Annotated in this window: 51 protein-coding genes and 1 pseudogene (1 of these 52 only partly in view); 30 read left to right on the forward strand and 22 right to left on the reverse strand. The window is 59.0% G+C overall.

Annotated features, from left to right (window positions below):
• On the forward strand, positions 1-598 hold the 3' end of the coding sequence (locus OOF89_RS16015; RefSeq protein WP_266080146.1) for a TIGR00341 family protein. It extends 680 nt beyond the left edge of the window; the window shows 598 of its 1278 coding nt (coding positions 681-1278); the start codon falls outside the window, past its left edge; the stop codon is at positions 596-598.
• Here OOF89_RS16015 and OOF89_RS16020 read toward each other — a convergent pair.
• Positions 564-1709, reverse strand: coding sequence for a hypothetical protein (locus OOF89_RS16020; protein ID WP_266080148.1), 1146 nt, complete (start codon positions 1707-1709; stop codon positions 564-566). The two genes, OOF89_RS16015 and OOF89_RS16020, sit on opposite strands and share 35 nt — an antisense overlap.
• 169 nt (positions 1710-1878) lie before the next feature.
• On the opposite strand from OOF89_RS16020, the gene OOF89_RS16025 reads away from it, so the two are divergent.
• From OOF89_RS16025 to OOF89_RS16040, 4 genes are all read left to right on the forward strand, one after another.
• Positions 1879-3051, forward strand: a complete 1173-nt coding sequence (locus OOF89_RS16025; RefSeq protein WP_266080586.1) for an ABC transporter substrate-binding protein — start codon at positions 1879-1881, stop codon at positions 3049-3051.
• 271 nt (positions 3052-3322) lie between these two features.
• Positions 3323-4414, forward strand: a complete 1092-nt coding sequence (locus tag OOF89_RS16030) for a FecCD family ABC transporter permease (protein ID WP_266080150.1) — start codon at positions 3323-3325, stop codon at positions 4412-4414.
• Entirely contained in the window at positions 4414-5193 is a 780-nt protein-coding gene (locus tag OOF89_RS16035; protein ID WP_266080152.1) for an NAD(P)/FAD-dependent oxidoreductase, read from the forward strand. Before OOF89_RS16030 ends, OOF89_RS16035 begins: the two co-directional genes overlap by 1 nt.
• Positions 5190-6065 (forward strand): ABC transporter ATP-binding protein, encoded by an 876-nt coding sequence (locus OOF89_RS16040; protein ID WP_407661633.1) that lies wholly within the window; start codon positions 5190-5192, stop codon positions 6063-6065. Before OOF89_RS16035 ends, OOF89_RS16040 begins: the two co-directional genes overlap by 4 nt.
• A gap of 124 nt (positions 6066-6189) precedes the next feature.
• On the opposite strand, the gene OOF89_RS16045 is transcribed toward OOF89_RS16040, so the two are convergent.
• Positions 6190-7302 carry a M24 family metallopeptidase gene (locus tag OOF89_RS16045; protein ID WP_266080154.1) on the reverse strand — a complete coding sequence of 371 codons (1113 nt, stop codon included), beginning with the start codon at positions 7300-7302 and terminating at the stop codon, positions 6190-6192.
• 97 nt (positions 7303-7399) lie between these two features.
• Between OOF89_RS16045 and OOF89_RS16050 the strand changes: the two genes are divergently transcribed.
• From OOF89_RS16050 to OOF89_RS16060, 3 genes are all read left to right on the forward strand, one after another.
• Complete coding sequence (locus tag OOF89_RS16050; protein WP_266080156.1) at positions 7400-8644, forward strand: AI-2E family transporter; 1245 nt, start codon at positions 7400-7402, stop codon at positions 8642-8644.
• A 99-nt stretch (positions 8645-8743) separates the two neighbouring features.
• Entirely contained in the window at positions 8744-8998 is a 255-nt protein-coding gene (locus OOF89_RS16055) for a DUF7504 family protein (RefSeq protein WP_266080158.1), read from the forward strand.
• Between the two features lie 15 nt (positions 8999-9013).
• Positions 9014-9325 (forward strand): DUF7504 family protein, encoded by a 312-nt coding sequence (locus OOF89_RS16060; RefSeq protein ID WP_266080160.1) that lies wholly within the window; start codon positions 9014-9016, stop codon positions 9323-9325.
• 51 nt (positions 9326-9376) lie between these two features.
• On the opposite strand, the gene OOF89_RS16065 is transcribed toward OOF89_RS16060, so the two are convergent.
• Positions 9377-9655, reverse strand: a complete 279-nt coding sequence (locus tag OOF89_RS16065) for a hypothetical protein (RefSeq protein ID WP_266080162.1) — start codon at positions 9653-9655, stop codon at positions 9377-9379.
• Between the two features lie 29 nt (positions 9656-9684).
• Between OOF89_RS16065 and OOF89_RS16070 the strand changes: the two genes are divergently transcribed.
• Positions 9685-9966: a hypothetical protein gene (locus tag OOF89_RS16070; RefSeq protein ID WP_266080164.1), complete on the forward strand. Its 282-nt coding sequence runs from the start codon at positions 9685-9687 to the stop codon at positions 9964-9966.
• Between the two features lie 33 nt (positions 9967-9999).
• On the opposite strand, the gene OOF89_RS16075 is transcribed toward OOF89_RS16070, so the two are convergent.
• Together OOF89_RS16075 and OOF89_RS16080 are read right to left on the reverse strand one after the other, a co-directional pair.
• Positions 10000-10734, reverse strand: coding sequence for a CPBP family intramembrane glutamic endopeptidase (locus OOF89_RS16075; RefSeq protein ID WP_266080166.1), 735 nt, complete (start codon positions 10732-10734; stop codon positions 10000-10002).
• Positions 10731-11663: an NAD-dependent epimerase/dehydratase family protein gene (locus tag OOF89_RS16080; RefSeq protein WP_266080168.1), complete on the reverse strand. Its 933-nt coding sequence runs from the start codon at positions 11661-11663 to the stop codon at positions 10731-10733. The genes OOF89_RS16075 and OOF89_RS16080 overlap by 4 nt, the downstream gene beginning before the upstream one ends.
• A 211-nt stretch (positions 11664-11874) precedes the next feature.
• Between OOF89_RS16080 and OOF89_RS16085 the strand changes: the two genes are divergently transcribed.
• A complete protein-coding gene (locus OOF89_RS16085; protein ID WP_266080171.1) occupies positions 11875-12318 on the forward strand; it encodes a hypothetical protein in 444 nt (147 codons plus the stop codon).
• Between the two features lie 66 nt (positions 12319-12384).
• On the opposite strand, the pseudogene OOF89_RS16090 reads toward OOF89_RS16085, so the two are convergent.
• Positions 12385-13293: pseudogene (locus tag OOF89_RS16090) on the reverse strand (PQQ-dependent sugar dehydrogenase); the annotation flags it as partial.
• A 320-nt stretch (positions 13294-13613) separates the two neighbouring features.
• Complete coding sequence (locus tag OOF89_RS16095; protein WP_266080173.1) at positions 13614-14060, reverse strand: hypothetical protein; 447 nt, start codon at positions 14058-14060, stop codon at positions 13614-13616.
• Between the two features lie 97 nt (positions 14061-14157).
• Between OOF89_RS16095 and OOF89_RS16100 the strand changes: the two genes are divergently transcribed.
• Complete coding sequence (locus OOF89_RS16100; protein ID WP_266080175.1) at positions 14158-14892, forward strand: sporulation protein; 735 nt, start codon at positions 14158-14160, stop codon at positions 14890-14892.
• Positions 14893-14910: 18 nt separating this feature from the next.
• Here OOF89_RS16100 and OOF89_RS16105 read toward each other — a convergent pair whose 3' ends face one another.
• Positions 14911-16221, reverse strand: coding sequence for a dicarboxylate/amino acid:cation symporter (locus tag OOF89_RS16105; protein WP_266080177.1), 1311 nt, complete (start codon positions 16219-16221; stop codon positions 14911-14913).
• Between the two features lie 204 nt (positions 16222-16425).
• On the opposite strand from OOF89_RS16105, the gene OOF89_RS16110 reads away from it, so the two are divergent.
• The 3 genes from OOF89_RS16110 (at position 16426) to OOF89_RS16120 (ending at position 17586) form a co-directional block, all read left to right on the forward strand.
• Positions 16426-16773, forward strand: coding sequence for a thioredoxin family protein (locus OOF89_RS16110; RefSeq protein WP_266080179.1), 348 nt, complete (start codon positions 16426-16428; stop codon positions 16771-16773).
• 75 nt (positions 16774-16848) lie between these two features.
• On the forward strand, positions 16849-17100 hold the full coding sequence (locus tag OOF89_RS16115; protein WP_266080181.1) for a Sec-independent protein translocase subunit TatA/TatB: 252 nt from the start codon (positions 16849-16851) through the stop codon (positions 17098-17100).
• 135 nt (positions 17101-17235) lie between these two features.
• Complete coding sequence (locus tag OOF89_RS16120) at positions 17236-17586, forward strand: hypothetical protein (protein ID WP_266080183.1); 351 nt, start codon at positions 17236-17238, stop codon at positions 17584-17586.
• Here the strand turns inward: OOF89_RS16120 and ggt are convergent.
• On the reverse strand, positions 17583-19253 hold the full coding sequence (gene ggt / locus OOF89_RS16125; protein ID WP_266080185.1) for a gamma-glutamyltransferase: 1671 nt from the start codon (positions 19251-19253) through the stop codon (positions 17583-17585). The two genes, OOF89_RS16120 and ggt, sit on opposite strands and share 4 nt — an antisense overlap.
• Positions 19254-19340: 87 nt before the next feature.
• On the opposite strand from ggt, the gene OOF89_RS16130 reads away from it, so the two are divergent.
• On the forward strand, positions 19341-19997 hold the full coding sequence (locus OOF89_RS16130) for a DUF1028 domain-containing protein (protein ID WP_266080187.1): 657 nt from the start codon (positions 19341-19343) through the stop codon (positions 19995-19997).
• Between the two features lie 118 nt (positions 19998-20115).
• On the opposite strand, the gene OOF89_RS16135 is transcribed toward OOF89_RS16130, so the two are convergent.
• The 5 genes from OOF89_RS16135 to OOF89_RS16155 are packed head-to-tail and all read right to left on the reverse strand — an operon-like array spanning position 20116 to position 26115.
• Positions 20116-21435, reverse strand: coding sequence for an ABC transporter ATP-binding protein (locus OOF89_RS16135; protein WP_266080189.1), 1320 nt, complete (start codon positions 21433-21435; stop codon positions 20116-20118).
• Entirely contained in the window at positions 21432-22493 is a 1062-nt protein-coding gene (locus OOF89_RS16140; protein ID WP_266080191.1) for an ABC transporter ATP-binding protein, read from the reverse strand. The genes OOF89_RS16135 and OOF89_RS16140 overlap by 4 nt, the downstream gene beginning before the upstream one ends.
• Complete coding sequence (locus tag OOF89_RS16145; RefSeq protein ID WP_266080193.1) at positions 22490-23488, reverse strand: ABC transporter permease; 999 nt, start codon at positions 23486-23488, stop codon at positions 22490-22492. Before OOF89_RS16145 ends, OOF89_RS16140 begins: the two co-directional genes overlap by 4 nt.
• Positions 23485-24438 carry an ABC transporter permease gene (locus tag OOF89_RS16150; protein ID WP_266080195.1) on the reverse strand — a complete coding sequence of 318 codons (954 nt, stop codon included), beginning with the start codon at positions 24436-24438 and terminating at the stop codon, positions 23485-23487. The genes OOF89_RS16145 and OOF89_RS16150 overlap by 4 nt, the downstream gene beginning before the upstream one ends.
• Positions 24439-26115 carry an ABC transporter substrate-binding protein gene (locus OOF89_RS16155; protein WP_266080197.1) on the reverse strand — a complete coding sequence of 559 codons (1677 nt, stop codon included), beginning with the start codon at positions 26113-26115 and terminating at the stop codon, positions 24439-24441. It lies immediately after the preceding gene.
• 148 nt (positions 26116-26263) lie between these two features.
• Here OOF89_RS16155 and OOF89_RS16160 point away from each other — a divergent pair, with 148 nt between their 5' ends.
• The gene (locus OOF89_RS16160; protein WP_266080199.1) at positions 26264-26977 is read left to right on the forward strand and encodes a helix-turn-helix domain-containing protein; all 714 of its coding nucleotides are present in this window, start codon (positions 26264-26266) and stop codon (positions 26975-26977) included.
• Here the strand turns inward: OOF89_RS16160 and OOF89_RS16165 are convergent.
• Positions 26945-28168 (reverse strand): MFS transporter, encoded by a 1224-nt coding sequence (locus OOF89_RS16165; protein WP_266080588.1) that lies wholly within the window; start codon positions 28166-28168, stop codon positions 26945-26947. The two genes, OOF89_RS16160 and OOF89_RS16165, sit on opposite strands and share 33 nt — an antisense overlap.
• A 106-nt stretch (positions 28169-28274) precedes the next feature.
• Between OOF89_RS16165 and OOF89_RS16170 the strand changes: the two genes are divergently transcribed.
• Together OOF89_RS16170 and OOF89_RS16175 are read left to right on the forward strand one after the other, a co-directional pair.
• On the forward strand, positions 28275-29993 hold the full coding sequence (locus OOF89_RS16170; RefSeq protein ID WP_266080201.1) for a thiamine pyrophosphate-binding protein: 1719 nt from the start codon (positions 28275-28277) through the stop codon (positions 29991-29993).
• A gap of 95 nt (positions 29994-30088) precedes the next feature.
• Positions 30089-31054, forward strand: a complete 966-nt coding sequence (locus OOF89_RS16175) for an NAD-dependent epimerase/dehydratase family protein (protein ID WP_266080203.1) — start codon at positions 30089-30091, stop codon at positions 31052-31054.
• Between the two features lie 268 nt (positions 31055-31322).
• Here the strand turns inward: OOF89_RS16175 and OOF89_RS16180 are convergent, their stop codons facing one another.
• Both OOF89_RS16180 and OOF89_RS16185 read right to left on the reverse strand, forming a co-directional pair.
• Positions 31323-31922 (reverse strand): HD domain-containing protein, encoded by a 600-nt coding sequence (locus OOF89_RS16180; protein WP_266080205.1) that lies wholly within the window; start codon positions 31920-31922, stop codon positions 31323-31325.
• A gap of 241 nt (positions 31923-32163) precedes the next feature.
• Positions 32164-32874 (reverse strand): EthD domain-containing protein, encoded by a 711-nt coding sequence (locus tag OOF89_RS16185; protein ID WP_266080207.1) that lies wholly within the window; start codon positions 32872-32874, stop codon positions 32164-32166.
• Between the two features lie 268 nt (positions 32875-33142).
• Here OOF89_RS16185 and OOF89_RS16190 point away from each other — a divergent pair, with 268 nt between their 5' ends.
• Genes OOF89_RS16190 through OOF89_RS16205 form a run of 4 tightly spaced genes read left to right on the forward strand, consistent with a single transcriptional unit; the run spans position 33143 to position 37867 of the window.
• Positions 33143-34393, forward strand: coding sequence for an ABC transporter substrate-binding protein (locus OOF89_RS16190; RefSeq protein ID WP_266080209.1), 1251 nt, complete (start codon positions 33143-33145; stop codon positions 34391-34393).
• Between the two features lies 1 nt (position 34394).
• Positions 34395-36401: an ABC transporter permease gene (locus tag OOF89_RS16195; RefSeq protein ID WP_266080211.1), complete on the forward strand. Its 2007-nt coding sequence runs from the start codon at positions 34395-34397 to the stop codon at positions 36399-36401.
• Entirely contained in the window at positions 36401-37153 is a 753-nt protein-coding gene (locus OOF89_RS16200; RefSeq protein ID WP_266080213.1) for an ABC transporter ATP-binding protein, read from the forward strand. The genes OOF89_RS16195 and OOF89_RS16200 overlap by 1 nt, the downstream gene beginning before the upstream one ends.
• Positions 37154-37867 (forward strand): ABC transporter ATP-binding protein, encoded by a 714-nt coding sequence (locus OOF89_RS16205; RefSeq protein WP_266080214.1) that lies wholly within the window; start codon positions 37154-37156, stop codon positions 37865-37867.
• 12 nt (positions 37868-37879) lie between these two features.
• Here the strand turns inward: OOF89_RS16205 and OOF89_RS16210 are convergent, their stop codons facing one another.
• On the reverse strand, positions 37880-38362 hold the full coding sequence (locus tag OOF89_RS16210; protein WP_266080216.1) for a VOC family protein: 483 nt from the start codon (positions 38360-38362) through the stop codon (positions 37880-37882).
• Between the two features lie 99 nt (positions 38363-38461).
• Between OOF89_RS16210 and OOF89_RS16215 the strand changes: the two genes are divergently transcribed.
• From OOF89_RS16215 to OOF89_RS16230, 4 genes are all read left to right on the forward strand, one after another.
• Positions 38462-39736 carry a M24 family metallopeptidase gene (locus tag OOF89_RS16215; protein WP_266080218.1) on the forward strand — a complete coding sequence of 425 codons (1275 nt, stop codon included), beginning with the start codon at positions 38462-38464 and terminating at the stop codon, positions 39734-39736.
• A gap of 451 nt (positions 39737-40187) precedes the next feature.
• Positions 40188-41702: an aldehyde dehydrogenase family protein gene (locus OOF89_RS16220; RefSeq protein ID WP_266080220.1), complete on the forward strand. Its 1515-nt coding sequence runs from the start codon at positions 40188-40190 to the stop codon at positions 41700-41702.
• A gap of 318 nt (positions 41703-42020) precedes the next feature.
• A complete protein-coding gene (locus OOF89_RS16225; protein WP_266080222.1) occupies positions 42021-43025 on the forward strand; it encodes an LLM class flavin-dependent oxidoreductase in 1005 nt (334 codons plus the stop codon).
• Between the two features lie 278 nt (positions 43026-43303).
• Entirely contained in the window at positions 43304-43495 is a 192-nt protein-coding gene (locus OOF89_RS16230) for a DUF5786 family protein (protein ID WP_266080223.1), read from the forward strand.
• A 280-nt stretch (positions 43496-43775) separates the two neighbouring features.
• Here the strand turns inward: OOF89_RS16230 and OOF89_RS16235 are convergent, their stop codons facing one another.
• The gene (locus OOF89_RS16235) at positions 43776-44189 is read right to left on the reverse strand and encodes an EamA family transporter (protein ID WP_266080225.1); all 414 of its coding nucleotides are present in this window, start codon (positions 44187-44189) and stop codon (positions 43776-43778) included.
• A gap of 155 nt (positions 44190-44344) precedes the next feature.
• Between OOF89_RS16235 and OOF89_RS16240 the strand changes: the two genes are divergently transcribed.
• The 3 genes from OOF89_RS16240 (at position 44345) to OOF89_RS16250 (ending at position 46535) form a co-directional block, all read left to right on the forward strand.
• Entirely contained in the window at positions 44345-45691 is a 1347-nt protein-coding gene (locus OOF89_RS16240) for a PGF-CTERM sorting domain-containing protein (RefSeq protein ID WP_266080227.1), read from the forward strand.
• Positions 45692-45939: 248 nt separating this feature from the next.
• Positions 45940-46239: a HalOD1 output domain-containing protein gene (locus tag OOF89_RS16245; RefSeq protein WP_266080229.1), complete on the forward strand. Its 300-nt coding sequence runs from the start codon at positions 45940-45942 to the stop codon at positions 46237-46239.
• A 59-nt stretch (positions 46240-46298) separates the two neighbouring features.
• On the forward strand, positions 46299-46535 hold the full coding sequence (locus tag OOF89_RS16250) for a hypothetical protein (protein WP_266080231.1): 237 nt from the start codon (positions 46299-46301) through the stop codon (positions 46533-46535).
• Positions 46536-46548: 13 nt separating this feature from the next.
• Here the strand turns inward: OOF89_RS16250 and OOF89_RS16255 are convergent, their stop codons facing one another.
• From OOF89_RS16255 to OOF89_RS16265, 3 genes are all read right to left on the reverse strand, one after another.
• On the reverse strand, positions 46549-46962 hold the full coding sequence (locus OOF89_RS16255) for an SPW repeat domain-containing protein (protein ID WP_266080232.1): 414 nt from the start codon (positions 46960-46962) through the stop codon (positions 46549-46551).
• 122 nt (positions 46963-47084) lie between these two features.
• Complete coding sequence (locus tag OOF89_RS16260; protein ID WP_266080233.1) at positions 47085-49139, reverse strand: S9 family peptidase; 2055 nt, start codon at positions 49137-49139, stop codon at positions 47085-47087.
• 75 nt (positions 49140-49214) lie between these two features.
• On the reverse strand, positions 49215-50360 hold the full coding sequence (locus OOF89_RS16265; RefSeq protein WP_266080235.1) for an NAD(P)/FAD-dependent oxidoreductase: 1146 nt from the start codon (positions 50358-50360) through the stop codon (positions 49215-49217).
• Positions 50361-50435: 75 nt separating this feature from the next.
• On the opposite strand from OOF89_RS16265, the gene OOF89_RS16270 reads away from it, so the two are divergent.
• Positions 50436-51407: an ornithine cyclodeaminase family protein gene (locus OOF89_RS16270; RefSeq protein WP_266080237.1), complete on the forward strand. Its 972-nt coding sequence runs from the start codon at positions 50436-50438 to the stop codon at positions 51405-51407.
• Positions 51408-51567 lie beyond the last annotated feature (160 nt).

Genomic DNA, 51567 nt, shown 5'->3' on the forward strand with positions numbered 1-51567 from the left:
TGCAGGTGCGGCCGGGGCGCTCGGACTTGCAACCGCGCTTCCGGTCTCGCTCGTCGGCGTCATGATCGCGGCGGCGCTCATTCCCGCCGCCGCAGCCGTCGGCGTCGGAGTTGCGTGGGGACCGCCAGTCATCGCACTGGGTGCATTCGTCCTGTTGGTCGTAAACGCGGTCTCGATCAACGCTGCAGGCGGTGGCGTACTCTGGTTGCTCGGCTATCGACCACTCGATGGGGATTCACTCCGGAAAGCGGCACCGACGCTCGCAGCAATCGTGGTTCTGCTCGTTTCGTTCGCAGGAGCGGGCATCATCATGAGCAAACAGATGCAGACGGAAAACGTCGTGAACGAGGAAGTACAAAAAGTGCTTCAGCAGGACCAGTATACGGAACTCGAACTCATCAAGGTAGAAGTCGAGTTCGACGACATGGGCATCATCGACCAGAGCCAGCACGTCACGGTGGTCATCAGTCGTCCGACGAACGAACCGTATCCGGAGCTGTCGAAGAATCTCGCCGGTAACATCTCGAACCGATTCGATGGACGAGTGGTGGTCGAACTGGAGTTCACCGAGCGTCAGCGGTCGGTGGCGAGAACGTGAACCCGTATTCGTTCGTGATACGATAGGCCGCAGTACCCCAGATGTAATCCTCACCCGGCCACCACGTCCGGGCGTTGTTGAATCCCCCGACGAGTAGCCCCGAGTCCGGGTTTTCGAGGTCGGGGTGATAGCTGACGCTCCCACTGTCGCCGTCGGTAAAATCCGACTGAGATCCCCATTTCAGCTGTCCTCGCTTGCAGACTTTTCCGTACGCGCAGGTCATACCGTCGATGGCTTGAATGGATCCGAACGTGTGACCCGAATTGGGTGCGAACTTCTCCAGTTTCGCACCACGTGCTTTGAGTTCAGCGAGTCCCTCGCGCGTTAACTGGCCCACGACGGGAAGTTGTGAGGTACCCAGTATCTCGCTCACCGGACGAAACCCGTCCACCGGGTCGATTCGGACGAAATCGTCGAGTTGATAGCCTCGACGAACCTCGCCGATCTTCCGCGGTCCGTCCGCCCCGACGGCGAAAAACGGTTCGCCGGTGAACCGTCCCTCGTCGCCGCCGTACACATGGTTCGATGTGACGAAGAACGGTGTATCTCCGGCGTACATCGCAGGGGCAAGCGTTCCGGCGGCAACTCGATTGGCGCATTTGACCCCGCCCGGGATTCGTTTTCCCTCGAACGACGCTACCTGCTCAGTTCGTGCCATGTTCGAGGATACCGATTCGACCCGGTTCACTTCGACGGCCACGTCGCCGACGCGTTCCGGGACGACGCCACTCGCCTCACTTCCGGTTACGTCAACCGCGAGTGTGGCGTTCCGACCGCCAAACTCCCCCGGAACAACGGCGCTTCCGACCACGCCGGGAGTCGAATGCACGTCGAGTCGCCGGTGGGCGTCGATCGCGGACCGGAGATCGTCGAACCAATCCGCGGGAACCATCGTCGTGCGGGGTTCGGAATTTTTGCCCTGCGCGTACACGAGTGGTATATCGCTTCGCCCCAACACCTCCACGTCCTCCGGGGTGAGTAGCCCGGCCATGGAACCGAAACCGGCACCGAGAAGCGTCGAAATGAAACGCCGTCGCCCCATGGTCGTGAGTCGTCTGTCGAACGTGTTGCGTGTCGCTGGTCGTTCCGTACTGTCGTCTTGTGTCCCCATCGTGTCGTCTCCCCACTCTCATCACCAGGTACGACGAGGGACTACTTGAAACGATACCGTCAGGTTCGGCAGGAGAGACAAAAAATTATCGAGAGGTAGAACGCGAGGTTTTAGGTGTGCCGAAAAATAGGAAGTTTTACGTATCTTTAGGTGAGCCTAAAACATGAGTATGGTAGCAGACGAGTCGAAAACCGTCACCCGACGCCGGTTCATCGCGGGAAGCGGTGTCGCTGGCGCGGCACTGCTCGCCGGTTGTACTGGTGACAACAGCGAAGGCGCGAAGACGACGAACAACGGAAACGGTAACGAACCGAACAGCACCGGGACGAGCGGTGACGGTACGACCCAGTCTGGCCCGTACTCGGTCTCGATGGAACCGGTCGGGACCGTCGAGTTCGACTCCGTTCCGAAAACGTGGGTCGCCAACAACGGCAGTTGGGCCGACATGGGCGTCGCCCTCGGACTCGAACCACCGAAAGCGGTCTGGCTGACGAGTCGATATCACACCCAGTACTACGACGAGATACCGGGCGTATCAGTCGACAAAAGCGGTATGCGCGACCTATCGCAGGACGGTGTAAACAAGGAGCTGTTCTACGAACTTGACGGCGACGTTCACGTCATCGACCCGAACTTCCTGATGAACCGATTCAACGGCTGGAAACAAAGCGACATCGACGAAGTCGAGAAGAACATCGCCCCGTTCTTCGGGAACAGTATCTTCTCGCACGGTTACGACTTCCATAAGAATTACCGCTACTACACGCTCTACGAAGCGTTCGAGAAGTTGGCGGAAGTGTTCCAACGGACCGACCGATACGAGAAGTTCGCGTCGCTTCACGACGAGTTCCAGTCCGATGTCGAGTCGGTCGTTCCGAAGAAGAAACAGGACCGGCCGGAAGTCGCAACTATGTGGGCATCGGGCAATCAACCGACGTCGTTCCTCCCGTACCTCATCAGCGAGGGAACGAGTTTCAAGCAGTGGCGTGATCTCAAGGTTCGTGACGCGCTCGCTAACACGTCGGTTCGGGATTTCCACAGCAACCGCGGGAAGGTCGATTTCGAGACGCTGCTCGAAATCGATCCCGACGTGCTGTTGCTCCGCGGGCACGAACAGCAGACCGAGAAGGAGTTCCAGAACACGGTCGTCTCGTTCATGAAGAACCACTCCGTGGGCAGCAAACTCACGGCAGTCAAAAACGAGGATGTGTACCGTGGTGGCCCGCTCTATCAGGGACCCATCACGAACCTCGTCGTCACCGAACGTGCGGCACAGCAGGTGTACGACGTTTCGAAGCAGCTGTTCGACCGGAAGAAGGTCGCCAGCATCGTTGCCGGATAGAAAAACTGCAATTGCCGAGTCAGTGTATCGTTCCCCGAACGACGCGAGCACGGTGGGCATCGCGCTCGCGTTCTCCCATATCACAGCGGATTTTTTGACGCACGACAGTCTGAGTCGAGACGCATGGTCATGACGGAACCGATCCGTTCGAACTGAAAACCAAAGCTCTTATCGGTGTTTAGGCAGACCTAAAAACCGAAACTGGAACTCGAAACCGAAACCGTGCGGGCAGAAGCGCTCGATTCGGCCGAAATGAACGGAAAGAAGACATATGACAGAGGATTTTGGAACCGGAATTCGGGAGACGTTCGACGGGGCACTCACCGCACTCGTCGCTGCTAGCATCGGTATCGTCGTCGTCGGGTCGCTAATACAGGTGAGTTTCGGCGCGTTTTCGATGACGCTCGAACAGGCGTGGCGGGCGGTGTTCGACCCGAAGGTGCTGACGAATCCCGACGTTTTGATCGCCCTGCTCCTCGGAAACGAGATTCCCGTGGACTTGAGCAGTGAAACGACGGTCGTCTGGAGCCTCCGACTGCCACGCGTCCTCGTCGGGATTTTCGTCGGGGCCAACCTGGCGATCTCAGGGGCCATCTTTCAGGCCGTGACGCGAAACGAACTAGCGAGTCCGTACATCCTTGGCGTGAGCCACGGCGCAGGGTTCGCGGTGCTACTCACCCTCATCGTCTTCAGCGGCCTGTCCGTCTTCCTCCCCTTGTTTGCCGCACTCGGCGGTATCGTCGCGTTTGTCATCGTCTACGCCATCGCGTGGAAGGGCGGGACGAGTCCCGTCCGCCTCGTGCTGGCCGGATTCATCGTGGGGACGATTTTCTACTCCTTCCAGCGCGGGTTATTCTTTTTCGCGCAGGATATCGGCGTCGTGCAGACTGCACTCGCATGGACGACTGGGTCACTCACTGGGACCGGGTGGGAACAAGTACGAACCATCCTAGTTCCGACGGTGTTCATCGTTCCGGTCGCCCTGCTGGTGTCCCGTCAACTCAATCTCCTCCTCCTCGGCGAGCGAACTGCCCGTTCGCTCGGGATGTCGGTCGAGCGAGTCCGGTTCGCGCTGTCCGCGCTGGCGATTATCGCCGCGAGCGCCGCCATCTCGGTTGCCGGAATCGTCAGCTTCGTCGGCCTCATCGTTCCACATATCGTTCGGAACGTCGTCGGAACCGATTACCGAAAGCTCGTTCTCGGGTGTGCCTTCGCGGGACCTGCACTGGTAGTCGGGGCGGACGTGGGTGCACGACTCGCGCTCAATCCGATACAGGTCCCGGTGGGAATCGTCACCGGACTGGTCGGCGGCCCATACTTCCTCTATCTCATGCGCAAGCAGCAGAAACTGGGTGAACTGTAATGGAACGAACTGATGTCGTCATCGTCGGCGGCGGCGCATCGGGGCTCTCAGCCGCGGTGTTCCTCGCCCGGTACGGGCTCGACACGCTAGTGTTCGACGGTGGCACCGCCGCGATTCGCCAGTGCGTCCATCTCGAAAATTACCTCGGTTTCCCCGGTGGAATTCCGCCGGAAACGTTCCTCGCGATGAGCCGGGAACAGGCCGAACTCACCGGAGCGGAACTGGCCCAGGAAATGGTTGTCGAGGCCGCGAAAACCGACGAGGGGTTTCGTGTCGTCACGGCGAGCGGCCGGGAGGTCAAAACGAACCGACTGATCGCCGCATCCGTGTACGACGACGACTATCTGTCCGCCTTCGAGGACGAGTTGGGGTCCGTTGAACCGGATGGAAGAACCACCGTTTCGGGACTGTACGTGACGGGATGGCTCGGCGATGCCGAGCATCAAGCCATCGTAAGTGCGGGTGACGGTGCGCGGACCGCGCTGGCGCTCGTCCGCGACGTGCGGCGGGAGGACGAAGGCCTTTGGGACGAAATCGCCGACCACTACTACGATTGGACGGTCGAAGACGGGCGATACAGCGAGACGGACTGGGTGTGGTTGGATGAATTCGTCGCCGAGAATACCCCCAAAGATGCGACTCCGAAGGAGAAACGGCGAATGCGGAAACGACTCGAACGAGAGTATCTCGCGCTAGAAATGGACGACGTAGAGCGAAACGAGCGCGCGGAACGCGGACGAAAACTCGTCCAAAAACACGTGGAGGAGATCGAACCATGAACGAGCGAACACCGGACGACGGAAAACGGGAAACCGATGGTGGAATGGTCGTCGAACGAAGCGAGAACCGAGATGGACAGACGGCGACAGACGCGAGCGAACTCCGTGGAACCGACCTTGAAATCGGATACCCGAACTCGGGGGTCATCGTCGAATGCGAGTCGATCGTCGTTCCAGCGGGCGAAATCACGGCGCTCGTCGGGCCGAACGGAAGTGGAAAGAGCACGCTCCTCAAGGCGATGTCCCGGGAGCTCGAACCTGCGTCGGGTGTCGTGCAGCTAGATGGCAACGACGTGCACTCGCTTGGAACGAAAACGTTGGCACAGAAGCTTGGTCTGCTGTCGCAGGAGAACGAATCGCCCGGCAATCTGACCGTCGAAGGACTCGCCTACCATGGACGCTACCCGCATCGTGGTTTCTTCGAGTCGAAGACGGAGGGGGACCACGAAGCGGTAGAGCGCGCGCTCGAACTCGCAGGGGTAACGCACCTCCGTGACGAGGAGATGGGCAGTCTCAGCGGCGGCCAACGACAACTGGCATGGATCGCGATGGTTCTCGCACAGGACACGGACGTGCTCTTACTGGACGAACCGACCACCTACCTCGACCTGCGTCATCAACTGCGCGTACTGGAGGTCGTCCGGACCCTCACGCACGAAGAGGACTTGACTATCGGCATCGTTCTCCACGATATCTCGCAGGCGGCGCGCTACGCCGACAATCTCGTCGCCCTGCGTGATGGCGAACCGTACGACTGGGGACCACCGAGCGAAGTCGTAACCGAGGAACTACTTGCCGACGTGTTCGGCGTCGAAGCGACGGTCGGAATCGGCCCGGAGGGGCCGGTCGTAACGCCGCGACGTCCGTTGTAAATACAGTGGTCGTGGAAGGTCAGGCCGGGCCGAGTTCGACGATGGACGTCGGATCGCATTGCAGTCCGGGGCGGGTTGCCGACCGAATACAACGGCGGATGGGCGCTCAAATATTCGAACGTTCTTACAGCGCCTGCCACGTCCGAGGGGAGTCGTTGAGGCGTTCACAGCCGTTCTCGGTGACGACGACCAAATCCTCGATTCGGACGCCGAACTCGCCGGGGATGTAGATGCCGGGTTCGACGCTGAAGACCATCCCAGTTTGGAGTTTCAAGTCGTTCCCCGAAACGATGTACGGCCCTTCGTGAACGTCCAGGCCGACGCCGTGACCGGTTCGATGAATGAACGCCTCGCCGTACCCGTAGGATTCGATGACCTCACGCGTGGCGGCGTCCACCGATTCGGCGGTGATGCCGGGCTCGACGGCCTCGACGCCCGCTCGTTGCGCTTCACGGACGGCACGATGGACGCGGTCGAACTCTTCGGGCGGCGTCCCGGAGAAGACGACGGTCCGGGTCTGGTCACCCGGGTACCCATCCACGAATGCGCCGAAATCGAGGACGACGGGGTCGCCGTATCCGATCCGTCTGTCGCCACATCCGTGGTGGGGTTTCGCCCCGTTAGGTCCGGAACCGACGATGGTGTCGAAAGCGGGTTTCTCGCCGCCCGCGTCGTCGAGTCTCGACTCGATTTCCCGTGCCAACTCGCGTTCGGTCATCCCGATCGCTTCCTCGCCGAGTTCGCGGATTTCGACACAAACGTCGTCTGCGACCTCACCGGCACGCCGCAAGGAATCGATTTCGGTCTCGTCCTTGCGCATACGAAGCGGTTCCATCACGTCGCTGGCGAGGCCGAACGTCGCATCCGGGAGGGCTGTTCGAAGATCTTGGGTGAACAGCGCCCACATCGTGTCGTCCACGAGCAGATGCTTTCCGTCGAGCTCGAGCTCGTCGGCTACCGTGCCGACGAGTTCGAGGGGGTCGTCCCCGTCGCTCCACGTACGCACGTCGGAGATCCACGACTCGTCCGCGATTTGCTCGCCGTACATGTCCGGGACGACGAAGACCGGATCACCGGAGGTCGGAATGAACGAGAAGAGGTGACGCTCACCGGGATGCTCGCGGAATCCGGAGAGGTAAAAGAGGTTCGTACTCGGGAACAAGACTACTGCATCCGCATCGACCGTTCGGAGTCGCTGTTGACACCGACGGGTTCGTTCCTCGTAAGCGTCCGTCATGGGTATTGCTGTCGTTGGGTGTGCGTAAAAATTACACTCTTTCGGCGGTCCCATCACGGATCGGTTCCGGTGCGATCCGACCCCGAGTGCTATACCAGTGAGCGACGTAGAACGGGGTATGGGTGGGGAACAGGGGCAACTGCGGGACAGACCGCGCCTCGCATGGTGGGTCGTCGGTCTCATCTTCGGAATCGTGACGCTCTTCGTTTTCTATACGTTCATCGGGACGTTCGCACTCGGACTGTTCATGTACTACGCGACGCGACCGATATACGACCGACTGGAGTCACGACTGGGGCATCCGGGAGTGACCGCGATACTGTCGTTGCTTGCCATCGCATTCCCCATCCTCGTGCTGGTCGCTTATGCCGTCGCGGTCAGCGCGATGGAAGTCGCCGAAATCGCAGGGGGATCGGTCGAGGGGTACGAGGGCATTCTCCGACCCTATCTCGACCTCTCGTCGCTAACGGTTCATCCCCACCGGATAATCGAACTCGCACGCGAGAGTCAAGACGCGTTCGTTCGCCTCGGCGGACCGGAACTGCTCGGCGGCATCGTAACCGCCGCGAGCACGTTCGGACTGACGCTCTTACAACTGTTCGTCGCGTTAGCGCTGGCGTTCTATCTCCTATGGGACGATGACAAACTCGTCCGCTGGTTTGTCCGTGACATCGGTGGCAAACGAAGTACGGTGTACAGCTACGGGTCGGCGGTCGATAGCAACCTGCAGACGGTGTACTTCGGAAGCATTCTGCAAGCGTTCATCGTCGCACTCGCCGCGGGGGTTGTGTACAACCTCGCCGACTTCGTCGCCCCACCTGGGTTGTCGATTCCCCTTCCGACCCTGCTCGGTCTGCTAACTGGCGTTGCCAGCCTCATCCCCCACGTCGGGACGAAGCTGGTGTACGTTCCGATCGCAGTGTCGCTCGTGATCCGGGCATTTGAACAAGGGATAACCCTCCTTTGGTTCCCGCTCGTGTTTGTGGTCGTCGTCGTGCTCGTCTTGGACGTAGTTACCGAAGCCGTCATTCGACCGTACACGGCGGGTCGAAACCTGCACGTTGGGCTGATGTCCTTCGCGTATATCTTCGGCCCGCTGTTGTTCGGATGGTATGGATTGTTCGTCGGACCGCTGTTGCTCGTCCTCCTCGTTCAGTTCAACCGCATCGTCCTTCCTGAATTGATGCGGGGGGAGCCACTCCCAGTTCGACAGCTGACGGACGATATCGAATCCGTTCCGGAAGCGGAAGGACAAGAGGAGCAGGATGAGACGAGCGAGGATTCGACGTCGCAGGCAGCAGAGCGGTCGCAACCGGAGGGCGACGAAGAAACCGGAAACTGACCCGATGAAGCGTCGCGGGCTCGGATGACCGGAGAGGAATCGAAATAACCAACCGAAAGTAGTATAAAATATATTATCATTCGAGGATTACCAATACGGATGCTACCCGTGCGGGACCAGTATCGAAGCGGAGACGGGCGTGATTTCGACGACACGCTGCGCGCTCTCAAACGACAGGGATGCACCCTGTTAGTGACCGGCGCAGTGTCCGCGCGAGTGACTGCGCAAGCGACACAGCGTTTACTGGGTGACCCGCACCGCGAGCGAAAGCGTCGTCTCGTTTTTACAGATGCTCGGGCGAACACATCGAGAACAGCTTCCCACCGGGTGTTCGACGCGCCGAACAGACCGTAAGGGTTATCAAATCGTATGGGAACGCCGTCGGCCGCGGATGGGGACGATCTTTCGGCGATCGATGGCGATAACGAACTCGAATACCTGCTCGAAGCCGACGACCGCTCCTCGACAAAGCGATTTCTCCGGGCGGTCAACGCGCTCGTCTGCGGCGTCGACGGTATCGGATACGTTCATCTTCCGCTTCCTGACGATTCACCGATAGTACGGGGGTTGTCGCCGCTATTCGACGCGCGCATCGAACTTCGAAAGCGGGAAGCACTGGTCCCGGAACAGCGCTGGCACGCTCCACAACATGACACCACGACGCTTTGGTCGCAGTTGTAACCGAACACCGTGGCAACTCCTCAGTCCGATTCGTTAGATAGACGATAGCCATCAGTACTGCTCCCGTTCGATCTCGTCCAGATGACGGCGGATTCGGTCGAATTTCGAGACATCGACGAAGGCATACTCCGCACCGCCAAAAAAGGAATCCGGAACTTCGGAATCGGTGAGAAGTAGTTCGGGGTCCGAATCGACGTGATTCACTTTTTGGAAGGGGATGACACGGGCGAGCGGTGGGTCATCGTTAAGACAAACCACGGCGTTTTCTTGGACGAGAACGGCGTCGTATTCCTGTGCTTCGTATTCGTCTACCGCGAAGACGGTCGGCATAGGTAACTGGACGCGGAGCAAGATATTAAATGGACGCGACGGAACTCGACCGGCGATTGCGCGAGGAGTTCGACTCTCCAGAAGGAGCACGTCGAGTGGTCGTCCGACAGGCACGTGACCTCGTCGATTCGGGGGAGTATCGAAACGATACAGGTGTCGAACTGAGCGCCGAGGCGATCGTCTCGCATCTCCTGGACGCGCCGAGCGAGCGGTCGCTTCCCGAAAAGTGGAACTGGTGGATGGGATCGCTTGGAATCGCGTACGGTGGATATACGGAATTCCTCATCGTCCGGTGGCAACGGACGGAGTGAAAAGGTGAAACAGCGGAGTGCCCCGAACTACCATTACGACGGGAGTTGTCCGGTCATCATCAGATACGCTAGTGCAAACTGGAGCGCGTTGAACGCGCCATGAATCAAAGCAGGAACGACGAGGTTTCGGGTATATTCGTATGCCGCACCGAGTATTGGGGAGAGAACGAAGAGGATACCAAGATAGACGAGTTTGCCCGCCCCCTGCAGCGAGAAAACGTGGACGAACGCGAAGATGAGACTCGCCAGCGCGATGGCGGGCCACGGACCGAACGTCTCTCGGAGTCGTTCCTGCACCACACCTCGGTAGAGCAGTTCCTCCCCAGGTCCGATGAGGAGGAACGAGAGCGGAATCAACAGGAGGAATACCCGTGGGTCCTCCTCCCCAAGTGTGGAGAGTTCGTTCTGTGCGGACTGAATCCCGAACGTCGTCAGCACGAGTGACACCGCGATAAGTCCGCCGTAGAAGACGACGAACCCGCCAGCAAACCAGCCGAAATCGCGGAGCGTCGGGACACGCACTTTGATATAGCCGATTCCTCTGCCAGTGTATCGCAGATACGCCAGCGCGAACAGGCCGAAGGCGACGCCCTGTCCCATCACGACCGAAACGGCGACGAGTAGCGACGGACGACGAAGAACGGGGATGCCGAGCGCGATTAGTGAGAACGCGGCGAGAAGAACGATTACAGCGGCGAATGCGTAACCGCCGAGTCCCAGTCCAACCGCGGCGAACAGCGCTCTGGAACGCGAGTTCCAAAGCGTCATTTCGACCCCTCCCGGACCCACGCTACAGTGCGACGAATTCCTTCGTCGTAGCCCGTACGTGGTTCGAAGCCGACCGCTTCTCGGATCGCCTCATCGGACATCGTCGTATCGTGCGCGTATACGTGGAGAATTTCGCGTACGAGTTCGAGTCGTTCGCTGAACAGCGCACCTCCTTGAAGCACCCACGGCGGAACCCCCTTGATTCGACCGTCGGTTCCAGCGATATCGTACACGCGCTGGACGAAGGTTTCAACCGTGGTTGGGTCCGTACCGACGGTAAACCGACGGTCAGCAGTAGGTCGGTCCGCGACGGAAACCAATGCTCGCGCCGCGTCCTCGATGAAGACGAACTCGTGTGGAACGTCCACGGGGGCGGGGAACAGCACGTTTCGACCGGCGATAGGTCGCTCGAGCAGCGGGCGAACTAGGTCGTTCGTTACGCCCGGGCCGTAGAAATCGGGCAGGTGAACGACCGTGGTCGGGAACGAAGCGTTGATGAGCGTCTCGTCGGTCTCGGCCTTTATTTTTGCCACGCGGGTAGGTGGGTCGATAGGTGTGTCAGGCGTAATCGGTGGCACCGACGTTCCGAATACCCACGTGTTTCCGGGGTAGACGAGATGAGCATCTGTTTCGCCAACCGCCGTGGCGAGTAGGCGTGCCGATTCGAGGTTGTGGTAGTAGTTGGTGAGCGGAAAATTGATGCAGTGAAAAACTACGTCCACGTTTCGAACTGCTCGACGAACATTGAGTGGAACGAGAACGTTACCCCGAACGACTTCGACCTCTGCTTGAGGAAATCGCTCACGGAAGCGCTGATCACTCCGGACGAAAACGCGGATTCGATCGTCCGGGTTCGATTCGAGCAGTCGTTCGACGACGGCACTCCCCAACGCGCCAGTCGCTCCTGTGACGAGATATCGTACCCCCATTCCACCCTCCGCATCCCGATTCTACGTCGAGGGTAGTCATTGTTGTGTAAATAATTTTTTATATTTTCCGATGTATATGGGAGGATGTGGTGAAACAAAACTCGGTCAATGCTCGGGGAGGGATGTACCATCGGAGGACGAGGTTCAGGGCATCCGGGCGAAAATTCCGATAGCCGAAATCCCTTCCCTCACCGAGTCACGAGAGTAGATCATGCGCGTCGAAGCCATCGGGGCAGGTGTGTTGGTCGAACTCATTGCCGTGGCAGTCGGTGCAACCCTTCCCCTCCCACCGGAACTGCGAATAAACGCGGGAGTCGCGCTTCTAACGATCGGACTCGCAGGTGGGTACGTTGCTGGACGGGTCGCCGGCGGGAACTGGCGAAAGGGCATCCTTCATGGCTCGTTCGCGGGAGCGATCGGCGGCGTCGTACTCGCGGTCGTTCTCGGCTATACGATGGTGACGCCGGGGAGCGAAGTCGGTGCACTCTGGGGGCTGAACTATCTGATAGCGACGGGTGGCCTTCCGACGGAGTTCGCCGCGGTGTACGACCGACAACTCGCAATCGTGTTTCCGGCGCTGATAGGCGTTCTTCTCGCTATCGAAGGCGCGGTTGCTGGTGGTGCAGCCGGAACCGTGAGCGTCGAACCGCCATAGGGAGTCCAACGGAGGATTCGGTCGTCTTCGTTCGCTGGTAACCCGCGACCGTCCCCGGTTGCTGGTGGCGAAATACAGACCGTCGGGTCCAGCGACGACGCTTCGGAGACGGCCGAACTTGCCTTCGAACAGCCGTTCGTCGGATTCGACCGTCCGGCCATCGGAACCGAACCGCACTCGATGTAGGTGCTCACTCGCCAACGTTCCGAAGTAGAACGAACCGTCGTAGAACGCCGCGCTCGCCGGTGCGATGGTCGGGGTATACGACGCGAGAGGGTCGGTAAATGCTGGATCCTCGCTTTCACCGGTAACGACCGGCCATCCGTAGTTGTTCCCCTGCTCTATGCGGTTGATTTCGTCGTCCGTATCGGGGCCGTGCTCGGTGCTGTACAGGGTGCCCATTTTCGGATGGAATGTAAGGCCCTCGGGGTTGCGGTGGCCGTAGCTGAACACCGCTCATTCGCAGTCGGGCACCGACCCATCGGGTTCGAGACGAAGAATCGAACCGTGTAGCGTCTCCGGGTTCTGTGCAAGTTCGGGTCGATCCGCATCACCGACCGAGGCGTAGAGATAGCCGTCCGGTCCGAAGGTGAGACGACCGCCCGTGTGTCGCTGTGCACCGGGGATATCGTCGAAAATCACGGCTTCACGTTCGAGGTCGCCGTCCGCGAGACGGTAGCGAAGGATGCGCTGTGAAATGCCGTCGTCCTCGTAGGTGTGAAACAGGTAAAGGTGCGGCGTAGTAGGGAAATCGGGGTGAAGCGTGAATCCGAGCAGACCGCCCTCACCGACCGCGTTCGTGTCGTCGATTTCGGCGAGGAACTCGACCCCATCGGAGTCGAGTCGATTGACGCGCCCCGACCGCTCAGTGAAGTAGAGCGTTGCGTCGGGTAAGAAATCAGTACCCCACGGGATTTCGAGGACGGTCGCAACCGTCTCGACGGCGGAATCCTGTTGAGCAGCACGTTCATCCATCTCCTGCAGTGAATCGGTGCGGGAGGCGTGAACGGATGATTCGTGGTGTGCTCCGGACGTCGTGTTGCCGGTCACGACGCCAACCGAAAGGAGGACACCGGTACTGGCGAGGAGCTGTCTTCTGGTACTGGATGGCACAGAATACCGAACACATTGATCAGGAATTAATTTTTACTAAATTTTAATAATTATCTAGAAAATCAGTGGTGAAGATAGTCGAACGAGGAACAGTTACCCGGAGAAACAGTGCATGGATTCGTTGCGATGCACATCCCATCAAATCATGATGACCCACTTCCAAGAAGTTTCGAGGCATTCGACTACTTGAGTTCGATCATAATTACGTCTCGGGGGTCACGTGTGCCTTGAATATAGCAAGTTCGGGTGGTGCGACGGACATCGAACACGTGGAACGAGACGACCAATCGACCTGCCGAAACCGTCGCCCGAAGAATCGGCCCGCGACTGGTCAGGGCGACGTATGGCGGGGCCGGGACTGGCGTTGCCTGCATCGAAAACCCGGCGGCGGAAACCGCCTCGGCGAGAATCGTTGAAAACACCGGCAGTAGTCCGGATTCGTGGAGTTCTCTCGATAGCGGTTCGACGACTTCCTCGCGGTCCGTGGTCGCCTGGAAGGTCGTTTCGCCGACTGTCGCCTCGTCGTTCCACGACTCGGCGACCCTGTCTGCACAGCGAATGACGGCGGTAATCGTTTCTTCGTGTTCGCCGAGGATGTACTCGCGAATCGCTGTTTCCGGGTCGACCATCGCTCTATGACGCGTCTTGAGGGGACAAAACCGTGTCGAACGATAGCATCCACAGGAGAGAAAGTTTATATCGGAATTGGATAGAACTTCCGATGGAATGAGACGAATCCTCTCCCGCGTCGGAATCGGCTCCGCTCGTGTCGATACGGTCCTCCCGAAGACCACGCTCACTGCAGGTGAATCCGTGCAGGCCGAAGTCCACGTCGAAGGTGGTTCGACCGAGCAGGAAGTAGACGCGATCTATTTCGCCCTGTTGACACGGTACAAAACCGACGACAGCACCCGAACGGGCGTCATCGACAAGTTCCAGGTCGCGGACCCGTTCACGATCGCTCCGAACGAGGAGAAGACGTTCCCCATCACCATCGACGTTCCCCTCGATACGCCCATTACTGCCGGTCGAACGAACGTCTGGCTCGAAACCGGTCTCGATATCGACTGGGCAGTTGACCCCGACGACAAAGACCCAGTTCAGATCGATCCCGGTCCACGACTCTCGACGTTCCTCGACGCGCTTGATTCGCTCGGATTCACCCTCCGAACCGCGAAATGCGAGAAAGCGCCCGGCGGACTGTTCTCAAGTCACCAGTTCGTTCAGGAACTGGAGTTCGTTCCCCACTCCGGCCCGTTTAGCGGCAAACTCGACGAGCTCGAAGTCGTCCCGACGGAAACCGAATCTGAACTCGAATCGAAGTTGGAAATCGACCGCAGAGGCGGCCTCCTCTCGGAAATGGCGGACATTGATGAGCGATGGACACAGCTTACGTTTACGAACGAGAGCGCGAGCGAGATGAAATCGAAGCTCCACGACGAAATCGAGCGACACGCCTGAAATCGTTCATTCACGCCACTAATCGTCGGACGATACCCCGACGCTCGGCCTGTCCCGCATATCAGTCCACACCCCGCTTTCGAGGTCGATGGCGTCGTTCCACTTGCCTGCCAGTGACGAGACTGCAAGGTCGCCAGTCACGTTGTTCATTGTCGCAATACGGCCCAAAATCGGGTCCACACCCGCGACGAAGCCGACGATTTCGAGCGGAAGGCCCGCGGCGTTCAGGATAATGGTGAGCATAATGAGCCCCGCACCGGGAACACCTGCGGTTCCGATACTGACGAGGACGACGGTTGCGAGGATGACGACTTGATCGGCGAGGCCGAGGGAAACGCCGACCACGTTTGCGGCAAACACTGCCGTCACTGCCTGCCGGATCGCGGCACCATCCATGTTGATGGTCGCACCGAGCGGAAGCGAAAAGCCATACACGCTCTCGTCGATGCGGAGGTGCTCCTCGGCATCGGTAATCGTCACCGGGAGCGTCCCGCTGGACGACCGAATGCTAAACGCCGTCACCATGGCGTCTCTCGCACCGCTCAGGAACGCGAGCGGTGACTGCCCGAGTCCGGCCATCGTGATGAGACCGAGATACGTAACCGAGATGTGAATCGCAATTCCGAGCGCGATAACGCCGACGAGCGAAGCGAGCGAAAACAACGCGCCGACACCGTTTTGTCCGAGCGAGGATGCGACGAGGGCGAAGACACCGATAACTCCGAATTCCATCACGCCCCAGACGATGGCGAACAGTGCTTCGGTTCCCGCGTCGATAGCACGGAAGATCCCTTCGACGCCCTCACGGATTCGGGCGTCGTCGGTTTGGTCACGGACGAGCGCGAGCGCGAGTCCGAACACGACGACGAAGAAGATGGTTGCGAGAAGGTCGCCATTTACCATCGCCGAGAGTGGATTTTCGGGGACGATTCCGAGGATGACCTCCGAGAGTTGAGGAGCCTCCGCGGATTTCGCTTCCCCGCCGGTGAATTCGACGCCCGTTCCGGGGTTGATGAGGTTCGCGACACCCAACCCGATGCCGGCGGCGATAGCAGTCGTCGCCATGTAGAGGAAGACGACAACGCCGCCGACTCGTCCGAGACGAGCCGGGGAGAGTCGCTTCATTCCCGAAATGATGGTAAAGATGACCAACGGAACGACGAGCATCTTGAGGAGACGCAAGAAGAGATCGCCCACCGGTTGCAGGTTCGTCGCCGGTTGTCCGAACGAAAGGCCGACAACCGCGCCGAGGACGAACCCCAGCGAGATTCGATACACGATCGGGACGGCACGATAGCGCCGCCATAGATTCCGAATTGTCGTACTCATGTGCGTTATTACTAGCAGAATATTCAATTTCTGTCGAATGCGTCTAGTACTACCGGTATCTCAGACACCTTCGAAGCGTCAGTTCGACGATGATACCGTGGAACGCGGTAGCGTGGCGAGCAGCAACAGCTGACACGGTATGAAAACAGGTCGAACGGACGGGGAACGTGAACGCCAAGTGCGAGAGACGTAAAAATAGCGTTCGTGAGCGAGCAATCGGACTCCGATAAACCGCTTCGTGTCGAAGACGGCAAGGAACTCGACCGAATCATCGACCAACACGGCCTCGTCCTGGTCGATTGCTATACGAAAGGTTGTACCCTCTGTCAGGCCATCGAACCGGTAGTCGGAAACGTCGCCCGAGTCACCGACGCGACGGTGGTGATGGTGAATCCGGCAAACGATCTCTCGCTTGTAGAAGAATATGCCATCCGGAGCGTTCCGACGCTCCTGTTGTTCGAAAACGGTCAACTCGTTGGTCGGATGGCGGACGGGTTTCAGGGAACGGATGCAGTGGTCGAGTTCGTGAGAGCGACCACGAAACGAGAGTAGGGTCGTGAAGTCATTGTTATCCCTTAACAAGGAGCAAAAAACCTATAAATACCTACGTGTGATTGTTTATCACAGATGGTAGTTGAAACGATTCCGCTGTTCGGGCCGGTTCCCGGTGGGATGGAACTCGCGGTGATCCTGCTCATCGCAGTACTCCTGTTCGGTGCTAACAAGATTCCCAAACTCGCACGTTCCACGGGCGAAGCCATGGGCGAATTCAAGAAAGGACGACAGGAAGTCGAAACCGAACTCCGCGAGATGCAGGAGTCCGACTCGACGACCGATACGACGAGCGACTCGACCGTCGAAGCAGAGCCGGAAGCATAACCCGGATTCGGGGGGCGGCATATACTCGGCCCGACGATTTTTGGAGAATCAGTGGTACAGTGACTACTTCGACGCGAAAGTGTCCCCCGTTGGCCGACCACAACGGAAAAGTCACTCTCCCGCAAACGGAACACTATGGCCGACGACACGACAGAGGCAGACAGCGACGACGCGAACGAACATTCCGAACAGTCAGGGTCGGGACTCGGGACGCTTCTCCTAGTCGGATTTTCGTTTATCGCGGGCTACCTCGTCGGAAAGAGCCACGGAAGCGAGTCGAACCTGCGTGAAGGACTCGACGATTTCGGAAGGACCGAAAAAGGACCGATGGAAATCGAGATACAGGGAACAGAAGATGAGTTGGCTGCTGAATCGGGAACTGAAGAGTTGGAGGACGAAACCGAACCTGAGACCGAAGAAGACGGGGAGGAGTCGGTCGCGGAGGAAGCGGAACCCGACGACGAAAACGAAGAAACGGAAGGCTAGTATCCAGTAGCAGTACCGTCTTTTCGCGGTTCAGTCGCCCCGGAAAGCACACCGTTCTCGTTTCTCACTATCTGTGCACCGCCGAAAAGCGACGGCGGGAGTACCCGGACGTCGTGACCCTTTCGGACGAGTTTCGAAGCGAGGTTCCCATCGGTCCGTCCTTCGACTGCGAGCGTACCTTCCTCCCGGTAGCGCCATCGTGGGTGGTCGAGCGCAGCCTGGAGCGGCATATCGTAATCGACGATGTTGGAAATCACCTGCGCGTGCCCTTGCGGTTGCATGTACCCCCCCATGACACCGAAAGCAGCCCAGTCGTCGTCGCCAAACCGTGCGAGCGCTGGAACGAGGGTGTGGAACGGACGCTTTCCGGGTTCGAGACGGTTCGGATGGTCGGGATCGAGCGAGAACGATGCGCCGCGATTTTGAAGGCTGATACCGGTATCGCCAGCGACCAGTCCCGACCCGAATCCAGCGAACCGTGAATTGATGTACGAGACGACGTTGCCTTCGGCATCCGCAACGCAGAGCAGGACGGTGTCGGCGTCCTCGGCGTGTGCATCCGGAACGCCGAAACTCACGTCGTGATTCGTCTCGGTTCCGACGTGCTTTGCGCGTTTTTTTGCCCACGAATCGGACGCAAGTGGCGGGATTTTTTCGTACTCCGGGTCAGTGATGTACCGGTGTCCGTCGTGGAAGGCGAGTTTCATCGCCTCCGCGAAGTAATGAACGCGCTCCGGCGAGTCGAGCGGGTGGTCACCGGCACCGATCTCCTCGGCGATGTTGAGCGCCTCCAGCGCTATAAGGCCCTGATTGTTCGGTGGGAGTTCGAATATCTCCGTCCCTCGATACGTGGTCGAAACCGGGTCGATGAACTCGGGTTCAAACGAAGTGAGGTCGTCAACCGTTAGAAAACCACCCTCCGACTGGACTTCGTCGGCTATTTGCTCGGCGATATCGCCTTCGTACAGGACGTCCGCACCTTCCTCCGCGATTCGACGGAGACTTTCGCCGAGTCGGGGAAGTGTCATCGTCTCGCCGACGCTCGGGGCGGTTCCCTCCTTCAGATACGCCTCGCGGGCGTGATCGGATGTAAAAAGCGTTTCCGCGCCGGTCCAATGGGATGCGATGACCTCCGAGACGGGATACCCACCAATCGCGTAATCGATAGCCGGTTGGAGTGTGTCACCGAGTGATAGAGTCCCGAGTTGCTCTACCGTCGCCTCCCACCCGCGTGCAGTCCCGGGAACGGTGACGGCGTGTGGTCCGAGAAATGGCATTCCGAGGGTATCCGTGTCATCGCTGTCATCGACCGCATATCCTCGGTTCTCCGGATACCACGACGATGGGTCGTCGTGATTTTCAATAGCGGAACGAACGTTTTCGATGGTCGCATCGGCGGGCGCACCACCACAACTTCGCATCGCACCGACTTCGCCGTCGGCAGTGCGATAGAGTGCGAATACATCACCACCAAGGCCGGTACTCGTGGGCTCGACCACGTTGAGCGCGGCAGCAGTGGCGACGGCGGCGTCGAACGCATTTCCCCCATTCCGAAGAATCGAGACACCGGCTTGTGCCGCGAGGGGCTGGCTCGTCGCGACGATTCCGTTTGGCGCGTAGACAGTAGACCGTCGGGACGTGAACCGATCCAAATCTGGTTTCGTCATACCATGCCATACACGGAAACGGCCCTAAAATACCCACCAAATAGTTTCGGTGCCGGGTTTAGGGAAGCGTGATTATACTGGTATCGTATGACGTTCTCGATCTGCGTTCGGGAAGAATCCGACGAGGGAACCAGTTTCGGAGTCGCCGTCTCGACCGACGCGCCGGCGGTTGGCGCACTCGCGCCGTGTATCAGCCACGACGGGGTCATCAGCACTCAGAGTTTCGTCAACGTGTGTCTGGGCCGCCGCGGGATCGCGCTCCTCCCGGACATCGCCGTGGACGATGCGCTGAAAGGCCTGCTCGAGCAGGATGACCACAGCGACCTCCGACAGGTTCACGGACTCGATGTGCGCGGAAACGCCTTCGCCTATTCGGGAGACGGCTGTGACGGGTGGTTCGGCCACCGGGTTCACGAGGAACACGACCTCACGGTCGCCGGGAACATGCTCGTCGGGGAGGAGACGCTGGAGACGCTGGCCGAAACCTTCGTCGCGAGCGAGGGAGAGGACGACCTTGTCTCCAGACTCATCGATGCATTGGCCGCCGGAAAAGAAGCGGGCGGCGACAAACGCGGCCACACCTCCGCGGCGGTGATGGTGAAAGCACCACGAACCATGGCCCACCACGATTTGCGAGTCGATGCGCACGATGAACCGATCGCGGAACTCAAGCGTGTCTACGAAACCGCGAAGGAGGCGAGCGAGGGATTCAGTGAATCCTCGAAGGAGCGAATCTTCGACTAAGAACGGCTCTGCTGGCTCGACAATCGTCGAACCATGATCGGAGAAGTTAGATAGGAATCGACCGAAGTAGTCCGCACCTGTAGTACCGAAACGTCGTTCCGAAACCGTAGAAGGGTAGCTACACGGACCCGTCCGATTCCACTCGGTGGCAGGCCGCGGCGTGAGCCTCACCCGCTTGCACTACCTGCGGCGTTTCCCGCTCGCACGGTGACGGAAACGCCGCTATAACGGCCTCTTCCGCTTGATCGCGCCGTTCGGCCGCCAGTTCGGTGGCGGCCTTCCGAACCGCATCGACCGCCTCCGGTGGTAAGTCCGCCGAATCGCAGGGAAGCAACTGCGTCACGAGATACGACGCGACGCTCTCGTCGTCGGTTCGTTTCCCCTCCGCCGAAAGTCGCGTTTTCGCCGCGTGGGGGTCGAGTTCGCCCGACAAGACGCGATTTCGGAACGTGAAAGCGCTCCTGAATTCCTCCTCAGTTCCCGGCCAGTCGTCCGGCGGAATCACCATCGGACAACGAGTATGAAACCGGCACCCGGACGGCGGATTCAGCGGTGAGGGAACCGTCCCTTCGAGGATGATTCGCTCGTCGCGGTCGCCGGGGTCGATTCGCGGCACCGCCGACAGCAACGATTTCGTGTAGGGGTGCTGCGGGTCGTCGTACAGTTCCGCGACGGGAGCGGTTTCCACGATTTTTCCGAGATACATCACTGCTACGCGGTCCGCGACGTGACGAACCACGCTCAGATTGTGGGCGATGAAGACGAGTGACAGGCCGAACTCGTCTTGTAGCTCATCGAGCAAGTTGAGGATCTGGGCCTGTACGGACACGTCCAGCGCGGACACCGGTTCGTCGGCGATTATGAGTTCTGGTTCCAGCGACAGTGCACGAGCGATACCGACGCGCTGTTGCTGGCCGCCGGAAAACTGGTTCGGGTAGCGGTCGATGTGCGCCGGTTTCAACCCGACTCGCTGGAGGAGTTCCTTCGCACGCTCCAGTCGTTCCTCCGCGTTGGCACCGATTCCGTGAACCTCCATCGGGGCGGTGAGGATTTCACCGACCGTCTGCCGCGGGTTCAGGGAAGCCAGCGGGTCTTGGAATATCATCTGGAGGTTCCGACGATACGGGCGCATTTCGCTCGCCGACAGTTCGGTGATGTCCTCGCCGTGGTAGGTCACCGACCCCGCGGTCGCGTCGTGCAGGTTGAGAACCGTCCGACCGAGGGTGCTCTTTCCGCATCCCGATTCGCCGACGATTGCGAGCGTTTCACCTTCGTGAACCGTGAGGTCCACGCCGTCCACCGCCCGGACGCTTCCGGTTTCGCCGACCAATCGGTCGAGAACGCCGCTCGACTGGTCGAAGTGTTTTTTCAATCCGCGAACGGTCAAGAGCGGTTCGCCGTCGGTTCGTTTCTTGTGTTTTGTCGTCTGCATGCTCATAACCGTTCCTCCTGTGGTCCGCGGCGAAGACATGCCGCAACGTGGCCCTCGTCGTTTTTCGTTCCGTATTCCGTTGATTTCCCGACCGGTCTGAAGTCAGGGTCGGTTTCGTAGCATTCCCGCGTCGCCTCCGGACACCGCGGAGCGAAGTGGCATGCGAAAGGAATATCGATGAGGTCCGGGACGTTGCCCCCTATCGGTTGAAGCGCCTCGGTCGGTGCATCGAGTCGGGGCGTACTGGCGATGAGGCCTTGCGTGTAGGGATGTTGTGGGTTGCGGAACAGTTCTCCCGTCTCCGCACGCTCCACGATTTTACCGGCGTACATCACGTTGACGCGGTCACAAACCTCCGCGACGACCGCGAGATCGTGCGTAATGAGGAGGATTGCCGTGTCGAAGGCCTCCTTCAAGTCTCGGAGTTCGTCGAGAATCTGGGCCTGAATCGTTACGTCGAGCGCCGTCGTCGGTTCGTCCGCAATGAGCAGGTCGGGTTCCGCGGCGAGCGCCATTGCAATCATCGCACGCTGGCGCATACCACCCGAGAACTCGTGTGGGAAATCGGTCGCCCGAGTTTCAGGTTCCGGAATCTCGACGCTCTCGAGCATTTCGATCGCTTTCCGCCACGCTTCACCGTTTTTCGAGGAGCCGATGAGTTTGCGCTTGAGTTCGGCGGGGAGGCTGATCGACTCGCCGACCGGTTGGTGGAGTCGAATCATCTCGGCGATCTGTTCACCGACGGTCAACGTCGGATTGAGGCTGTTCATCGGGTCTTGGAACACCATCGAAATCGTACCGCCGCGGATCTCGCGGCGCTCCGATTCAGGCAGTTCGAACAACGAATCGCCGTGCAGTCGGATATCGCCGCCAGCGATCTCGCCCGGCTCCTCGACGATTCCCATGATGGTGTCGGCGAGGACGCTCTTTCCGGAACCGGACTCGCCGACGAGACCGACGATTTCGCCGGGTTCGATTCGCAGGTCGACCTCGTTCACGGCATCGACCGTCCCCCTCGGCGTCGGGAATCGAGTGTGGACCTTTTCGACTTCGAGGAGACTCATCTGTTTTCGACCTCCCCTTCGCTCACATCGAAGATGTCGCGCAGACCGTCGCCGAGCATGTTGAACGCGAGCACCGTCAGCATGATTGCGAGGCCCGGCATGACGCTAATCCACCACGCTTGGTCGATGAACTGGCGACCGTCGGAGAGGAGCAGGCCCCACGTCGGGGTCGTCGGCTTGACGCCGAGTCCGAGGAAGGACAAGCCAGCCTCCGCGAGGATTGCCAGCGGAATCATCAACGTCGCCTGCACGATGAGTGGGGCGACCGCATTCGGCAGGATCTCTTTCGTCATGATTCTGCGATTACTCATACCAATCGCGCGGGCCGCCATGACGTACTCCTCCTCGCGGAGCGACAGCACCTCACCCCTGACGAGGCGAGCAAAATCGTCGATGTACGCGATACCGATCGCGATGACGACGTTCGTGACGCCCAATCCGCCGGAGATGGCGATGATACCGACGCCGAGGATGAGTTCGGGGAACGCCCACTGGAAGTCCACATAGCGCATCAACACGCTATCGATCCACCCACCGTAGAAACCCGCAAGGAGACCTATCGACGTACCGAGCGTGAACGCGACTGCAACCGTCGCGAGGGCGACGAGGAGCGAAACGCGCGCGCCGTATATCATCCGTGAAAGGACGTCGTGGCCGAACGAGTCAGTTCCGAGCGGATGCCAGACGCGTTCAGTTCCGGCGTCGTCATCGTAGTTTCCCTCCGAATAGCTGTTCGGCCCCTGCATGAAGCCGAACGAGGCTTCTGGGTCGTGCGGTGCGACATACGGCGCGAACACCGCCGTAAAAATGAACAGGACGACGATGACGGCTCCGAACAGCGCCATTTTGTCGCCCAATATGCCCTCGACAACTCGCTGGCGGGTGGTTTTGTGTTCTTCGTACTGTTCTTCTTCCTGATATTCTGGCGGAACGTCGGCTGGCCCGGGTTCGGCGGGCGTGCTCGGGCCGACGCCCGGTTCGGTGTGTTCCGTCATTGGGAGCCTCCGTAGCCGATGCGGGGGTCGATGACCGTGTAGACGAGGTCCACCGCAAGGTTCGTGAACACCATCACGGCGGCGACGATGAGGATGACCGCCTGGGTCACCGGGTAGTTTCTATCGAGCATCGAGTCGACGAGCAGTCGCCCGAGACCCTGAATGCCGAAGACCAGTTCGACCGTGACGCTGCCGACGAGCACCAGCGCGAGTTGGATGCCCGCGACGGTGATCACAGGAATCAACGCGTTCTGGAGCGCGTGCTTGTATAGCATCACGCGGTTGCTGACGCCTTTCGCGCGAGCGGTTCGGATGTACGGCTTGTTCAGCACTTCCAACAGCGACGAACGCATCATCCGCATCACGACCGCGGCGTACGGCAGTCCGACGGCGATACCGGGGAGCAGGATGCTCTCCAACCACGGCCGAATTCCTTCGCTCGGCGGCGTATACCCGAAGACAGGGAGGAGGTTCAGCCACACGCCGAACACCAGTGCCAACAGGATACCGACGAAGAACGCGGGCATCGAGACGCCGAGGAACGCCGTAACGGTCGCCACATAATCGACTCCCTCACCCTTACGGGTCGCGCTGAGAATGCCGGTTGGAACTGCAACGCCAAGACCGATGATGATGGCGAGAACGCCGATAGAGAGCGTTTTCGGCGCGGCCTGTCCCACGAGCGTGGAGACGGGTTGGCCGGTGCTGAGGCTCTGGCCGAAGTTCAACGTGAGCATGTCAAACAGCCAGTCGAAATACTGCATGTACAGCGGCCTATCCAGTCCCAGTTTGGCGCGAAGGGCCTCAATCGCTTGCGGGGTCGCCTCCTGTCCGAGCATGGTGCGAACCGGACCGCCCGGTATCAGGCGGAGTCCGAAAAACACCGTAGTCGCCACTAACCACATGATGAAGGCGGCGTGCACCACCCGTTTCGCGACGTACTGGCGCATCTACCCCTCGACCCACGTCGTGTGGAAATTGCGCATGAATGGGATGTGAGAAAACCCCTTCACGGTGGAGCGTTTCGCGGCGATGTCCTCCTGATGCATCAGGTAAGCGTGCGGAGCTTGCTTGATAAGGTGGTCTTCCAACTGCTGGAGCGCTTTCTTGCGCTCCGCACGTTCGAGCGCCGTGCGCTGTTTCGCTAGGAGTTCGTGGGTTTTGTCGTCCTCGAAATTCACCCAGTTCCAGACGCCGCCGTCGTCCGGCTTGCGATAGAAGTTCCAAAGCGACTGGTCGGGGTCCGGGTCGCCGACACTGCCGCTGATGGTGGTGTCGTAGTCACCCTTCTCGTAGCGTTCCCAGTAGGTCGAACTGGTTACCTGCTCGATGCTAACGTCGAACCCGGCTTTGTTCAACTGCTGACGCATCGCCTTCGCGCCACGAAGGCTACTCTGGGTGGTCAGAATGTGGAAGGATGCTCCTTCGGCACCCGCCTCCTTGATGAGTTTCTTTCCTGCTTCCGGGTCGTACTGTTGGTCCGTCGGCTTGTCGTCACGCCAGACCCAGTTCGTTGCCTTGTTGATCGGTCCCGTGTCGGGAAGCGCGTTTCCGAAGTAAGCCGCGTTCACGTACGCCTCGTTGTCGATGGATTTGGCGATACCCATCCGGGCTTTTCTCGAACTGAAGGGGTCACGACGCTGGTTCATTGCGAACCCGTACCAGTTGATACCCGGCGCGGCGAGTTTATCGACGTCGCGCGACTGTTCGATTTTCTTGACGTTTTGAAGTGGAACGAGGTTGGTGAAGTCGATGTCGCCGCTCCGAAGCGCGTTTACGAGTGTCGCGGGTTCCGGAATGGGTTTGATGTCGATACCATCCAAGTACGGGAGCGAATTCCCCTCACCGTCTTCCCCGAAGTAGTCATCGAACGCATCGAGCGTGATTCCGGACCCGATTTCGTGTTTCGTTACCTTGAACGGTCCCGTTCCGACCGGTTTCACCTTGTACTGCTCCGCACCCATCTTCTCGATGGCGTCCTTGCAGACGATGGTCGCCGCACGACCGGGACCCCGCGTGAGGTAGATGAGTGCGGGAGCCATCGGTTCTTCGAAGTTGAGTTCGACAGTGTGGTCGTTCTTGACGACGACACCGCCGTCGTCGACCGCTTTGAGCGACTCCAGTTTGGAAGCCGCGGGGGCTTCTTCCGATATGGTCCGGTCGATGGTATATTTCACGTCCTCGGCGGTGAAATCCGACCCGTCGTGGAATTTCACACCGCTACGAAGGTCGAACGTGAACTTCGTCCCGTCGTCGCTGACCGTCCAATCTTTCGCGAGATCGCCTTGAATCGTGAGGTCTTTTTTCAGCGTGACGAGGCCGTTGAACACGTTTGCGGCCACTTGGAAGTACTGTCCGACGCTGATAAACGGAGGATCTAGCACGTCGATACTGCCGGTGAACCAGCCCGCACTGAGCCGACCACCGCGCTGCCCCTCGGACGGTACACCGGTAGTTCCGTCGCCTTTCCCGCTTCCGTCACCGCTTCCACTACCGTCGCCACTGCCACCGCTGGTACAACCGGCTAAACTGGTGATTCCAGCCGCACCGAGGAGTTTCATCGTCGTCCGGCGGTCGATGACCGGACCGCTCAGGTCGGCATCCGGAATATTGCTACTTTTTCCCATGGTATACTGGTACACATGAACAGACCCACTTCGTTATATCCCCGAATATATTCGTGTTAGAACCCACCATACAAGAAATGATAGACCAACAGCATTTTTATTTCTCCAATGCGAAGGTTGACTTCGGTTGGTTTCGTAAACTACCGGCATGCGAGAAGTGACGTTCCGGGTACGACATCACGGCGAACCCGAGAGCGACATCAGCGCTGACTATCCAGCAATTACGATTCGCTCCGTCTCCTCGATGACGGGACGCGCCGCGGAGCGAAAACGAATCATCGAAATCACCGGTCCGGAGACCTCAGTCGCGGGATTTCTCGACGAGTTCGCCGCCGCCCCTGCTGTATTGAGCGTCGACCGGTTGACTCGCCTCGACGTTCCGCGCGTCCTCGTCGCCGTCACCATCGACAGCTATCAGTGGGACAGCATTTCACAACGGTTGGCCGACCTGGGAGTCCACTATCGGACCGGGGCAACTATCGAAGCAGGTTGGGAACGCTGGACGCTGTACCTGGACGAATCGGACGACCTGAACGAGATCATTGCATCACTCGAACGGGCGGGAAACGAGACCGACCTCATTCGAAACGTCGAAGTGGACGAGGTGGCCGAGCACGAACGGTTGGAGTTTTCCCGGGTGCTCAGCAACCTCACAAGCAGACAACGTGAAGTTCTCGGGACCGCCATAGAACTCGGCTACTATCAACCGAAAAAAGGGACGAGTATCGAAGACATCGCCGACGCGGTCGGAATCGCGTCGACCACAGCGTGGGAGCATCTCGCTCGCGCGGAGACGAAAGTAATGGAAGAGGTCGGAAACAAGATCACTTCAACTGGCGCTCGGTCCCCGAATCGAGAGTAGCGTTCCGAGCAAAGACGCGACAACCGCGAATCCGGCAAGCACCGCGAAGAGAACGGTCGGCGAGAAATATTGAAGCACGACACCTGCGATCGTAGCGCCGAGCGCGCCGACGCCGAACACTCCGAGATAGGTGTAGCCGTACGAAATTCCACGTGCTTCAGGCGGCGTGTACTCGGCGACAGTGGCCTGATAGAGCGGTTGCACGACGAACAAGAAGAATCCGAGGACGAAGCTGACGGCGAGCAAGGGAACGAGTCCGGCGTTCGAGGCGGGCACGAAGACCAGTGCGATTATCGCCAGGATTCCGAACGAGGCCGCGATACCGTGAGCGTTTTTCACCCTGTCGGTGAGTTTCCCGCCGACGTATTGCCCGGCCATTCCAACCGTCAGCAGGCCGGCGTATAGGTACCGTGCAGGCTGTAGTGATTCTCCAGCGAACGCAACGGGTGCGAACATCGGCAGTTGACCCAGAAGATCCGGCAGGAAGGTCAGTACGCCGCGATAATAGAGTCCTGACATCATGACGATGCCGAAAACGACGACGAACCACCCGGCGAACAACATTCGTGAGGTGGTGAAAAACTCGGAAAGCGAAGAGACACCGCCGTCAGCACGGGTTTCCTGTCCCTCGACCGCCGCCGACTCGTCAATTTCGGTTCGGAACGCGAGGAAGGCCGCGATGAGCGCCGGAATAGCGAGGATTCCGACGACGGTTCGCCAGTCGAACACGAGCAGGAGGAGCGTCGTGGCGAGCGGTCCGAACGCGATACCGAAGTTTCCGGCCATGCCGTGGTACGCGAACGCGCTTCCGCGTTCGCTGACACCTTTACTGAGGAGCGCGAGTCCGGAGGGATGGTAGACACTGGCCGAGATACCCCACAGCACGAGTGCCAACGCGACCACAGCGAGCGTCGGTGCAACTGAAAGCAGGAGGAACGATCCAGCCATGCCGAGCAGGCAGAGAACGATGAGACTCCGCGAACCGTAGGAGTCGGAGAGGACGCCACCTGGCAGTGCTCCGATTCCGAACAGTGCGTATCCGACGCCGACGACGATTCCGAGCGTCCCCGTCGTCGTATGAAACTCCGAGAGCCAGACGGTGAGAAAGATGGGAAACGAGAGTTCGTAGGTGTGAACCATCGCATGTGCGAGCATGGTGAGTCCGACGATGGTTCGGTCGTTGCGGTTCACAGTGGGTGTTGGTTCGGTATCGGTTATAAAATGTGGCCCGAATCGAATCGGGTTCACTTCGATAACCGACAGAACAAAGTCCGCAGGGTGGGTGGCTTCGGCTAGCATGACAGGTGCTGACGACGAGGGGGAGACGACGAGCGAATCACTAGTTTCCATACTCGAGTCGCTGGGTGTCGAGTACGTGTTCGGGTACCCCGGTGGACGAGTCATCGAACTGTTGGACGACCTGCCGGAGTCCGACGTAGGTGTCGTTCGACCACGTGACGAACGTGAGGGAAGCGTCATGGCCGAGATGTACGGTCGCCTACACGGGAAACCCGCAGTCCTCGCCGGACAGGGGCCATGGATCGGAAGCCTCGGTGTCATCGGTCAGATGGAGGCCCGTCTCGCCTCGTCGCCGATGGTCGTCCTGACCGAGGCGAGCGAGCGTGGCGACTACTCGACGCTCGCCCCCTATCAGCAATCGCGGGGCGATTACGGCGGTCTCTCACTCCCGAAGATATTGGACGGCGTGACGAAAGAGCACTGGTTCCCGCGAACGCCGACCGAAACCCTACGAAGCGTCCAACTGGCGTTCAAACACGCGACGGCCGGTCGGTCGGGACCGACCGCCGTCATCCTCGATGGGGGAGCGATCACGGACGAAGTGCCGAGCGACCCGATACCGCCAGTGTGGGACAGCGAGAAGCAGGTACGGAACTGGGAGTCGAAACCGACTGACGACGACGTCGCGGACTCGAAAACGGCACTCGAATCCGCCGAGCGTCCCGTCATCGTCGCCGGGAACGGCGTTCACTCCGCGAACGCCTACGATGAACTGCAGGAGGTCGCAGAGGCGTACGATGCAGTGGTGTCGACCTCTTACCTCGGAAAATCGACGATTCCGGAGACGCACGAACTCGCCGCGGGCGTCATCGGGTCGTTCGGTCACGAAGGTGCGAATCGAGTCGTCAGCGAAGCCGACGCCCTCCTTATCGTCGGGTGTCGAATGAACCCGATGGATACGAACTGGCAAGCGTCGTCGTTCATTCGGCCCGACGAACAAACCATCATTCACGCCGACATCGATACCCGGAACGCAGGGTGGGTCTATCCCGCCGACGTGGGACTCATCGGCGATGCGAAGGAGAGCCTTCAGGCGCTCTCCGACGCCGGAAGCGCCGAAAACGACTGGGCGCGAGAGCGAGCGAAGACGGCACGCGAGTCGTTTTTCACCGAGAAGTGCGAGAGCGATGCGTCCCCCATCAAACCCCAGCGCGCAGTAACGGAAATCGAGGCGCTGGTTGACGAGGACACCATCGTCACTGCCGATTCGGGCAACAACCGATTCTGGCTGCTGAACTACCTACAGACGCCTGCAGTCCGCACCTACTTCGGCAGTGGTGGCGTCGGTGGAATGGGATGGTCAGCCCCCGCCGCGGTGAGCGCCGCCATCTCGACAGAGAAAGACGTTATCGGCGTCGCTGGCGACGGTGGATTCACGATGACGATGACCAGCGTGGAAGTAGCCGTCGAATACGGCGTCGCGCCGACCTTCGTCATCCTGAACGACACCAGCCTCGGCATGGTACGTCAGATGCAAGAGGAAGACGGTGACATTGCGGGTGTCGAGTTCCACGATACGGATTTCGTGAAAGTGGCTGAAGGGTTCGGTGCTGACGGAACACGCGTCACGACGCCGGACGAACTCACCGACGCACTTCGAGAAGGAAAGAAAAGCGACCTCCCCTTCGTCATCGACGCGCGAATCGACCGTGAAGAAGACATGGCCGAACAACTGCAATCGTCGTTCTACGCGGAAGTCGGCGGGCTACACGAGTGACATCGGGAACGGTCGGATCGGCTGCGAATCGGGTCGGGACAATCGGCTGACAACGGGAAGAAAACCTTTTCCTGCCACCCCGTGACTGAAAAATCATGAACCAAAGCGAGACGGTGCTCGTCACCGGTGGAACAGGCTTCATCGGATCGTACACGGCCAAAGACCTCGTCGAACACGGCCACGATGTGGTCGCATACGACCTCTCGACCGACACGCGAATTCTGGAGAAGCTCGGCGTCGCCGACGACGTGGAGGTCCGCCGCGGAGACCTCTCCGATCCGACGGACGTGGTTCGCGCGGTCAAGGAGACGGGGGCAACGCGGATCGTTCACCTCGCCGCACTCCTGACGAACACGGCACGCGAGAATCCACGACTCGCGATCGATGTCAACATTCAGGGGACGAACAACGTTTTCGAAGCGGCGCGCACGCTTTCGGATCAAATCGAGCGAGTGGCGTGGGCATCCAGCGCGGCGGTCTTCGCCCCACCCGTGAACTACGACAACGGATGGGTCACGGAAGACGACCTCGTCTACCCCGACACGCTATACGGCGCGACGAAGGAGTTCAACGAACATCAAGCGAAGGTGTATTTCGAGGACCACGACCTCTCGCATGTCGCCCTTCGACCGACCGTTGCATACGGACCGTATCGCGAAACAGGTGGGTCAGCGTTCCTCGCCAACATCATCGAAAAGCCCGCGCTCGGCGAATCGTTCAGTGTGGAGTACGGCGACCAAGTCATCGACTGGCAGCACGTCGAGGATATCGCGCAGGCGTTCCGTCTGGCGGCGTTCGCTCCCGAAGAGGATATCGACCAGCGCGTCTACAACGTCCGCGGGACCGTAGCGACGATTCGGGAAGCCGCTGAGACGGTCGAACGGATCATGCCCGACGCGGACGTGGAGGTATCCGACGAGGGCGAACTACCGTGGACACAGAAACTCGACATGGCGGCGATTCAGGAGGAGTTGGGCTACGAACCGCAGTACGACTTGGAGAGTGGCTTCCGGAAGTACATCAACGTGCTTCGGAAAGAGAACGGATTGGAAGAAGTCTGAACCCGAAAAGTAGCGCATAGATTCTATTTCCGTATTCGGTGCAAGGACGGGAAAATCCGAATTTTGATGCGCCCTCTTTTGGGTTTCTGGATAGATTTCTGAGAAAATATCCCGATAGATATCTAGAAAAGTAGATAGATATTCAGGTATCTGTTTACGAAGCCACCGTGATAGAATTCGGCATAACCGAGAGAGGACGTCAAGGCCGTTCGTCGAACGTGATAGTAGCCAAAGATAGTACCAGTGTACACACGTCACGGGGTTGGTGCTATTCCTGCGTCTGGCTGTACTCGTTCACCCACTCCTTGAGCGTAATCCCCATCGCGGACTGGGTAATCGCGTTCGAACTGGCCGAGTTCGCACTTTTCACCAGTTCAGCTTCGAGGGTTCGTTTCGGTACTTCGCCGAGGAAATGCGGAATCGCTCGTTGGACGGAGAGCGGACAGCCGACTTCGTGGGCCAGTGCGTACCCCGACAGTGAATGTGGAATCTCCTCGCTCACGTAGGTCGAGTCGGGGACAAGCAACGCGTCGTCGTCCACGAAATCGACGTACTCGTAACACTTTCCAACGTCGTGAAGCAGGCAGGCGGCGATAATGACGTCTTCGTCGGGGTCGGCACCGTGGAAATCGCGCTGTTCTTCTGCCGAGCGCATGGCGATTCGAGTCACGCCTCGAACGTGCTCCACGTTATTCACTTCGTGGATGTTCCACGCGTAGGGGATGTCGTCGATGTGTTTCCAACCACCGCGCTCGAGACCTACCGTCCACGCTTCGATAACTCGATCTCGTAACTCATCGTTCTCGATGGATTGCAGTTCGGGATAGGCATCGACCACCTGCTGGCGGTAGTTCGGGGAGTCGCTCATATCGTGATGTTTGTGGTCGGGTACCTAATGGTTCGTGCATTCGCGGAGAGACGATGGGGATTGAGAAATCGGTGGGGAGGGTGTCGCGGTTAGGGTCGGTTGTTGCAGTGAATTGCTTGCTGCATCGCCCTTGGAAGCGGATTATCCCGCCGAACACCCCACACCGTTGACGTCGCCTGGGGTTGCCGACGACTGCCGGTACGGAAGTCCCTCAAAATAGCTGTTCGAAAAATTCTCGCCGTTACTCCTTCTGAACGGTTTCTTTCCCGATGAATCGCGGCCTGTCCTCCAGTGCGAGGAAATTGTTCACGTCCTCGCGAGCCTCCTTCGCTTTGCCCTTGTCCGGGTCGTAATCCCGTGACCCCTCACTTCCCAGCGCGTCGTGGAGTGCGTCCAAATCCTCGAAGTAGAGTTCCGCGATGCCGTCGAATTCGGACTCCTCGGGTGTCACTGGAAGGACGGTATCGTATTTCACGACGCCCTCGATTTCGCGGGCGATCGCCGTATGATTGGTCTGCCAGTAATCGACGAACTCCTCGTGGGACATCCCCTCCTTTCGGACGAGAAAGGCGGAGTGCTTGTACAACCCGTCGGTGTCGCTGCCGACTTCATCCTTCTGCGTGACGACTTCGCCGATGAACCGGGGCCGCTCTTCGAGTGCGAGGAAGTTGTCCACGTCCTCGCGGGCCTCCTTCGCTTTTCCCTTGTCCGGGTCGTAGTCACGCGACCCCTCGCTCCCGAGCGCGTCGTGCAACGCGTCCAGATCCTCGAAGTAGAGTTCAGCGAGGCCGTCGAACTCGGCGGCATCGGGCGTAACCGGAAGGACGGTCGAATATTTCACGACGCCCTCGATATCGCGGGCGATGGCGGTGTGGTTGGTCTGCCAGTAATCGACGAACTCGTCGTGTGTCATCCCGTCCTTTCGGACGAGCAAGGCGACGTGTTTGTACATACCACCCGAGGGCAGGGATTGGATTGTGATAAAACACGCGAAGCATGTCGGTTCGAACGAACGTCGAAGCCGAATTCGACACCATCGTTTCCGATGTTCAGTTGGGAGCGCGTGGCACGTGACGTACTGAAGCGTAAACAGAGGAGAACGGCTCGAATCACGGAGATATCGGAGTATAAGCGAAAACGAACGAACAGTTCAGTTCAGGAGAGGACAGTCAACCAATTATATACAATCATTTATTATTCATCCCTTGTTCCTTGTTGCCATGGCGGATAGTAACTCGGGGCAGTCGGACAGATTTGAAACGACTCGGCGCGCAATGCTGGCCGCGGTCGGGGCGGGGGGTCTAGCGGGAGTCGCAGGCTGTCTCGGTAATATCGGTGGCGGGGGCGGGAACGATGGAACGGTAAAATACGGAATTCTCAACCCGATGACGGGACCGTACGCCGGGCTCGCGGCGGAACAGCGAAAAGGCGCGAAGCTCGCCGTGAAAACGGTAAACGAGAGCGATGAGTACGATTTCAGTATCGACGCGAAATATGGCGATACGCAGGCTGACCCCGAAACCGGTCGACAGGAAGCACAGAAGTTGGTCGAACAGCACGGCGCATCGTATATCATGGGTGCGATTTCCAGTTCCGTCGCACTGAGCCTCAACGAGTTCGCCAAAAAGGAGAGCACCATTTACTCCCCCGGCGCGGCCGCCATTCCGATTACTGGCGAAAGCTGCAACGAGTACGTATTCCGAAGCGAGACGAACACGGCACAGATCGCGGAGGCCTGTTCCGACTGGACGTTGAAAAACCTCGGGAGCAAAGTCTGGTTCCACATCGCGGATTACGCATACGGGAACTCGGTCCTCGACGAGTGGCGGTCTCGGATGAAGGAGTCGAGCGCCAACTTTTCCGAAGTGGGCGTGACGAAGGCACAACTCGGGGCAAAAAATTTCGACTCGTTCATCAGCCAGATAAAGAACTCCGACGCCGACGTGGTCGTCGTCGGTTCGACGGGAGGCGACCTCATCGAGTTCATCAACCAAGCGAACGCGCAGGGACTCACCGATCAGAAGAAAATCATGACGACGACGGGGTCGTTTCAAGTCATCCGCGGGGCACTCGGCGAGAAAGCGGACGGAATTTACAGCGGCACTCGATACGTTCCGAAAATCGATTCGGGAACCAACACGGAGTTCGTGAAAGCGTACAAAAACGCGAACGACGCCGAACCCGGCAGTTTCGCACGAGTCGCCTACGACTCCATTACGATGGTAGCGAACGGAATCAAGGAAGCAGGAAGTACCGACCCCGACGACGTGGTGAGTACGCTTCCGGGACTGAAGATGCAATCCCTCCTCGGCGAAAACGAGTTCCGTTCCTGTGACCATCAGGCGAAAAACCCCGTCTGGGTCGGGCGGAACGTCTACAACGGTGGGCCGATGGCGGACGTGAAACTCATCACCGAAGTCGGTGGCGACAAGGCGATTCCACCATGTGAGCAAACCGGTTGTCAGCTCTGATATGGCAGGTGCATTTATCGAACAGTTGCTGAATGGCCTGACCATCGGCGCGGTGTATGTCCTGTTGGCCGCGGGACTTTCCATCATCTTCGGCGTGATGGACGTGATCAACTTCGCCCACGGCGAGTTTTTCGCGCTCGGTGCCTACCTCGCGTTCGCCATCGCGGCGGTTGGGTTCGGTACCGGCGCGTTCTGGATCGCGTTGCTCGTCGCTCCCCTCCTCGTCGCGCTCATCGCGGCACTCATCGAACGAGGTACCATTCGACCCCTCTACGGGAGAAATCCGCTGTATCACATCCTGCTCACATTCGGGCTGGTGCTCGTCTTCAAGGACGCCATTTCGCTGATTTGGGGGGATAACCCCAAACCGTTCCCGCAGCCACCGATACTCCGTGGACCCATCGACGTGCTCGGGTTTAACTACTCGAAGTACAACTTCTTCGTCATCGGAATCGGCGTCATGATGGCCTTCGGAACGTGGCTCCTACTGAATCGAACTCGGTTCGGACTCGTCGTTCGCGCCGGCGCGCAAGACCGAGAAATGGTCCGGCACCTCGGCATCGACATCGACCGATACTACACGCTCGTCTTCGCTTTCGGGGCGTTTCTCGCCGCGCTCGCCGGAATCGTCCTCGGAGCGAAACAGAGCGTGAACATCGGGATGGGTAACTCCGTCATCATCCCCGCCTTCGTTATCGTCGTTCTCGGCGGACTCGGGAGTTTCCGCGGCGCAGTTGTCGGCGGGTTCGGCGTGGGAATCATCGAGACGTTCTTCCGCACCGTTCTTCCGAGTTTCGAGGGGCTGGTCGTCTTCCTGCTAATGATCGGCGTCTTGCTCGTCCGACCGCAGGGACTGTTCGGGAATCCCGAATGGGAATCCGCCGAAAGCGGCGGCAAACTGCTGACCGGCGGTGGCGGCGGCGTACTTGACGACCGAACGCGGTTCCGTTTGGGCACCCTCGTGGTCGGCCTCCTCGTATTGGCACCCCTTGGAATCGGGGTTCTCTACACTTCCTACGAGGTGAACTCGCTCCTCCTGACGATTCTCGTTTGGGCACTGTTCGCACTCAGTCTCGACTTCGTGATGGGCTACGCCGGACTCGTCTCGCTCGGCCACGTCCTCTTTTTCGGACTGGGAGCCTACGGCACGGTTCTCACGGTCGAAAACGGGATGCCATCCGTCTTCGTCGCGCTCGGCGTGGGCATCGTCGTTGCGGCACTCGTTGCATGGGTCGTCGGTCACCTTTCGATTCGCGTTTCGGGGGTGTATTTCTCCATGATTACCCTCGGCTTCGCGGAGTTGTTCTACCAACTCGTGCAAAAGTCGAGTTTCACGGGGGGAAGTGATGGCCTGTTCAGCGGTTTCGATCCCGTCTACGGACTCATGAGCGGGCCGGAAGTCGGAGACGTCGCCCTACTCGGCGAAATCGAACTGTTCTACTACTTCGTGCTCGCGGCGGTCATCGGGTCGTATCTCCTCGCACGGCGGATGATGAACGCGCCGTTCGGAAGTGTGCTGCAGGGTATCCGCGAGAGCGAGGAACGTGCCTCCTTCATCGGCTACGATGTGACCGCCTACAAACGAAAAGCGTTCGTAGTCAGCGGCGGACTGGCGGGACTCGCCGGGGGACTGTCGGCGATTCACACCGGCGGCGTCTCACCGTCAGTCCTCGCGTGGATAAAGTCCGGCGAGGTCATCGTGATGACCATTCTCGGCGGGATGGGGACGCTGTACGGACCGATGATTGGAGCAGGTGCGTTTATCGGATTACAAGAACTGTTGTTGAACCTCGCAGCCGGATTCCAAGGGGTCAGTCTACTCGGACTCGACCTCGGTTTGGTGTTCGAACAGTGGCAAGGAATCCTCGGGATGGTATTCGTCATTTTCGTCATTTACGTGCCCGAGGGACTCGTCTCGGTTCCCGGACTGTTCTCTCGGTACACGAATCAGGAGACCGGCGGCGGCCCCGAAACGGTTGCGGACCACGATTCGGAGGTGAGCAACTGATGGCGCTCCTCGAAACCGAGAATCTGACCCGCCAGTTCGGGGAACTCGTCGCTACCGACAGCGTGAATCTCGACGTCGAAGCGGGCGAATTCCGGAGCGTCATCGGTCCGAACGGGGCCGGGAAGACGACGCTGTTCAACCTGATTTCGGGTGCGCTTTTTCCCACGTCGGGAACCGTCCGGTTCGCGGGCGACGACGTATCGAACCTCCCGCCGCATGAACGCGTTCGGTGCGGAATCGGACGGTCGTTCCAAATCACGACCGTTTTCGGTGGCCGCAGCGTCCGGGAGAACGTCCGACTCTCCGCGCAGTCGGTGGCCGAAACGGCCATTACGGCAAGGGAAAGGCTGTTTCGACCAGCCGACAGCTTTCCGGAGACCAACCAACGGGTCGAGGACGTCCTTTCACAAATCGAACTCGGGGAACGTGCAGACGAGCAGGCGGCGGCGCTGTCCTACGGGGACCGACGACGACTGGAGATCGGACTGGTGCTGGCGACCGATCCACAGGTCGTCCTGTTGGACGAACCCACCGCGGGGATGAGCGGGGAGGAGACACGTGCGACGATGGAACTCATCGACGACGTGCTCGCCGACAGGACGCTCCTGCTTATCGAACACGATATCGATCTGGTAATGAGCGTTTCAGACCGCATTACGGTGCTCAATCGAGGGCAGGAATTGGCAACGGGAACGCCGGAAGAGGTCGCGGAAAACCACGAGGTACAGGCGGCGTACCTCGGAGGAGTGTAAATGTTATCGATCAACAACGTACGCGTAGGGTACGGTGAAACGGAAGTGCTCTCCGGCGTCTCGCTTGACGTCCCAGAGGGCGAAATCGTCGCGCTCATCGGACGAAACGGCGTCGGGAAAACGACCACACTCCGGACCATCACCGGTGCGCTATCGCCGACCTCCGGGACGATTCGGTTCGATGGGGAGGACATTACCGGACTTTCGCCGGTCGAAACAGTAAAGCGTGGAGTCTCGCTGGTGCCGGAAGAACGCCGGGTGTTCCCCGGTCTTTCGGTGCGCGAAAACCTCGCTGTCGGAACGCTCGGCGGAAGCGACAGCACGCATCGAAAATCGATCGACGACGTGCTGTCTGCCGGGGCGTTCGAGAACTTACAGGAACGGCAAGACAGTCGCGGTACTGACCTCTCTGGCGGCGAACAACAGATGCTGTCCATCGCTCGGGCGCTGGTTTGTGGTGCGGATCTGCTCATGCTTGACGAGCCAACTGAGGGGCTTGCCCCCCTCATCATGGAGCGCGTAGAAGCACTCATCCAAGAGATGAACGAGGAAGGCATCACAGTACTTCTCGTCGAGCAGAACGTCGCGGTTGCGCTCTCGCTCGCGGACCGAGTCTATCTATTGGACCACGGGGAAATCGTCTTCGAAGGGAGGCCGGAAGCGTTAACGGAGGACGAAGAACTGATGGACAAACACCTCGGGATCACTGTCTAGTTCATCTGTTTTTTACCTTTGAAACAATTCTCCGACTCGACTCTCGTTGATGAACAAATCCTGCGGCGGAAGCCGTTTCTCGTGATAATCGTCGTGGTACTCCATCAGTTGGAAGAGAACGCCGGTTGGGTTTCGCGGCGAGACGAACGCCTCGGTCCAGGTATCGAACCGCTCCCGGTCGATGACGCGAATATCGTGTTCGCGAAGCGATTCGATAACGGCGTCGATGTCCGCGACTTCGAGCGTGACGTGGTGGAGACCCGGCCCGTTTGTATCGAGGAAGTCGGTGAGAAACGTGTCGTCCTCGATGGGTTCGATGAGTTCGAGTCGGGACGCATCGCCCAGTCGATAGTACGCCCAGCGAAAGCGGTCCTCGACGGGTTCGACAGTGAGTCGCTCACATCCGAGCGCCATCAGAATCGGTTCCGCATTCTCGATGGATTCGACGGCGATGCCGATGTGGTCCACCCGAATCGGTGTTTGATGAGTGTCCATTAGGTAGGGTGACGAGAGGGCGTGTCTTGAGTATGCGGGCGGAAATCCATCACAAATCATTCGGGAAATTTCATAACATCGCTCCGAGTAGCCCATCGCATGGGATTCTACCAACGCGATTTCATGGAAGGGACGCGCGGGACGATGAGCGTCGATTGGGAGGAGCGAATCGACATGCAGCGCATGCGAGAAGAGCGAAAGGAACGCGCACTCTCTCGAATGCAGGAGGCAGGGCTTGGGAGCATGCTGCTCATCAACGACCCGAACGTTCGGTACGTGACCGGCCTCGCCATGACCGGCGGGTCGGGTGCGGACCACTACACTCTGCTCACCGAGGACGGCGACATCGTCCACTGGGACACGGCGGACCACGCGAGTAACCAGCGATTCAACTGCCCGTGGTTGGACGACATTCGCTACGCTTGCCCCGGACTGGGGAACGTCCCCCGGGCCTCCGGACACGATTCGGCGCGCAGTTGGCTGAAGGACAAGATGGCGGGGCTCGTCTACGAGGCGATGGAGGAGTACGGCGTCGCCAAAGAACCGATGGGTATCGACATCGGAAACGGCGCGCTCATCTCAAAGTTCGAAGACCGTGGCGTAGACGTTCGCACCGAGGAATGTGCAACGGTCATGGAGAGCGCGCGAAAAATCAAAACGCGCGACGAGATCGAATGCCTTCGAATGGTCGCCGCGCTCTGTGAGGCAGGGTTCCAGCGCATCACCGAGACGGCAAAACCCGGCAAGCGTGAATCCGAAATCTGGGGCGAAGCCACGCGGGAACTCTGGAGTCTCGGCGCGATGGTACAAGGCGGGTACGTCACCTCCGGACCGAACACGTGGCCGAAACACCAGGCAAACACGACGGACCGGATCATCCGTCCCGGCGACCTCGTCTACGCCGATTTCTACAACATCGGGTTCATGGGCTACCGATCGTGTTACTATCGAACCTTCAGCATGGGCACACCGACGCAGACCCAGCAGGACGCCTACGAAACAGCCCGTGACAACCTCTACGACGTGCTCGAACGCATCGAACCCGGCGCGACCACGGACGAGATTTGTCAGGGCTTCCCCGACATGGAAGGCGAGCACGCCGACTGGTACGGCGCCACCGACCACTGGCAGATGACGACCAACCACTGGGCGCACGGGTTGGGGCTTCAGCTGTACGAAGTACCGCTCATTTGGCGCGGGATCTCACCCGACCACCCCATCGAAATCGAGGAGGGCATGACCATGGCCGTCGAGACGATGGAACCCGCAGACCGACAGGGTGTGCGAGTGGAGGAGATGGTCGTCGTTCGAGAGAACGGTGTGGAGATTCTGAGCCAGTGGCCCGTCGAAGAGATCACGACGATCGAACACTGAAGAAGATTATCGGATTTTGAGCCCGTTTTCGCCGGGATCCCGCGAGTTCCATCCTCGGGCGATATTTTTCGGGAGCAATCGCGGTTCAGGCAGTAACCGAATCCGGTTGGTTACGTGGTTATCGAACGAGGATTGTTCCTGCGACGATAACTGATATCGACTCCCAATCACGCAACCACCGCAACGGCATTCGACGGTCCTCCACCGATCGACACACTCCGCTTCGTCCGGTACTCCCTTGCGCTCCTTCGACTCGAACCTACGGACAGCGCGTCCTCCGTCTCGTGCCATCGCGTCACACATGACGAACTCGATCACACTCGACCGTGCCGAAGTAACTAAAATAGGCCACAATTGAGAACGAATTCCGCCAAATGAAACCACATATAGTTACATATATCAAAAATTCATATATACACTTATTGGGGTCCGTCACGGGTTTCGGCATGAAATGTCGACGGAATCAGCCAGCGAACGTAAAAGCGAGATTCGACAACGCCACGAAACTGCCGCGGACGAAGTCGTCCCAAGCGAGTTGAAGCTCTACATCGGTGGGGAATGGATCGAGAGCTCCTCCAGCGAGACGTTTCAGACGAGGGACCCAACGACGGGCGAGGTCCTGGCTGACGTACAGGCGGGGAAAGCGGACGATATCGACCGGGCAGTCGAGGCCGCGTGGGATGCTTACGACGAAACGTGGTCGAACTACTCCACTGCAGAGCGACAGGAAGTCCTCGAAACTATCGCGGACAGAGTAGAGGAGAAAAAATCGGAGTTTGCGACGCTCGAATCACTCGACAACGGCAAGCCGATTACCGAAGCACGAATCGACATGGGGCTCGTGGTTGACCATTTCCGTTACTTCGCCGGGGCGGCGCGGACCAACGAGGGGACGACCGTCCCGACGGACGACAGCCGACACGTCCAGACGATCCGCGAGCCATACGGCGTCGTCGGACAGATTATCCCGTGGAATTTCCCGCTGCTGATGGCAGCGTGGAAACTGGGACCGGCCCTCTCCGCCGGGAACACTGTCGTCCTCAAACCCGCAGAGGAGACGCCACTGACCGTTCTCAAACTGATGGAAGAGATAGACGACGTGCTCCCTGATGGCGTCGTCAACGTCGTCACCGGCTATGGACTGGAGGCTGGAGAGCCGCTCACTCGGCACTCCGACGTGAGAAAGCTCGCGTTCACCGGTTCGACCGAAGTGGGAAAATCGGTGATGAAAAACGCGGCGGACAACGTCGCCGACCTCACGCTCGAACTCGGCGGAAAAAGCCCGCTCGTTGTCTTCCCCGATGCCGATTTGGACAAAGCCGTCCGGACGACAATCGTGTCAATTTTCTTCAACACCGGAGAGTGTTGCTGTGCGGGGTCGCGGCTCTTCCTCCACAGCGAAATCAAAGACGAGTTCGTACGGAGGCTCGCCGACGCAGCCGAAGACCTCACCGTCGGCGACCCGCTTCTCGACAGCACCGACCTGGGCCCCAAAGTGACACAGGAGCAGGTAGACCGGACGATGGAGTACATCGAGACGGCTCGTGACGCTGATGCGACGATCGTGACGGGCGGTGGAGTGCCGGACGACGAGGCACTGGACAACGGCTGTTTCGTCGCGCCGACGCTCATCGACGACATCGACCACGACAACAAGGCGGTGCAGGAGGAGATCTTTGGACCGGTCCAAGAAGTGTTCGAGTGGACGGACTACAACGAGATGATTGATCGGGCGAACGACGTGGAGTACGGTCTGGCGGCGGGTGTCATCACGAACGACGTGACAAAGGCTCACGAAACCGCGAAGGATATCGAAGCGGGTAACATCTGGATAAACCAGTACAATGACTTCCCCGCGGGACAGCCATTCGGGGGCTACAAACAATCCGGAATTGGGCGTGAGACGGCCTTCGAAGCCGTCGAACATTACACCCAAACGAAAACGGTGAACCTCTCGCTGGACTAAACAGGGAGAGAAATCACGGCTTTTTCGTTACGGCGAATGCCGACAGAGAGCGAAAAGGCGACTCGCCACCGCTAATCAAACAATGAAATTCCCGGAAAGAGCAGCACCAGCATTCCGACGAACACTGTCACCGGTTCGAACGTGTCGAAAATCGAGTTATCTGGCTTCTTTGGGGGTGAAGCTCATGATCAGTCCGACCATAGTTTTTAGGACATTTATATTCAGTGTAAGACTTCAATGGAACAAAGGCAGAAAGTCGGTATACTGCTACGGTTCGTCCTTATAAACGATTAAGGTGTCTGCCTTCGATTTTCGACCATGAAACTCGGGACAGGGCTGTTCACTTGCCAGCGACGACCGGACGATAACCGCTCGATGACCGAGATTTACGACGAGATGCTGGAACTCGGCGAGACCATCGACGCCGCTGGACTCGACAGTTTGTGGGTTTCGGAACATCACTTCGCCGAAGACGGTTACCTACCGGCGACGATGCCATCACTCGGCGCACTGGCCGCCTGCACGGAAAACGTCGAAATAGGGACGTGCATCGCGCTCGCTCCACTCTACGACGGCGTCCGACTCGCTGAAGACGCCGCGACGGTCGATCTGCTCTCGGATGGCCGCCTCACACTCGGACTGGCCATCGGGTCGAACCCCCGCGAGTTCGAGTCGTTCGGCGTCCCACGTGAGGAGCGCGTCGAACGGTTAAGCGACCTGACGAACCTCCTGCGAGCATCGTGGTCGGATGGAAACCTCGACTACGACGCCGAGTTCCACGACGTCTCTCCGGACGTGAATGTAACGCCGAAACCCGAATCCGACCTTCCCATCATGTTCGGGGGGTCGGTCAAACCCGCCGTCCGACGTGCCGCTCGCGTGGCGGATGCGTGGTGCGCCCCCTCCTCGATTTCGATCGAGGGAATTCGCAAACGAAAGGAGGACATCGAGCGCGTACGGGAGGAAGAAGATATCGAGGGCGATTTCGAGGTGTACGCCCTTCAACACGGCTTCGTCGCCGACTCGAAGGAGGCGGCGTGGGAAGCGATGAAACCGGGGTACTTCTACATCCAGCGTCGGTACGCCGAAATCTTTTCGGGCGAGTCGGTCGAGGAACTGGACGACGAGCGTAAACAGGAGCTGAAAGAACAGGCCATCTTCGGTACGCCCGAACAGATCGCGGAGGAGTTGAACGAATACCGCGAAGCCCTGGGTGACGACATTCACTTTATCTTCCGTACCTACCATCCCGGTATCGGTACCCGGAAAATGGTGGACTGTATCGAACGCCTCGGCGACGAAGTCGCACCGCTCGTCCGGTGAGGCCCTATCGGTTCGAAACCGTTCGATAGCGGTCGAATCGGTTCGGTTTCTGACGGCGTTCGTCATCTCGTAACACCCCGGCGTTTCCGCTGTTCTACGACCGTGCCGTGTAACACACACGTAACGCCAATACGTTCCAGCAACGGTGTTTTGAGTTCCGTGTGCGCTCATATCTCACCAACCGGAAAACAGTTGACATCGGGTCCATCGTGTCCGGTATCAGCTCGGGAGGTTTCCGAACCGCATCCCTTTAGTGATTTCAGGCGATAATTTCCCATATGGGTTTTGGAAGCTACGACGAATCTGAACAACAGAACCGAGAACAGGATTCCAACATGGACGAGTCGAGCGCCGTCAACGTCCACGAAAACGATCACAAGGGCGAAATCACGTTCGACAGCGATGCTTCCAGCGACGAACTCATCGCCAAACTCGGTGAGATGAAAGACGACGCAGACGACGAGTCGTAGCGCCGCCAAGGTCCCAACGATCGTTTTTGCTGAATTGATCCCTCGGGACGGTTCCCGTTCCATACCGTCGATTGCTCGGAGAAACATCGGTCGATGGGTAGTGGTTCGAACTGGCACGTACCATTCGTCCAATCGATTGGCCAGTATCGATTAGAGCTGATCGTGCTTCCTCGACCGATTGACCACTGATTGATTTGCTGAGAGCCACTATCGGCACCGAGATGGGCGATTGCAATCACACACTGTGAGATCGTATAGTAGCATGGAGTGTATGTTCAGCTTACGTCGCCAACAACGCAACCGCACCGATCGCGAGTCCGACACCCGCTAGATCCCTCGTACTTACCGATTCGCCGAGAAAAACGACGACGATTCGGACGGCGACGACGAAATAGAGTGCCGTTATCGTCGTGGCGATCGCGGTGTTTCCGCGTTGGAGCGCGGCGTAGTAACTTATCGAACCCGCGCCGGAAAAGAGTCCGCCAACGATCGCGAACGAGACACCCCGTCCGGTGAGCAGTACCGATCCCGACTGCGAGGCAATATACAGGAGAGCAACACCGACGCCCACCGCATAGGAGATCGCCATCGCGACCTCGGGTTGGAGCGTTTGAGTCGCGTAATCGGCAAACACCGCCCAGACACCCCACGCGAGCATTCCACCCACGGCAAAGAGGACTGCTGTTCGAACCATATGTTCAACCACGAACCGAACTGACGAATGGGTTCCCATTCCGTGTTTCAGGCGGAGGCTGTCACCGAGCAAAGGCTGTCAAACTGTAAACAGTGCGTGCCTGTTTTCGCGGTAGTATAGGTATAACAAATTGCGAACCTCACGACCACATCGGCATGGCGCGCACCGTGACACTCGTATTCGTTCTTCTCGTCGTGACCACCGCCGGGGCGATGGCGCTCCCCAGCGGCGTAGTGGAACAGCAGGCGGAACCGGAACCGGCCGAACGCTGGAACAAGACGTACGGTAGTTCGGGCGATGAAATATTCAACGACGTCGTCCGAACCGACGACGGCGGCTACGTTCTCGCCGGAGAGACGGAGAGTTCCGGAAGTGGCATCGACGGTTGGGTCGTGAAAATCGACGCAAACGGCAATCAACAGTGGTCACGAACCCTCAGCGGACCGGGTACCGACAGACTGTATTCGGTCGTTACGACCGACGATGGCGGCGTAATGGTAGCAGGGCGGACCGACCGCGGTGGAAGCGCGACGGGATGGATCGCCGAACTCGGAGGCGATGGTTCGACGCAGAACGAACGAACATCCGGCCCGGGTGCGTTTTACAGCCTCGAACGAGATGGTAACGGGTACGTCCTCGCCGGATGGACGAGCGACGGGGGGAAGAAGGGGTGGCTGTTGAAACTCGCCGGGTCAGGGGAGAAAGCGTGGGAAGAAACGTACGCTAGCCCGGAAGGGTCCTCGTCCGGCGGGTTCAAAGCAGTCGTTCCGGCGTCGAACGGCTATTTCCTCGCTGGCGAAGTCGATGGGGGAAGCCAAGACGCGTGGGCGATGCGCGTCGGAAACAACGGCGAACGACAATGGCAGAAAACGGCAGGGGGGTCGGACAGGGAAGCGATCTGGGCCGCAACGGGCGGTGACGACGGAATCGTTCTCGCAGGAGAGTCAGAAAGCGGGGACTCCCGAGACGGATGGGTTCTCAAGTACGATGCGAACGGTGATCTCGCGTGGGAGAACCGATACGGTGAAGCGGACGTCGACTGGCTCGACTCCGCCATGAAAACGGCTGACGGTGGCTATCTCTTTACCGGGGGAACATTGACCGGCGGAATCGGTAGTGCGGATGGCTACGTCGTGAAAACCGGAGCGGACGGTACCGTCCAGTGGGAGAAGGCCTACGGGAGTGCACAGTGGGATAAACCGTGGCCAGCGATTCAGGCACACGGAGGAGGCTATTTACTGGCGGGACAGACTGGTGGATTTGGGGCCACGGGGATGGACGGTTGGGTGCTCCACCTCGGTCAGGATGGACAGGTTTCGGCGTCAGATGGGACCACAGGGGACAACGGTTCCAATGACGGTGCAAACGAGGGTACTACATCGACCAGCCAGTCGGGACAACAAGACACTCGGAGTGGAGACACGAGTCTTCCCGGATTTACCGGTGCACTTGCGATCATCGCCCTCGCCCTGTCCGTTCTCATCTGGCGACGAAAAGGGTGAGAACGCGACGTAGCACGGAAATCACGAATCGAATTTCGAGGGCATCTCCGGTCGGTGAACCCGAACCCGATTGGAGGCTTCTCGGCCGTTAACATCACCAGACGGAGTGGATTCAGTGATCCGATTATGAAGGGAGTAGTTGGTTATTTTTATCGATAATCGAGGTTCTTTTATGCCAGTAACCAGTCAGAGTTGCTAACTAACTGAGTCGTAATCATACAATGACGGACGAGAAATTGACAGAGAGAATGGAAAATTTGGATAGGGATGAACGCGCTGCCTACCGAATTACCGGCGACACCGACAACGTGAGTACGAGAGTTATCCGAGGTATCGAAGAGATCGTCGGCAAGGATGAGGAGCGACGAACGTGGCTCTACGATTGCATTGACCCGGACGCGCTCGATGCGATATTTAGTCAGAAACACAGTGGCGCCACCCGTGATGAGGGAAAGGTCGTCTTTACCGCCCGAAAATGTGAGGTCGTCGTTCACGGGACCGGAGAAATACACATCTACGCGCCCAAAAATCACGTACCAAACGAGTAGTCGAACGATTTCGAAACGGTATTGATGACGCGCCCGTGAATGGCTTCAAGAGCCCATTGATGACCGACGAAGCAACCGTTTCCTTCCGCGAGCTATGTCGTGAGCTACCGGTTCAAACCGGACTCTTTAGCTTTGGACCGATAGTGATCGGGATGGCTCAGTTGTGGAACGGGTACGCCCACGAGACTGCAGTTTCGATTCACGCCCTGTTTGCCATCGTGATGGTCGGATTTGCTGTACTCGTTACGCGCTATCATCTCGCCTCGTTCCGACTCGACAAGTTGGAGCGAACGTAGGAGAACCGCCCCTTCAGGTGGTTCCTGCAGGCGCGCCCGCTCTCGCTTCCCTGCCTGCGTAGGCGTTGTAGCCGGCGATGATGGCGACGACGACACCGGAGACGATGTCACTCCAGAATACCGTTCCAACGGCCATCACGAACGGAACCAGAATCATCCACAATCCCATTAGCGCGACGAACGACGAACTCCCGATACTCGTCGTCAGTCCCTTCGACATTCGATAGTAGTTGTATCCCGCGACCAAGAAAATCGCGGCCCCGATGATGATGTTGTTCCAGTAGCTCGACATCGACATCGTATAGACGAACGCCGAGACGAATATCCACGCCCCGATAAGCGATACGAAACCGCTCAGCCACTTCAGATTCGACGTGTCGGTATCCGTCGCGCGTGCCGATTGCTCTCTCGCTTCGGTTTCACTCATCAGTTTTTCCTCCATATGACCGTAGATTGAGCGAGCGAATAAAGCGAGCGACCGTTCACGAACTAATGGTCCATTACGGGGACGAAAACGGCGATAGCCCGACGACGAACCGGTAGGGATAGCTACACCGGTCCGGGATCGTGCGTTTCGAACCACGCCGTCAACTGTTCGATTCGGTGAATCGCCCGGTCTGGGTCGCCGATGGCGTGATGTTCGTCGGGATAGACGACGAGTTTCGCGGGGATGCCTTGCTTTTTCACACTGACGTAGAGCTGTTCGGACTGGGATGGGGGACAGCGCCAATCATCGCCACCGGCAGTAACCAACAGTGGCGTCTCTACATCGCCGACATCCGTAATGCTCGACGCCGAATCGTACGTTTCCGGATTCTCCCACGGAAGACCGAAATCGTTCTCCCACCATTTGTGAGCGTCGTCGGTGCCGTAACACGACCGTAAATCGTAGATGCCGTGTTCCGCCGCGGCACCTGCGAAACGGTTCGTGTTCGTGATGAGAAATCCGGTCGTAATACCGCCATACGAGAAACCGGTGGCAAAAGTGCGGTCGGGATCGACCCAGTCGCGCTCGACGAGATGCTCGACGCCTGCGATCACATCTTCGACTTCACGTGGTCCCCAGTCGCCTCGGATGACCTCGCTGAACTCCCTGCCGTAGGAGCTGCTTCCGCGATAGTTGGGTCGAAGGACGGCGTATCCTCGGTCGGTCCAGTAGGCGTACTCGAATTTGAACTCGGGCGCATCGTAGGAAATGGGACCACCGTGGATGGAAACGATGAGCGGGAGGGGAGTCGGGTCGTCCCGGTCGAAGTCGGCCGGGAGATACGCAATAGCCTCGATGTCGTCGCCGGACTCGTTGTCGTAGACGACACGCTGACAGTTGGGCATAGCGTGGGATTCCTCGAACGCGTCATTGAGATTCGTCACCCGAGTCGATTCGCCGTGATCGAGTTCCCTCAAGGCGATCGTATACAGGTCCCCGACCGTCTCCGGCTCGGTAGACAGGAGCGCGACCGCCTCGTCTGCGAAGTCGAAGTTCGCGATCGTGTGATAATCGTCCTGTGATTCGTACGTGAACTCCGGCGCGCGTTCGTCGGCAAAGCACCGGACGAGACGAGTGCTCCCCTCGTCGCCGATCGTCGTAAGGAGAGTTTCCTCGTCCGTCCAGCGAATCCGATTCGCGTGTGCTACGGTTCGGTCAAGCGATTCCGTAATCGACCGGTATCGAGTATCGTCCGTTCCCGCGGCGTTGCCAACGTCTTCCGTGACGTAGACTTGCGTCGGGATGTGCCAGTTGACGGCGTCACTCCCGACGAACACGAGACGAGCGCCATCAGGACTCCACTGGAGCGCGTTTATCGTGTGTTTCGAATCCGTAATCTGCCGACAGTCGGAGCCGTCCGGGTCGATGGTATAGAGGTCCATCACGCCGGAATCGTCGGGTCGTTCGGTTCGATTCGAAATGAAAGCGATCCGGTCGGGTCCCCAGGCAGGTTGTAATCCGGACATCGGTTCGAATGCACCGCTACCGTAGGCATCGTCGAGTCGACGCTCCTCACGGGTCGCCAGATCGACGACGAATAGGTACGTCGTCACGTCGTCCAAGAACCCCTTTCCATCGAATCGATGTTGGAGACGGTCTATTTCGACCGGACCCCCGTTCCGTCGTTTTCGGAGATAATCCGCCTGCTCCTCCGTCGGGTCGCGGGACGAGATGACGAGTCGATCGCTTTTCGGCCCCCAGTCGAACTCGGTCACACCCTCCTCACGGTCGGTTACTTGGCGGGCGTCGCCACCGCGTTCGAGGTCGAACACCCACACCTGCGATCTCGGCTCGTCATCGCCGGATTCGTCTTCGTCGTCGCCGTCCGAATCGTCGTCCTGTACGGTGAGGGCGGTGTCTTCGTCGCGGCTGGCCAGAAACCCGAGTTTCGACCCATCGGGCGACCAGTTCGGCGACCCGGCGTCCGAGGCGCGGGAGAGGCGGTAGGGTTCGTCGCTTCCGTCCGTCGGAACGACGAACAGTGATGTTCGTCGGTCGTCCTCATCCCGGTCGAACTCGCTCGCAACGAAGGCGATCCGGTCACCGTCCGGTGAAAGTGCGAAGTCTGACGCGAGCGTCAAGTCGTAAAAGTCGTTCACGTCGAACGTTTCAGTCATCGGTCGCATATCTCAGGCGAGGCATATAGGTGTACGTTCGCCAGCAAGTTGAACGAAATCAACGGTGAAAATCACTCACGCCACGTTCCGCTCCGAGACCGTCCGCCCGTCTTCGAACCGTTCGCTATCCAATCCGGAGATGTCTACTAACGATGCCTCGCCATCAAATACGAGTTCCGTGACGAGGTTCCCGGTCGCGGGTGCGTGTTGGAATCCATGACCCGAAAAGCCGACCGCGTTGATGAATCCTGGACTTGTCTCTTCGATGATTGGATGATGGTCGGGAGTGACAGCGTACAGACCGGCCCATCCCCGCTTGATGCGTGATTCGGGACCGAAATAGGTGGCCGTCTCGCTCGCGCGTTCGACCGCTTCGACGGTCCAGTCGAGGTCCGTCGTTCGGTCGTATGCGTCCGGTTCCGCCCTCGAAACGGAATCGAAATGTCCACCGACGAGTGTGGCTCCCTCACGCTCCGGGCGGAAGTACGACCCCGTATCGAGATCGATTGTCAGCGGAACGGATTCAGGAACGGGCGTTTCCGGTTCGACGACGGCAATCTGACGGCGTTCAGGAACGACAGGAAGATCGATTTTTGCCATATCCGCCACTCGCTTTGCCCACGGTCCAGCGGCGTTGACGACGAAATCCGCGTCGATTTCTCCATCGGTCGTTTCGACGCCGAAAACTGCGCCATCATTCAGGAGAACGTCGGTGACTTCCACGCCGGTTCGGATGTCCACGCCCATTTCCCGAGCACGCGTGGCGAAGCCCTGTAGTGCGAGATGTGGGTCCGCAAAGCCATCCGTCGGTGAGTAGGTGGCCGCGTGAAACGGTTCGGTTCGCAGGCCAGGACAGTGTTCGCTGGCCTCCGCGGGCGTGAGCAGTTCGCTCGGCACCTCCTGTCCGTTCTGCATGGCGACAGTATCGGCGAACCCCTCGGCCGTCGCTTCGTTTCGCGCGAGGAAGAGATATCCCGGACGACGATACGCGATGTCGGTTCCGAACTCGTCCTCGAATCGTTCCCAGACTCGCATGCTCGCTCGGGAGAGGGCGACGTTGACCGGTGTCGAAAACTGTGCCCGGATACCCCCTGCGGAGCGTTCGGTGCTACCGGCACCGATGGTTGAGCGTTCGCAGACAGTCACGTCAGCTCCTCGCTCGGCGAGATAGTAGGCACACGAACAACCAACAATACCGCCACCAACAACCACGATGCGCATGAGTCGGCGTACGAGCGTTCGGGTAATAACGGTTCCACCGCCGGAAAATAAGGGACCCCGGTGCGAACTCCGATCATGATTCGAATCCTGTCCGATACTGACGTCGCTTCGATTCTCGACATAGATACCCTCCTTCCGGTCGTCCGCGATGCGTTCGTCAAACAGGGTCGTGGCGAAGTCGAGCGCCCGAGCCGTCCTCACTTTCCGGTCGGAATCGGCCTCACGGACGAACCGCTCGGAACTGGCCTCGTTATGCCAGCGTACATCCACGGGGCATCCCACTACGCGACGAAGCTAGTCGGCGTCCACGAGAAAAACGCCGAGCGAGGGCTTCCGACCGTCAACGCCCAGATCGTACTCACGCAGGCCGAAACCGGGCTACCCAGCGCAGTCCTCGCCGGAGCAAACATTACAAGCGCGAGGACGGGTTGTATCGGTGGCCTGGCTGCGAAAGAACTCGCAATCGGTCCGACCAAACTTGCGCTCATCGGTGCCGGAACGCAGGCCCGATGGCAGGCACGCTGTATCGCTGCGGCGACCGACCTCGAATCGGTGCGGGTGTACTCGCCGAGTGATTCGAAGTACGACTGCGCCACCGAACTCGAATCGGAGCTCGGCATTTCAGTGGAGGCGGTCGAATCGGCCGACGATGCCGTCTCGAAGGCGAACGTCGTCGTAACCGCGACGACGGCACGCGAACCGGTTTTTTCGGGAGACATCCTCGAGGCAGGAACACTCGTCGTGGCCGTCGGGGCGTATACCGCCGAAACTCGTGAACTCGACGGGACGACGTTCGAGCGTGCAGAGCGCGTCTTCGCCGACGTGCCCGAAGAAGTGGCGGAGATCGGTGACCTACTGGCGGCTGACCTGACTTCGGACGACCTCGTTCCGCTTTCCGACGTGTTTCGCGGCCGCGCCGGACGCGATTCCCGTTCGGATATCGTCGTGGTCGAAAGCGTCGGAACCGCCGTGCTGGATGCCGCCGCGAGCGAGCACGTTCTCGAACGTGCGAGCGAGCAGGGTATTGGCGAGGAAGTCGAACTGTAGCGAGTTAATAGCCATCTCTTCGGCCGGATATCTGTATAGCTATCCGAGAAGTTTTCCACGAGGAAAAATCCGTCTGTCAGAGACATGAGCAGAAATACGACCAGATATACAGAAGGCCATCTGTATAGATATCCAGATTCGAATATAGAAATAGCCCAAG

This window comes from Haladaptatus caseinilyticus (assembly GCF_026248685.1).
GTDB lineage: Archaea > Halobacteriota > Halobacteria > Halobacteriales > Haladaptataceae > Haladaptatus > Haladaptatus caseinilyticus.

What these genes read in the sequence shown, in the direction of transcription:
- OOF89_RS16220 (WP_266080220.1), top strand. Translation starts at nt 40,188, where the DNA reads ATGTCGACGGAATCAGCCAGCGAACGTAAAAGCGAGATTCGACAACGC.
- OOF89_RS16025 (WP_266080586.1), top strand. Translation starts at nt 1,879, where the DNA reads ATGGTAGCAGACGAGTCGAAAACCGTCACCCGACGCCGGTTCATCGCG.
- OOF89_RS16170 (WP_266080201.1), top strand. Translation starts at nt 28,275, where the DNA reads ATGACAGGTGCTGACGACGAGGGGGAGACGACGAGCGAATCACTAGTT.
- OOF89_RS16255 (WP_266080232.1), bottom strand. Translation starts at nt 46,962, where the DNA reads ATGAGTGAAACCGAAGCGAGAGAGCAATCGGCACGCGCGACGGATACC.
- OOF89_RS16075 (WP_266080166.1), bottom strand. Translation starts at nt 10,734, where the DNA reads ATGACGCTTTGGAACTCGCGTTCCAGAGCGCTGTTCGCCGCGGTTGGA.
- OOF89_RS16205 (WP_266080214.1), top strand. Translation starts at nt 37,154, where the DNA reads ATGTTATCGATCAACAACGTACGCGTAGGGTACGGTGAAACGGAAGTG.
- OOF89_RS16270 (WP_266080237.1), top strand. Translation starts at nt 50,436, where the DNA reads ATGATTCGAATCCTGTCCGATACTGACGTCGCTTCGATTCTCGACATA.
- OOF89_RS16035 (WP_266080152.1), top strand. Translation starts at nt 4,414, where the DNA reads ATGGAACGAACTGATGTCGTCATCGTCGGCGGCGGCGCATCGGGGCTC.
- OOF89_RS16200 (WP_266080213.1), top strand. Translation starts at nt 36,401, where the DNA reads ATGGCGCTCCTCGAAACCGAGAATCTGACCCGCCAGTTCGGGGAACTC.
- OOF89_RS16105 (WP_266080177.1), bottom strand. Translation starts at nt 16,221, where the DNA reads ATGAGTACGACAATTCGGAATCTATGGCGGCGCTATCGTGCCGTCCCG.
- OOF89_RS16045 (WP_266080154.1), bottom strand. Translation starts at nt 7,302, where the DNA reads ATGACGGACGCTTACGAGGAACGAACCCGTCGGTGTCAACAGCGACTC.
- OOF89_RS16080 (WP_266080168.1), bottom strand. Translation starts at nt 11,663, where the DNA reads ATGGGGGTACGATATCTCGTCACAGGAGCGACTGGCGCGTTGGGGAGT.
- OOF89_RS16245 (WP_266080229.1), top strand. Translation starts at nt 45,940, where the DNA reads ATGGAAAATTTGGATAGGGATGAACGCGCTGCCTACCGAATTACCGGC.
- OOF89_RS16060 (WP_266080160.1), top strand. Translation starts at nt 9,014, where the DNA reads ATGGGAACGCCGTCGGCCGCGGATGGGGACGATCTTTCGGCGATCGAT.
- OOF89_RS16160 (WP_266080199.1), top strand. Translation starts at nt 26,264, where the DNA reads ATGCGAGAAGTGACGTTCCGGGTACGACATCACGGCGAACCCGAGAGC.
- OOF89_RS16055 (WP_266080158.1), top strand. Translation starts at nt 8,744, where the DNA reads ATGCTACCCGTGCGGGACCAGTATCGAAGCGGAGACGGGCGTGATTTC.
- OOF89_RS16260 (WP_266080233.1), bottom strand. Translation starts at nt 49,139, where the DNA reads ATGACTGAAACGTTCGACGTGAACGACTTTTACGACTTGACGCTCGCG.
- OOF89_RS16240 (WP_266080227.1), top strand. Translation starts at nt 44,345, where the DNA reads ATGGCGCGCACCGTGACACTCGTATTCGTTCTTCTCGTCGTGACCACC.
- OOF89_RS16120 (WP_266080183.1), top strand. Translation starts at nt 17,236, where the DNA reads ATGGCCGACGACACGACAGAGGCAGACAGCGACGACGCGAACGAACAT.
- OOF89_RS16140 (WP_266080191.1), bottom strand. Translation starts at nt 22,493, where the DNA reads ATGAGTCTCCTCGAAGTCGAAAAGGTCCACACTCGATTCCCGACGCCG.
- OOF89_RS16225 (WP_266080222.1), top strand. Translation starts at nt 42,021, where the DNA reads ATGAAACTCGGGACAGGGCTGTTCACTTGCCAGCGACGACCGGACGAT.
- OOF89_RS16085 (WP_266080171.1), top strand. Translation starts at nt 11,875, where the DNA reads ATGCGCGTCGAAGCCATCGGGGCAGGTGTGTTGGTCGAACTCATTGCC.
- OOF89_RS16265 (WP_266080235.1), bottom strand. Translation starts at nt 50,360, where the DNA reads ATGCGCATCGTGGTTGTTGGTGGCGGTATTGTTGGTTGTTCGTGTGCC.
- OOF89_RS16065 (WP_266080162.1), bottom strand. Translation starts at nt 9,655, where the DNA reads ATGCCGACCGTCTTCGCGGTAGACGAATACGAAGCACAGGAATACGAC.
- ggt (WP_266080185.1), bottom strand. Translation starts at nt 19,253, where the DNA reads ATGACGAAACCAGATTTGGATCGGTTCACGTCCCGACGGTCTACTGTC.
- OOF89_RS16150 (WP_266080195.1), bottom strand. Translation starts at nt 24,438, where the DNA reads ATGCGCCAGTACGTCGCGAAACGGGTGGTGCACGCCGCCTTCATCATG.
- OOF89_RS16030 (WP_266080150.1), top strand. Translation starts at nt 3,323, where the DNA reads ATGACAGAGGATTTTGGAACCGGAATTCGGGAGACGTTCGACGGGGCA.
- OOF89_RS16230 (WP_266080223.1), top strand. Translation starts at nt 43,304, where the DNA reads ATGGGTTTTGGAAGCTACGACGAATCTGAACAACAGAACCGAGAACAG.
- OOF89_RS16250 (WP_266080231.1), top strand. Translation starts at nt 46,299, where the DNA reads ATGACCGACGAAGCAACCGTTTCCTTCCGCGAGCTATGTCGTGAGCTA.
- OOF89_RS16175 (WP_266080203.1), top strand. Translation starts at nt 30,089, where the DNA reads ATGAACCAAAGCGAGACGGTGCTCGTCACCGGTGGAACAGGCTTCATC.
- OOF89_RS16190 (WP_266080209.1), top strand. Translation starts at nt 33,143, where the DNA reads ATGGCGGATAGTAACTCGGGGCAGTCGGACAGATTTGAAACGACTCGG.
- OOF89_RS16020 (WP_266080148.1), bottom strand. Translation starts at nt 1,709, where the DNA reads ATGGGGACACAAGACGACAGTACGGAACGACCAGCGACACGCAACACG.
- OOF89_RS16180 (WP_266080205.1), bottom strand. Translation starts at nt 31,922, where the DNA reads ATGAGCGACTCCCCGAACTACCGCCAGCAGGTGGTCGATGCCTATCCC.
- OOF89_RS16235 (WP_266080225.1), bottom strand. Translation starts at nt 44,189, where the DNA reads ATGGTTCGAACAGCAGTCCTCTTTGCCGTGGGTGGAATGCTCGCGTGG.
- OOF89_RS16145 (WP_266080193.1), bottom strand. Translation starts at nt 23,488, where the DNA reads ATGACGGAACACACCGAACCGGGCGTCGGCCCGAGCACGCCCGCCGAA.
- OOF89_RS16115 (WP_266080181.1), top strand. Translation starts at nt 16,849, where the DNA reads ATGGTAGTTGAAACGATTCCGCTGTTCGGGCCGGTTCCCGGTGGGATG.
- OOF89_RS16070 (WP_266080164.1), top strand. Translation starts at nt 9,685, where the DNA reads ATGGACGCGACGGAACTCGACCGGCGATTGCGCGAGGAGTTCGACTCT.
- OOF89_RS16135 (WP_266080189.1), bottom strand. Translation starts at nt 21,435, where the DNA reads ATGAGCATGCAGACGACAAAACACAAGAAACGAACCGACGGCGAACCG.
- OOF89_RS16130 (WP_266080187.1), top strand. Translation starts at nt 19,341, where the DNA reads ATGACGTTCTCGATCTGCGTTCGGGAAGAATCCGACGAGGGAACCAGT.
- OOF89_RS16195 (WP_266080211.1), top strand. Translation starts at nt 34,395, where the DNA reads ATGGCAGGTGCATTTATCGAACAGTTGCTGAATGGCCTGACCATCGGC.
- OOF89_RS16210 (WP_266080216.1), bottom strand. Translation starts at nt 38,362, where the DNA reads ATGGACACTCATCAAACACCGATTCGGGTGGACCACATCGGCATCGCC.
- OOF89_RS16215 (WP_266080218.1), top strand. Translation starts at nt 38,462, where the DNA reads ATGGGATTCTACCAACGCGATTTCATGGAAGGGACGCGCGGGACGATG.
- OOF89_RS16040 (WP_407661633.1), top strand. Translation starts at nt 5,190, where the DNA reads ATGAACGAGCGAACACCGGACGACGGAAAACGGGAAACCGATGGTGGA.
- OOF89_RS16155 (WP_266080197.1), bottom strand. Translation starts at nt 26,115, where the DNA reads ATGGGAAAAAGTAGCAATATTCCGGATGCCGACCTGAGCGGTCCGGTC.
- OOF89_RS16185 (WP_266080207.1), bottom strand. Translation starts at nt 32,874, where the DNA reads ATGTACAAACACGTCGCCTTGCTCGTCCGAAAGGACGGGATGACACAC.
- OOF89_RS16100 (WP_266080175.1), top strand. Translation starts at nt 14,158, where the DNA reads ATGAGACGAATCCTCTCCCGCGTCGGAATCGGCTCCGCTCGTGTCGAT.
- OOF89_RS16095 (WP_266080173.1), bottom strand. Translation starts at nt 14,060, where the DNA reads ATGGTCGACCCGGAAACAGCGATTCGCGAGTACATCCTCGGCGAACAC.